Source organism: Nocardia sp. JCM 38205, assembly GCF_058222935.1.
In genome coordinates this window covers 937211-994881 of the sequence record NZ_JBYHFL010000002.1, presented here as the reverse complement: position 1 = coordinate 994881, position 57671 = coordinate 937211, and the positions used below count along the sequence as shown (strand labels likewise).

The 57671-nt window shown below is 68.4% G+C and carries 46 protein-coding genes and 1 pseudogene (2 of these 47 running past the window's edge); 20 read left to right on the top strand and 27 right to left on the bottom strand.

The annotated features are described in order from the left end of the window. The 6 genes and pseudogenes from AC4HOU_RS11415 to mftA all read right to left on the bottom strand — a co-directional run. On the bottom strand, positions 1–11579 hold the 5' portion of the coding sequence (locus AC4HOU_RS11415; protein ID WP_490724458.1) for a non-ribosomal peptide synthase/polyketide synthase. 6865 nt of this gene lie to the left of the window's left edge; only the first 11579 of its 18444 coding nucleotides appear in the window; the start codon lies at positions 11577–11579; its stop codon lies off the left edge, out of view. Between the two features lie 508 nt (positions 11580–12087). Continuing rightward, positions 12088–13455: a GAF domain-containing protein gene (locus AC4HOU_RS11410; RefSeq protein WP_194989260.1), complete on the bottom strand. Its 1368-nt coding sequence runs from the start codon at positions 13453–13455 to the stop codon at positions 12088–12090. 132 nt (positions 13456–13587) lie between these two features. After that, positions 13588–15039 carry a mycofactocin dehydrogenase MftG gene (mftG, locus tag AC4HOU_RS11405; protein WP_195006813.1) on the bottom strand — a complete coding sequence of 484 codons (1452 nt, stop codon included), beginning with the start codon at positions 15037–15039 and terminating at the stop codon, positions 13588–13590. A 16-nt stretch (positions 15040–15055) separates the two neighbouring features. Continuing rightward, a pseudogene (mftF, locus tag AC4HOU_RS11400) lies at positions 15056–16442 on the bottom strand (mycofactocin biosynthesis glycosyltransferase MftF). Positions 16443–16671: 229 nt separating this feature from the next. After that, positions 16672–18186 (bottom strand): mycofactocin radical SAM maturase, encoded by a 1515-nt coding sequence (gene mftC / locus AC4HOU_RS11395; RefSeq protein WP_194989257.1) that lies wholly within the window; start codon positions 18184–18186, stop codon positions 16672–16674. A gap of 19 nt (positions 18187–18205) precedes the next feature. Then, positions 18206–18304 (bottom strand): mycofactocin precursor MftA, encoded by a 99-nt coding sequence (mftA, locus tag AC4HOU_RS11390; protein WP_197731646.1) that lies wholly within the window; start codon positions 18302–18304, stop codon positions 18206–18208. 251 nt (positions 18305–18555) lie between these two features. Here mftA and mftR2 point away from each other — a divergent pair, with 251 nt between their 5' ends. After that, positions 18556–19194, top strand: a complete 639-nt coding sequence (mftR2, locus tag AC4HOU_RS11385; protein WP_138450426.1) for a mycofactocin system transcriptional regulator MftR2 — start codon at positions 18556–18558, stop codon at positions 19192–19194. Between the two features lie 67 nt (positions 19195–19261). Beyond that, a complete protein-coding gene (locus AC4HOU_RS11380; protein ID WP_163810013.1) occupies positions 19262–20317 on the top strand; it encodes a ferredoxin--NADP reductase in 1056 nt (351 codons plus the stop codon). A 46-nt stretch (positions 20318–20363) separates the two neighbouring features. Here AC4HOU_RS11380 and AC4HOU_RS11375 read toward each other — a convergent pair whose 3' ends face one another. Genes AC4HOU_RS11375 through AC4HOU_RS11365 form a run of 3 tightly spaced genes read right to left on the bottom strand, consistent with a single transcriptional unit; the run spans position 20364 to position 23111 of the window. Further along, positions 20364–21104: a DNA alkylation repair protein gene (locus AC4HOU_RS11375; RefSeq protein ID WP_163810015.1), complete on the bottom strand. Its 741-nt coding sequence runs from the start codon at positions 21102–21104 to the stop codon at positions 20364–20366. 32 nt (positions 21105–21136) lie between these two features. Beyond that, on the bottom strand, positions 21137–21898 hold the full coding sequence (locus AC4HOU_RS11370) for an aspartate/glutamate racemase family protein (protein WP_195020072.1): 762 nt from the start codon (positions 21896–21898) through the stop codon (positions 21137–21139). A gap of 13 nt (positions 21899–21911) precedes the next feature. After that, positions 21912–23111, bottom strand: coding sequence for an NAD(P)/FAD-dependent oxidoreductase (locus tag AC4HOU_RS11365; RefSeq protein ID WP_195020073.1), 1200 nt, complete (start codon positions 23109–23111; stop codon positions 21912–21914). A 226-nt stretch (positions 23112–23337) separates the two neighbouring features. Here AC4HOU_RS11365 and AC4HOU_RS11360 point away from each other — a divergent pair, with 226 nt between their 5' ends. Beyond that, positions 23338–23694 (top strand): SPW repeat domain-containing protein, encoded by a 357-nt coding sequence (locus AC4HOU_RS11360; protein ID WP_163810022.1) that lies wholly within the window; start codon positions 23338–23340, stop codon positions 23692–23694. 7 nt (positions 23695–23701) lie between these two features. Further along, a complete protein-coding gene (locus AC4HOU_RS11355) occupies positions 23702–24325 on the top strand; it encodes a TetR/AcrR family transcriptional regulator (protein ID WP_163810024.1) in 624 nt (207 codons plus the stop codon). Positions 24326–24371: 46 nt separating this feature from the next. Here the strand turns inward: AC4HOU_RS11355 and AC4HOU_RS11350 are convergent, their stop codons facing one another. Beyond that, positions 24372–24707, bottom strand: coding sequence for a DUF5615 family PIN-like protein (locus AC4HOU_RS11350; RefSeq protein WP_163810026.1), 336 nt, complete (start codon positions 24705–24707; stop codon positions 24372–24374). Next, a complete protein-coding gene (locus AC4HOU_RS11345; protein WP_218586368.1) occupies positions 24704–24934 on the bottom strand; it encodes a DUF433 domain-containing protein in 231 nt (76 codons plus the stop codon). The genes AC4HOU_RS11350 and AC4HOU_RS11345 overlap by 4 nt, the downstream gene beginning before the upstream one ends. An 86-nt stretch (positions 24935–25020) precedes the next feature. Here AC4HOU_RS11345 and AC4HOU_RS11340 point away from each other — a divergent pair, with 86 nt between their 5' ends. Further along, positions 25021–26229 (top strand): lipase family protein, encoded by a 1209-nt coding sequence (locus tag AC4HOU_RS11340; RefSeq protein ID WP_195020074.1) that lies wholly within the window; start codon positions 25021–25023, stop codon positions 26227–26229. A 6-nt stretch (positions 26230–26235) separates the two neighbouring features. Here AC4HOU_RS11340 and AC4HOU_RS11335 read toward each other — a convergent pair whose 3' ends face one another. Further along, entirely contained in the window at positions 26236–26796 is a 561-nt protein-coding gene (locus tag AC4HOU_RS11335; protein ID WP_195020075.1) for a TetR/AcrR family transcriptional regulator, read from the bottom strand. Between the two features lie 83 nt (positions 26797–26879). On the opposite strand from AC4HOU_RS11335, the gene AC4HOU_RS11330 reads away from it, so the two are divergent. Next, on the top strand, positions 26880–27689 hold the full coding sequence (locus AC4HOU_RS11330; RefSeq protein WP_195020076.1) for an SDR family NAD(P)-dependent oxidoreductase: 810 nt from the start codon (positions 26880–26882) through the stop codon (positions 27687–27689). Positions 27690–27829: 140 nt separating this feature from the next. Next, on the top strand, positions 27830–28552 hold the full coding sequence (locus AC4HOU_RS11325) for a hypothetical protein (protein WP_195020077.1): 723 nt from the start codon (positions 27830–27832) through the stop codon (positions 28550–28552). A 96-nt stretch (positions 28553–28648) separates the two neighbouring features. Here the strand turns inward: AC4HOU_RS11325 and tuf are convergent, their stop codons facing one another. The 7 genes from tuf to hppD all read right to left on the bottom strand — a co-directional run bounded on the left by tuf (position 28649) and on the right by hppD (position 35683). Further along, complete coding sequence (gene tuf / locus AC4HOU_RS11320; RefSeq protein WP_194989251.1) at positions 28649–29839, bottom strand: elongation factor Tu; 1191 nt, start codon at positions 29837–29839, stop codon at positions 28649–28651. Between the two features lie 115 nt (positions 29840–29954). After that, positions 29955–32057 carry an elongation factor G gene (gene fusA, locus AC4HOU_RS11315; RefSeq protein ID WP_036540397.1) on the bottom strand — a complete coding sequence of 701 codons (2103 nt, stop codon included), beginning with the start codon at positions 32055–32057 and terminating at the stop codon, positions 29955–29957. 157 nt (positions 32058–32214) lie between these two features. After that, positions 32215–32685 carry a 30S ribosomal protein S7 gene (rpsG, locus tag AC4HOU_RS11310; protein ID WP_014353063.1) on the bottom strand — a complete coding sequence of 157 codons (471 nt, stop codon included), beginning with the start codon at positions 32683–32685 and terminating at the stop codon, positions 32215–32217. A 1-nt stretch (position 32686) separates the two neighbouring features. Next, positions 32687–33061, bottom strand: a complete 375-nt coding sequence (gene rpsL / locus AC4HOU_RS11305; RefSeq protein ID WP_014353064.1) for a 30S ribosomal protein S12 — start codon at positions 33059–33061, stop codon at positions 32687–32689. 275 nt (positions 33062–33336) lie between these two features. Beyond that, positions 33337–33900, bottom strand: coding sequence for a DUF3558 domain-containing protein (locus tag AC4HOU_RS11300; protein WP_228805870.1), 564 nt, complete (start codon positions 33898–33900; stop codon positions 33337–33339). 11 nt (positions 33901–33911) lie between these two features. Then, on the bottom strand, positions 33912–34442 hold the full coding sequence (locus tag AC4HOU_RS11295; protein ID WP_163810036.1) for a DUF3558 domain-containing protein: 531 nt from the start codon (positions 34440–34442) through the stop codon (positions 33912–33914). Positions 34443–34480: 38 nt separating this feature from the next. Continuing rightward, positions 34481–35683, bottom strand: coding sequence for a 4-hydroxyphenylpyruvate dioxygenase (gene hppD / locus AC4HOU_RS11290; RefSeq protein WP_163810038.1), 1203 nt, complete (start codon positions 35681–35683; stop codon positions 34481–34483). Positions 35684–35830: 147 nt separating this feature from the next. Here hppD and AC4HOU_RS11285 point away from each other — a divergent pair, with 147 nt between their 5' ends. Continuing rightward, positions 35831–36349 (top strand): Lrp/AsnC family transcriptional regulator, encoded by a 519-nt coding sequence (locus tag AC4HOU_RS11285; protein ID WP_195020078.1) that lies wholly within the window; start codon positions 35831–35833, stop codon positions 36347–36349. 157 nt (positions 36350–36506) lie between these two features. On the opposite strand, the gene AC4HOU_RS11280 is transcribed toward AC4HOU_RS11285, so the two are convergent. Further along, positions 36507–37610, bottom strand: a complete 1104-nt coding sequence (locus AC4HOU_RS11280) for a winged helix DNA-binding domain-containing protein (RefSeq protein ID WP_490724457.1) — start codon at positions 37608–37610, stop codon at positions 36507–36509. Between the two features lie 54 nt (positions 37611–37664). Beyond that, positions 37665–38639, bottom strand: a complete 975-nt coding sequence (locus AC4HOU_RS11275) for an NADPH:quinone oxidoreductase family protein (RefSeq protein WP_163810044.1) — start codon at positions 38637–38639, stop codon at positions 37665–37667. A gap of 219 nt (positions 38640–38858) precedes the next feature. On the opposite strand from AC4HOU_RS11275, the gene AC4HOU_RS11270 reads away from it, so the two are divergent. From AC4HOU_RS11270 to AC4HOU_RS11260, 3 genes are all read left to right on the top strand, one after another. Then, complete coding sequence (locus AC4HOU_RS11270; RefSeq protein ID WP_163810046.1) at positions 38859–39185, top strand: type VII secretion target; 327 nt, start codon at positions 38859–38861, stop codon at positions 39183–39185. Continuing rightward, positions 39182–40333 carry a transglycosylase SLT domain-containing protein gene (locus AC4HOU_RS11265; RefSeq protein WP_490724456.1) on the top strand — a complete coding sequence of 384 codons (1152 nt, stop codon included), beginning with the start codon at positions 39182–39184 and terminating at the stop codon, positions 40331–40333. Before AC4HOU_RS11270 ends, AC4HOU_RS11265 begins: the two co-directional genes overlap by 4 nt. 178 nt (positions 40334–40511) lie before the next feature. Further along, positions 40512–41285, top strand: a complete 774-nt coding sequence (locus AC4HOU_RS11260; RefSeq protein WP_194989247.1) for an acyl-[acyl-carrier-protein] thioesterase — start codon at positions 40512–40514, stop codon at positions 41283–41285. 59 nt (positions 41286–41344) lie between these two features. Here AC4HOU_RS11260 and AC4HOU_RS11255 read toward each other — a convergent pair whose 3' ends face one another. Further along, complete coding sequence (locus AC4HOU_RS11255; RefSeq protein WP_194989246.1) at positions 41345–43015, bottom strand: FAD-dependent oxidoreductase; 1671 nt, start codon at positions 43013–43015, stop codon at positions 41345–41347. A gap of 172 nt (positions 43016–43187) precedes the next feature. On the opposite strand from AC4HOU_RS11255, the gene AC4HOU_RS11250 reads away from it, so the two are divergent. Continuing rightward, a complete protein-coding gene (locus AC4HOU_RS11250) occupies positions 43188–43679 on the top strand; it encodes a SixA phosphatase family protein (RefSeq protein ID WP_163810051.1) in 492 nt (163 codons plus the stop codon). Between the two features lie 31 nt (positions 43680–43710). Here AC4HOU_RS11250 and AC4HOU_RS11245 read toward each other — a convergent pair whose 3' ends face one another. Further along, complete coding sequence (locus tag AC4HOU_RS11245) at positions 43711–43914, bottom strand: hypothetical protein (protein ID WP_036540424.1); 204 nt, start codon at positions 43912–43914, stop codon at positions 43711–43713. Positions 43915–43972: 58 nt separating this feature from the next. On the opposite strand from AC4HOU_RS11245, the gene AC4HOU_RS11240 reads away from it, so the two are divergent. The 6 genes from AC4HOU_RS11240 (at position 43973) to AC4HOU_RS11215 (ending at position 47819) form a co-directional block, all read left to right on the top strand. After that, on the top strand, positions 43973–44356 hold the full coding sequence (locus tag AC4HOU_RS11240; RefSeq protein ID WP_194989245.1) for a VOC family protein: 384 nt from the start codon (positions 43973–43975) through the stop codon (positions 44354–44356). A gap of 93 nt (positions 44357–44449) precedes the next feature. Further along, positions 44450–44905: a MerR family transcriptional regulator gene (locus tag AC4HOU_RS11235; RefSeq protein ID WP_194989244.1), complete on the top strand. Its 456-nt coding sequence runs from the start codon at positions 44450–44452 to the stop codon at positions 44903–44905. Beyond that, the gene (locus AC4HOU_RS11230; RefSeq protein WP_163810055.1) at positions 44898–45971 is read left to right on the top strand and encodes an aldo/keto reductase; all 1074 of its coding nucleotides are present in this window, start codon (positions 44898–44900) and stop codon (positions 45969–45971) included. Before AC4HOU_RS11235 ends, AC4HOU_RS11230 begins: the two co-directional genes overlap by 8 nt. 77 nt (positions 45972–46048) lie before the next feature. Further along, positions 46049–46531 (top strand): carboxymuconolactone decarboxylase family protein, encoded by a 483-nt coding sequence (locus tag AC4HOU_RS11225; RefSeq protein ID WP_163810058.1) that lies wholly within the window; start codon positions 46049–46051, stop codon positions 46529–46531. Further along, on the top strand, positions 46528–46839 hold the full coding sequence (locus tag AC4HOU_RS11220; protein ID WP_163810060.1) for a GNAT family N-acetyltransferase: 312 nt from the start codon (positions 46528–46530) through the stop codon (positions 46837–46839). Before AC4HOU_RS11225 ends, AC4HOU_RS11220 begins: the two co-directional genes overlap by 4 nt. Further along, positions 46836–47819 (top strand): pirin family protein, encoded by a 984-nt coding sequence (locus AC4HOU_RS11215; RefSeq protein ID WP_195020080.1) that lies wholly within the window; start codon positions 46836–46838, stop codon positions 47817–47819. Before AC4HOU_RS11220 ends, AC4HOU_RS11215 begins: the two co-directional genes overlap by 4 nt. 54 nt (positions 47820–47873) lie before the next feature. Here AC4HOU_RS11215 and AC4HOU_RS11210 read toward each other — a convergent pair whose 3' ends face one another. After that, a complete protein-coding gene (locus AC4HOU_RS11210) occupies positions 47874–48353 on the bottom strand; it encodes an SRPBCC family protein (protein WP_163810064.1) in 480 nt (159 codons plus the stop codon). Then, entirely contained in the window at positions 48350–48703 is a 354-nt protein-coding gene (locus AC4HOU_RS11205) for an ArsR/SmtB family transcription factor (RefSeq protein WP_163810066.1), read from the bottom strand. Before AC4HOU_RS11205 ends, AC4HOU_RS11210 begins: the two co-directional genes overlap by 4 nt. Before the next feature lie 194 nt (positions 48704–48897). On the opposite strand from AC4HOU_RS11205, the gene AC4HOU_RS11200 reads away from it, so the two are divergent. Beyond that, positions 48898–49530 carry a DUF8020 domain-containing protein gene (locus tag AC4HOU_RS11200; protein WP_195020081.1) on the top strand — a complete coding sequence of 211 codons (633 nt, stop codon included), beginning with the start codon at positions 48898–48900 and terminating at the stop codon, positions 49528–49530. Between the two features lie 154 nt (positions 49531–49684). Beyond that, a complete protein-coding gene (locus tag AC4HOU_RS11195; RefSeq protein WP_163810071.1) occupies positions 49685–50881 on the top strand; it encodes a glycosyltransferase in 1197 nt (398 codons plus the stop codon). A gap of 145 nt (positions 50882–51026) precedes the next feature. Here the strand turns inward: AC4HOU_RS11195 and AC4HOU_RS11190 are convergent, their stop codons facing one another. Together AC4HOU_RS11190 and rpoB are read right to left on the bottom strand one after the other, a co-directional pair. Beyond that, positions 51027–54980 (bottom strand): DNA-directed RNA polymerase subunit beta', encoded by a 3954-nt coding sequence (locus AC4HOU_RS11190; protein WP_163810072.1) that lies wholly within the window; start codon positions 54978–54980, stop codon positions 51027–51029. 100 nt (positions 54981–55080) lie between these two features. Continuing rightward, positions 55081–57671: the 3' portion of a DNA-directed RNA polymerase subunit beta gene (gene rpoB, locus AC4HOU_RS11185; RefSeq protein ID WP_375139361.1), read on the bottom strand. 934 nt of this gene lie beyond the right edge of the window; the window shows 2591 of its 3525 coding nt (coding positions 935–3525); the start codon falls outside the window, past its right edge; its stop codon occupies positions 55081–55083.

Here is a 57671-nt window from a genome sequence, read left to right as displayed (position 1 = left end):
CGGTCGGCGTCACCGATCGGCGCGCAGCGACCCTGGCCGGCGTTCTCCGGGTCGGCGGGATCGGTGACGGCGATGTCGATGACGGGCCCGCCGAACCATCCGCGCGCGAGTTCGGTCGTCGCACTGGTGATGGCGCACACCGGGCGGGCGTCGTCGAGGACGTATTCGATCCGGTCGGCCGGGTAGGCGGGATCGATCGGCAGATAACCGCCGCCTGCCTTGACCACCGCCAGCAGCGCGACCACCAGTTCCGCCGAGCGCGGCAATGCCACCGCGACCAGGGTTTCCGGGCCCACTCCGGCGGCGATGAGCCGCCGCGCCAGTCGATTCGACCAGTCATCGAGTTCGGCGTAGGTCAGTGTGCGGTGGTCGGCACGCACCGCGACCGCCGCCGGGTCGAGTGCGGCGGCGCGGGCGAACCGCTCGGCGAGTGTGCCGTCGGCCGCGCGGTCGTCGCCGGTGACCGGCCATTCGTAGAGCGCGCGATGCTGTTCCTCGGCGGAGAGCATCTGGATATCGCCCACCACCACGGTCGCATCGGCCGCGACCGCCGCGAGCACCTGGGTGAAGCGGCGGCCGAGCACGGCGACGGTGTCCGCGTCGAACAGATCGGTGGCGTAGGTGATGTCGATGTCCATACCGTCGGCGCGGCCGTCCGGATCGGATTCGCGGACGGTGAACTGGAGATCGAATTTCGCCGCACCGGCGTCGAATTCGAGCGGCCGGACGGTCAGCTCGGGCAATTCCAAGGCGGGCAGGGCGAAGTTCTGGAAGGTCAACGCCACCTGGAACAGCGGATGACGGTTACGTGCGCGGGTCGGCGCGACCAGGTCGACCAACTGGTCGAAGGGCACCTCGGCGTGCGAGAGCGCGTCCAGATCGACGGCCCGCACCTGGTCGAGCAGGGTCTCGAAGCGCAGCCTGGTGTCGATGTGGGTGCGCAGGACGAGCGTGTTGACGAACATGCCGACCAGCCCGTCCAGCTCGGGTGCACCCCGTCCGGCCACGGGAGTACCGATGGCGATATCGGTGCTGCCGGACAGCCGCGACAGCAGCACCGCCAGCGCGGCGTGCACGGTGCCGAACAACGTGGTCTCCCGTTTGCGGGCGAGTTCGCGTAGTTCGCTGTGCAGTTCGGCGTCGATGCGCAGCCGGAAGGTGGCGCCGCGATGACTGGTGACGGCGGGCCGCGGCCGGTCGGTGGGCAGTTCGAGCTGCTCGGGCAGGCCGTCGAGGGTGCGGCGCCAGTGCTCGAGCGCGCGCCGATGCTCGTCGGAGTCGGCGCGGTCGTGCTGCCAGAGCGTGTAGTCGGCGTACTGCACGGACAGCGCCTCCCATGCGGGGGCGTAGCCGTCGCGGCGGGCGGAGTAGGCCGTCATCAGGTCGCGGGCCAGCGGGCCGAGCGAGAAGCCGTCGGCACTGATGTGGTGCAGGACCAGGGCCAGCACATGATCGGTGGGGGCGAGGGTGAACAGCGCCGCCCGCAACGGAGTTTCCGTGGTCAGGTCGAACGGTTCGGCCGCCAGAGCGGTGAGCCGCTGCGATAGCTCGGTAGCGGTAGCGGTCTCGGTACGCAGGACGATCGCGGGCCCGGCGGCGTGGCCACCCGCGGCCGGCAGGATGCGCTGCTCGGGCCCCTCCGGACCGTCCGGGTAGACGGTGCGCAGCGTTTCGTGACGTCCGACGATGTCCGTCAGGGCGGCGGCGAGGGCTGCGCGATCCAGCTCGCCGGTCAACCGCAACGCCACCGGGATGTTGTCGACGGCATCGCCAACGCCGGTGTCCTCGCTGAGGAAACGGTTGAGGAACCACATCCGCTGCTGCGCCGGCGACAAGGGAATCCGGGCCGGTCGCTCCCGCCGCACCAGCGGATGCCCGGCCCTGGTGCCGCGCCGAGCCAGCGCACGGGCGGCGAACGCGGCGACGGTCGGCGCGTCGAACAACTCCCGCACACCGAGCTCGGCGTCCAATGCGGTCGCCACCCGGGCGACGACCTGCGTCGCGTTCAGTGAGTTGCCGCCGAGGGCGAAGAAATCGTCATCCAGGCCGGCCCGCTCGATGCCGAGTACCGCGGCGAACGCCTCGGCCACGAGCTGCTCGGCGTCGGTGCTCGGCGCCCGGAAAACGGCCGCCTCGTGCACGGGGGCGGGCAGGGCTGCGCGGTCCAGCTTGCCGGAGGCATTGACCGGGAACTCGTCGAGCACCACGAACGCGGACGGGCGCATATACGACGGGAGTCGCTCGGCCAGCGCGGCCCGCACCGCTGCCAGGTCGATCTCGGCGTCCCGCTCGGCCAGCAGATACCCCACCAGCTGCTCGCCCGTGGCGGCAGCCGCGCGCAGCAGGACGACCGAACGGGCGACACCGGCGAGCTCGTCGAGTGCCGCCTCGATCTCCCCGAGTTCGATCCGCTGACCACGCAGTTTCACCTGGAAATCGCTGCGGCCCAGGTACTCCAGCTCCCCGTCGCGGTTCCAGGCCACCACGTCGCCGGTGCGGTACATGCGCTCGCCGGGGCCGAAGGGGTTGGCCACGAACCGATCCGCCGTCAGATCCGAGCGGCCGATGTAGCCGCGCGCCAGTTGCGCCCCCGCCAGGTACAGCTCGCCAGCGACACCCGGCGGCACCGGGTGCAGCCGCGAGTCCAGCACGTACACCTGGGTGTTGAACACCGGCGCACCGATCGGCACCGACACCGTGTCGGCCTCGGTGACCTCGTGGCAGGTGACGTCGACCGCGGCCTCGGTCGGGCCGTACAGGTTGTGCAGCCGCGCGCCGGTCAGTTCGCGCAGCCGGTGCGCGGGACCGGCGGGCAGCGCCTCACCGGAGGCGAACACCATCCGCAGCGACGTGCAGCGGCCGGGTTCGGCCATCGCGGGTGAGCCAACGAACGCGGCAAGCATGGACGGCACGAAGTGCGCCACCGTGACGCCCTCGGCATCGATGACCTCGGCCAGATACGCGGGGTCGCGGTGCCCCTCCGGCTCGGCAAGCACCAGTCGCGCACCGATCTGCAAGGGCCAGAAGAACTCCCACACCGACACATCGAAAGTGGACGGCGTCTTCTGCAACACCACATCCGAGGCGTCGAGCCCGTAGGCCGACTGCATCCACACCAGACGGTTCACGATCGCCGCATGCGTGACCGCGACGCCCTTGGGCCTGCCCGTCGACCCCGAGGTGAAGAGCACGTACGCCGTGTGCGCGGCGGTCAGCGTGCCGAGGCGGTCGGCGTCGGTCAACGGCGCGTCCGAATAGTCGGAGGTGTCGAACTGGTCGACGTCGAGCACCGCCCACCGCCGCGCCTCGTCGCCGTCGGCCAGGTCCAAGCCGTCGGTGGAGCGGGTGAGCACGCACACCGGCCGCGCTGTCCGCAGCACATGACCGATCCGTTCGGCCGGATGCTCGGGATCCACCGGCACATACGCGCCACCGGCGGTGATCACCGCGTACATCGCGACCACCTGATCCAGCGACCGCGGCATCGCCACCGCGACCCGGCTGTCGGGGCGCACACCGATGGAGACCAGCAGCCTGGCCAGCCGATTCACTCGACCGGCGAAGTCCGCGTAATTCATGGTCGCCGCGCGCTGCGGCACACCGGGATACACCAGCGCGACCGCGTCCGGGGTGCGGGCGGCCTGCGCCTCGAACAGCGACACCAGCGTCTGCCCCGCGGGCACCTCGGCCGCGGTGGCGTTCCAGGTATCGAGCACCAGCGCGCGCTCGGCCGGGCTCATCACCTCCAGATCGCCCACCGGACGCTGCGGATCGGCGAGCGCCGCGGCCAGCAGCAGCCGCAGCCGGTCGGCGAAGGTGGCGACGGTGCCCGCGTCGAACAGATCGGTCGCGTATTCGAAGACCGCGTCGAGCCCGGCCGGCCCGTCGCCGTCCACGGTTTCGGTGATCGTCAGGTGCAGGTCGAATTTCGCGGTGCGGGTATCGAGATCGAGCCGGGTGGCCGTGACACCGGCCAATTCCAGACGTGTCGTCGCGGTGTTCTGCACATCGAGCATCACCTGGAACAGCGGATGCCGTGCCGCCGAACGCGGCGGGTTCACCACCTCGACCAGCCGCTCGAACGGGACGTCGGCGCGCGCGAATGCCCGCAGATCGCCGTCGCGGACCGCCTCGAGCAGCTCGGTGAAGCTGCGATCGGGAGGCACCTGCGAACGGAGCACCAGCGTGTTGACGAACATGCCGACCAGCTCGTCCAGCGCCTGATCGCCGCGACCGGCGACCGGGGTGCCGAGGGCGATATCGGTGTGCCCGGTCAGGCGCGACAGCAGCGCTGCGAAGGCGGCGTGCACGACCATGAACAGCGAGGCGTTCGAGCGGCGCGCCACAGCGCGGATGCCGCGATGGGTGGCGGCGTCGATGGTGAAGGCGTACCGCGCGCCGCGGCCGGTCGCGACGGCCGGACGGGGACGGTCGGCGGGGAGATCCAGCACATCGGGTAGCTGCGCCAGCTCCGCCGACCAGAACCGGATCTGTTCGGCGAGTAGTGAATCCGGGTCGTCCTCGGCGCCGAGTACCTCGCGCTGCCACAGCGTGTAATCGGCGTACTGCACCGGCAGCGGCGCCCAGTCCGGCGCGGTCGCGGCACAGCGGGCGGCGTAGGCGCGCATGAGGTCGCGGGTGAGCGGCGCGATCGACCAGCCGTCGGCGCTGATGTGATGCATCGATACGACCAGGACGTGGTCGTCGGCGGCCAGGCGCAGCAGGGTCAGGCGCACCGGTGGTTCCCGGTCGACGCGGAACGGGGTGGCGGCTTCGGCTCGGATCCGGTGGTCGAGCCGGTCGGGCGCGATGTCGTCGAACCGCATGGGCGTGCCTGCGGGCAGGACGCGCTGGCACGCAACCCCGTGCACCGCCGGGTACACCGTGCGCAGCGTTTCGTGCCGTTCGATGACGTCGGCCACCGCCGCACGCAGGGCTTCCCGATCGAGCGTCCCCGTCAACCGGACGGCTGCGGTCAGATTGTCGGCGACCGACTCGGCGTCGAACTGGTTGAGGAACCACATGCGTTGCTGTGCGTACGACAGCGGCACCAGCTCGGGCCGCTCCCGCGCGACCAGGGCGGGCCGCGCTCGGCCGCCATCGCCCTCGCCCAGCCGGGCGGCGAGCGCGCCGACCGTCGGGGATTCGAACAGCATCCGTACCGGTACATCGGTATCGAGCAGGGCGGCGATGCGGGCCGCGATCTGGGTGGCGACCAGCGAGTTCCCGCCGAGGGCGAAGAAATCGTCGTCGAGGCCGACCCGGTCGGCGCCGAGGGTCTGCGCGAAGATCTCCGCCACCGTGCGCTCGGCCCGGGTGACGGGTGCACGGAAGCTCGCGGTGGCCAGCTCGGGATCGGGCAGCGCCTTGCGATCGAGCTTGCCCGAGCTGGTCAGCGGCATCGCGTCCAACCGGACGTAGACGCCGGGCACCATGTACGAGGGCAGCACCGCACGTAGCCGGGAATCGAGTACTGCCGTCGGGTCGGTATCGGAATCGCCGGTCACCACATACGCCACCAGCAGCTCACCGGCGGTGTGCCGGTACACCCGCGCGGCGGCCGAGCGCACCTCGGGGCATGCGCTCAGCGCTGCCTCGATCTCACCGAGCTCGATGCGCTGGCCGCGCAGTTTGACCTGGAAATCGCTGCGGCCCAGGTATTCCAGTTCGCCCGCCCGGTTGCGCCGCACCAGGTCGCCCGTGCGGTACATCCGCGCACCGGCCGGGCCGTAGGGATTGGCGACGAAACGGGCCGCGCTCAGATCAGCGCGTCCGTGGTAGCCGCGCGCCACCTGCACACCGGACAGGTACAGTTCGCCCACCACGGTGTCGGGCACCGGACGCAGGCGGGCGTCGAGCACGAGCACCTGACTGCCCGGAACCGGGCGGCCGATCGGTACCGAGCCATCGACCTGCGGCGATACCGGCGCATGGGTGGCGTGGACGGTGAATTCGGTCGGGCCGTAGAGGTTGTGCAACGCCGCGGAACTCACCGCGGCGAACGCGGCCGCTGCCGCACCGGTCATCGCCTCGCCGGCCACCAGCACCGTGCGCAGCGAGGCCAGCGATGCGGCGGGCGCGGTCTCGGCGAAGACCGTCAGCATGGACGGCACGAACGAGGTCATGCTCACCCGCTGCGCCGCGATGGTCGCGGCCAGGTAGCCGGGATCGCGGTGCCCGCCGGGTGCGGCGACGACCAGCCGCGCGCCCACCGCCGTCGGGGCGAACAGCTCCCACACCGAGACATCGAAGGTGGCGGGCGTCTTGAACAGGATCACATCGTCGGGAGTGATGTCGTATTCGGTGGTGATCCAATCGATCTGGTTGACGACCGAGGCGTGCTGCACCGCGACGCCCTTGGGGCGCCCGGTGGAACCGGAGGTGAAGATGACATAGGCGGTGTGCGCCGATCGGAGCGGTGCGCGCCGCTCCGCATCGGTGACGGGCGCGGTCGAGTACTCGGCGAGCTCGTCGTCGACGGTCAGTACGGCAACATCTGTGCCGGTCCAGGTATCGCACGAGCGGACGAGCACGCACACCGGACGCGCCGTCTCCAGCACCTGGCCGATGCGCGCGGCAGGCTGCTCGGGGTCGAGCGGAACGTACCCGCCGCCCGCGATGAGCACGGCGTACGCGGCGATCACGAATTCCGCCGAACGGGGCATGTCCAGCGCGACAAGCGTTTCAGGCCCGACACCGGCGGCGATCAGGCGGCGCGCGAGCCGGTTGACGCGCCCGGCGAGTTCGGCGTAGGTGAGCTGCTGGTCACCGTCGACGAGGGCGATGGCGGCCGGCCGACGCTCGGCTTGGTAGGTGAAGGCGTCCAACAGGGTCGGTTCGCCCGGCGCGGGAATCCGCCTGTGCGGGGGCAGGTCTGGCAGGTTGCCTGCGCCGAGAGAGACGGCGGTGGCCACATCGACCGCGATCGCGCGCCGCTTCGGCCGCACCGCCGCCGCGTCCCCGGAGGCGAGCACCCGCCGTTGTTCGGCGGCGTCGAGCAGCGGTAGATCGGCGACTACGCGCTCGGTCTCCTCGACGATCGCCCGCAGCACCCGCAGCAGCAGGCGCGCGTATTCTTCGATGGTATCCGCATCGAAAAGATCTGTGGCGTAGGTGAATTCGGCGGGCACCCCGGTCGGCGCCGGACCTTCCCTGTGTCCGGCCCCGCCGAGGTGATCGGTGACCGTGAGTTGAAGATCGAACTTGGTCACGCCGGTGTCCAGGGTACTGGTCCGCGCCGCGATACCGGGGAGTTCGAAGCTGATGTCGCCCGTGTTGTCGAAGGAGAACAACACTTGGAACAGGGGGTGCCTGGCCTGCGACCGTGGCGGGTTGATGGCGTCGACCAGTTGCTCGAACGGCAGGTCGGCATGGGCGAAGGCCGCCAGATCGGCCGCCTTGACCTCGGTGAGCAGGTGTTCGACGGTGCCGTCGGGGTCGATGACGGTGCGCAGCGGCAGGGTGTTGACGAACATGCCGATCAGGTCGTCGAGGGCGCGATCACCGCGGCCCGCGACGGGTGTGCCGATCACGATGTCGTCGGCGCAGGCCAGGCGCGACAGCAGTGCCGCGAATCCGGCGTGCAACACCATGAACGTCGACAGCTGGTGCGTGCGCGCGGTTTCGGTGAGCGCGGTGTACAGCTCGGCCGGGATCTCGAATCGATGGATGGCGCCACGGGCGGAGGCGACGGCCGGGCGCGGGCGGTCGGCGGGAAGTTCGAGCAGATCGGGGGCGCCGGCGAGCGTGGTGGTCCAGAAATCCAGCTGCCGTCCCAGCGGTGCGGCCGGGTCGGCGGCCGAGCCGAGCAGCTCGCGCTGCCACATGCTGTAGTCCGCGTACTGCACCGGCAGCGGCGTCGGTGCGGGGACGGCGCCGTCGCGGCGGGCGGTGTAGGCGCCCATGACGTCGCGCGCCAGGACCCGCAGCGAGAGCCCGTCCGCGGCGATGTGGTGCACGACGACGGCCAGGGCGACGCTGCCGTCGTCCACCACGAAAACACGCGCACGGAACGGTATCTCGCGTTCGAGATCGAAACCGGCCGACGCGAACGCCGCGAGTTCGCCGTCCAGCGCGTCCGCGCCGATCGCTTCGGGCGTCACCACGAACTGCGCCGGCTCGAGCACCACCTGATGGGCGGCCGATCCTGCGGCGTCCACCCCGGGCGGGGTCGCCGGGAAGACCGTGCGCAGCACCTCGTGGCGTTGCACCAGGTCGCCGAGGGCGGCGCCGAGGGCGGGCAGATCCACCGCGCCGCGCAGCCGCACCACGAACGGCATGTTGTAGCTCGCGCTCGTGTCCTCGAACCGGTTGAGGAACCAGATCCGCTGCTGCGCGGGCGAGAGCGGCACATACTCCGGGCGCGGCCGGGCGTACAGCGGCGCGAGCGCACCGGAATCGGCGCGCTGCTCGATCAGCTCGGCCAGCCCCGCCACCGTGGACGCGGCGAACAGTTCGCGCACCCCGAGCCGGCAGCCGAGGTCGGCGCCGAGCCGGGCCGCCACCTGGGTGGCGATCAGGCTGTTGCCGCCGAGGGCGAAGAAGTCGTCGTCGCGGCCGATCCGCTGCTGTCCGAGCAGTTCGGTGAACACCGCGGCCACCGCCTGCTCCACGGGAGTGGCGGGGGCGGTGTATTCCGCGGTGCCGCGCTGCGGTGCGGGTAGCGCGGCCCGGTCGAGCTTGCCGGAGGCATTGACCGGCAGCGCGTCCAGCACCACGTACGCGGCGGGCACCATGTACCCGGGCAGTGCCCGCGCCGCGGCGGCCCGCAACCGCTCCGGGGTCACCGTGTCCGGTTCGGCTTCCACCACATAGGCCACCAGCTGTTCGCCGACGCCGTGGTCGTCGCGCACCACGACCACCGCCCGCACCACCGAGTCCACGGCGCCCAGCACGGCCTCGATCTCGCCCGGTTCGATCCGCAGCCCGCGCAGCTTCACCTGGAAATCGGTGCGACCGAGATATTCCAGTTCACCGTTGGTCGTCCAGCGCACCACATCGCCGGTGCGGTACAGCCGCTCCCCCGGCTGATCGCCGAACGGATCGGCGACGAACCGGGCCGCCGTCAGGCCGGGCGCACCCGCATATCCCCGGGCGAGCTGTACCCCCGACAGATACAGCTCACCCGGCGCCCCGACCGGTACCGGACGCAACCGCGAATCCAGCGCGTAGACCCGAGTGTTGAACACCGGGGCGCCGATCGGCACCGAAACGGTATCGGCGTCGGTCACCTCGTGGAAGGTGACGTCCACCGCCGCTTCGGTCGGACCGTACAGGTTGTGCAGCCGGGCGCCGGTCAGCACCCGTAGCCGCTGGGCGAGCGAGGCGGGTAGCGCCTCGCCGGAAGCGAACACCGTGCGCAGCGAGGTCTCGGCGGCCATGTCCTGGTGCGCCAGGAACGCCTCGAGCATGGACGGCACGAAATGTGCGGTGGTGACGCCGTATTCGGCGATCACCGCGCGCAGGTGGGCGGGGTCGCGGTGGCCGTCTGGCTGGGCCAGCACCAGCGTCGCGCCGATCTGCAGCGGCCAGAAGAATTCCCACACCGACACGTCGAAGGTGGCAGGCGTCTTCTGCAACACCACATCGGCCGGGGTGAGCCGATAGGCGCGCTGCATCCACACCAGCCGGTTCACGATCGCGGCATGCGAGACCACGACGCCCTTGGGTTTGCCGGTGGAGCCGGAGGTGAAGATCACGTAGGCCGGATGGGCCGGGCGCAGTGCGGTGCCGCGTTCCCGGTCCCAGATAGGGCCGGTGGGGCCGTCGGCGGGCAGTTCGTCGAGGTCGAGCACCGGCACCACGCCGTCGGCCAGATCCGGCCGGTCACCCGCGGTGAGCACACAGGCCGGACGCGCGGTCGCGATGATGTGCGCGGTGCGGTCGGCCGGATGGTCGGGGTCCAGCGGCACATAGGCGGCCCCCGCGGCGAGCACCGCGTACATGGCGATCACCAGCTCCGGTGAGCGCCGGATATGCAGCCCCACCAGCGACTCCGGGCCGACCCCGCGCGCGATCAACGCCCTGGCCAGCCGATTCGCTCGGGCCGCGAGCTCGGCGTAGGTCAGGTCGGGGCTGCCGGCGAAGCGCAGCGCGACCGCGTCCGGGGTGCGCGCTACCTGCGCCTCGAACATCGACACCAGCGTGGCGCGCGGGTCCACCGGATGGCCGGTGGCGTTCCAGATCTTGGTGCTGACCTCCAGCTCCAGCTCGGTGGCGACCTCGACACCGGCCAGGGGCGCGTCCAGGTCGGTCGCGAGCAGCCGGTCCAGGTACCCGATGAAGCGGGCGTGGTGCCGGGCGATGTCGTCGGCGTCGTAGAGGTTGGGATTGGCCTCGAAGTCGACGTGCACCCGGTCGCGTTCGCCGTAGTAGACGTTGAGGCTCAGATCCTCCACCGGCCCGGTGGACAGCACGTGGTACTGGCCGGTCGCCGTGCCGAGGGTGAGGTCGCTGCGGAACAGCATGATGTTGGCCAGCGGACCGAACAGGGCGCGCCGGGCCGGGCGCCCGTCGTGCTCGGCGTCGCGGCGGATGTCCTCGGCCCGGTAGCGCTGGTGCCGCAGCGCGCCCGCGACCTCCACCCGGGTGGCGTGCAGCAGCTCGCCCCAGCTGCCGCCGGTCGACAGCCGCAAGGGCACGATATTGGACAGCATGCCCGCCGAGCGGCGCATCACCGCGGTGGTGCGAGCGGTCACCGGCAGGCTGAGCACGGCGTCATTGCGGTCGGTGAGCCGGCCGAGATAGGCGGCGAAGGCGGCGAGCAGCACCACCGCCGGGGTCGAATCCTGGCTCGCGGCCAGGGTGTTCATCCGTTGGGTGAGCGCCTCGGGCAGCGGCCGTCCGGCGATGAGGTTGGCCGCGGCGCGCGGCGCGGTGCGGCCGTCGAGGCTGGTCGGTGCGTCCAGCCCGGCCACCCGTTCGGCCCAGTGCGTGCGGTCGGCGCCGAAACGGGAGCTGTCGCGATAGGTGTGCTCGCCCTCGACCAGCGTCGCAAGGGTGGCGGGTGAGACCGGCTCCGGCTCGCGTCCGAGCACCCGCGCGGTGTAACGCTCGGCCACCCGCATGGTGTTGGTGAGTGCGCCGAATCCGTCGAGGATGATGTGGTGCGCGCGCAGATACCAGAAATAGCGGTCGGCCTCGACCCGCAGCAGCGCGCCCGCGAAAAGCTGATCGTGGAGTAGATCCACCGGCGCACTGGAATCTGCCCGCATCCATTCTTTCGCTGCGGCAATGGGATCGGGATACGAACGGACATCGATCAACGGAATGTGGACCGAGGCCTGCGTGTCGACCCACTGGTACGGCACCCCGTCGGCTTCCCCGATGCGGACCAGCACCGATTCGTACTCACGCGCCGCCTCGATCGAAACCTCTTGCAGCAGTTCGGCGTCCACCGCACCACGCACGTCCACGTATTGCGCCACATTGATCGGCACCTGCGGATCGAGGAGCTGGGCGTACCAGACTCCCAGCTGCGCGGGTGCGAGCGGGAAGCGGGCCGGCGCGGATGTTCGCGCCTCGGTATGCAGCGTCGCCTGCTTCCGCGCGCTGGGTCCACCCAACTCCGTACCGTGCACCAGAGCCTCCTCGAAATGGCGAATTAACGGCTGGCCGAATGCTTTTGGGCAGCACGAATAAGCCTGCGCGGCGGGTCGGAGTCCCGGGCGCGGGCGGCTACCGCATGAGGTGTGGGCGAATGACACGCGACGCTCGTCTGGGCGCTCGCGCGTATTCGTCAGATGTGCGTGAACTGGAATCGGCGACCGTGTGGTCGCCGCCGTGCCGTCCGGAGCCGGCGCCTGATGGGACGGTGTCCGGAACGGAGACGAAGTGCCTAGCTAGTGATCTTTCCTCCAACTTCACTGCCGCCACGGATTCGATAACGGCGGTATGTCAGCTACATCACATGGATGTCATCCACGTATTGCGAACACTAGGCCAGGTCGAAATAAAAAGGAACTAAATGCTCTAAAAAAATCGGACAAGCGTCCAGATAGGGACCGGTGCGACCGGCCGCGGGCGGCTTTCTACCCGCGAGCAGCTCGGGCCCCCGCATGTGAGCTATCGCACTTTCAGATGGGCAGACTATGAGCCGAAACGTTGCATCTGCGTTGCATCCGCGCCCAGGCGCCGATCGAGCACCCGGATCTTGGCCTCGATCTGGGCGAACAGCGGCGAATCGCGATCAACGGTCGAGCGGTAGGCGACCCACGCGGCGGCGTCGTCGCGTCCCTCGGCGGTGGCGGTCCAGCGCCGCAGCGCCGCGGGATCACGCGAATCCAGCACCGAGGTCCGCAGCCGAACCCGCAGCTCATCGCGCAGATCGACGATGCCGGGCGCGTTCGAACGCGGCAGCACCGGGCCCGCGTACAACCGCAACGCCGCATCGACGTCACCGGAGTCCAGGGCGGCGCGCAGGAAGTCGATATCGGTGGCCACCGGCACCTTCAGCCGGTACGGCCGGGAACCGAACACCTCGGGCCCGACCACCGTGCGCAGCCGGGACATGGCGGCGCGGATGGTGCCGTTGTCCAGGTCGGTGTCGTCGAGCAGCAAGGCCAGATGGTCGGCGCCGAGCCCTTCGGGGTGCTCGGTGAGCAGCAGCAGGATCTCGGCGTGACGTTGCGACAGCGGCACCCGCTTCCCGCCGATGCTCAGCTGCGGCTGGCCGAGACCGAGCACATCGAGCCCGAGCCTGCCCCGATCCGGCGCCGCCTGGTGTCGATCGCGGGCACCGGCCGGTGCGTGCCGATCGGCCCGCATGGCCGTGAGCAGCAGATCCATTTCCGCTGCCGTGGCGGCGGCTTTCACCAGAGCCAGGATCTCGGGCCTGGCCACTCGTACTCCGCCGGCGATCATCAGCACGCCGACCAGCCGGCCATCCGGATCGTGCACGGGGGCGGCGGCACCGGTGAGCTGATGCATCCGGTGCAGGAAGTGTTCCGGGCCGTGGATCCAGGCGGCGCGTCCGGTGCGCACCACCATGCCGACGGCATTGGTGCCGATACGGCGCTCGCTCAGGTCGTCGCCAGCGCGCAGCCCGATCTCGGCGGCGGCGCTGATCCTCTCGGCGTCGCCGTGCACCGACAGCACCCGCCCGAACTGGTCGGCAACCACGACGATCAAACCGGTCCGGGCGGCGTCCTCGACGAGCAGCTTGTCGATCAACGGCATCAGCGCGGCGATCGGATGGGCGTCGCGGTAGCGCTGGAGGTCCGCGCCGCGCAGCCCGCGACCGTCGACGACGTCCATCGGATCGATGCCACCGCGAACACTGCGCAACCACGATTCGAGCACCGCGGGGCGCAACAGACCGGCGAGCCGGGACAGCCGCTCACCACCGGCACCGAGATATCCATGCGCTTGAGCGGCATAGGCTTCCAGTGCACCGAGCTGCGTGCCAGGTTCTACTCCATGCCGCGAGGGGCGACCACCCGCAAGATTGCTGACCATTTGCCTTTCACCTACGACAAACTGTACCGGCGGGTACCGGCAACGACCGGCGGATGATCAGGTTTGTCCGCCAGGTCACACACGTCACGCCCGTCCCGTGAGTGTGAGCCACCTGGCATCGCGGGGCGTGGGTCAGCCGGACAACAGTTCGGCGGCGCGCTCGCCGATCAGCACCGCCGTCGCCTGCGGACCACGGCCCAGCGGCACCGGCACGATGGACAGGTCGGCCACCGCGAGACCGTCGACGCCGTGCACCCGGCAGCGCGCGTCCACCACGGCGCGGGTGTCGCCAGCAGAGCCCATGCGGCAGGTACCGGACAGATGTTGTGAGGTGGCCAGATGCGCGGTCAGCCAGTCGTCGGAGACCACCCCGGGAACCGGCTCCCCGGGGACCGCCCCCATCGCGTCCATGATCTCCGCCGACAACCGCACGGCCGCGCGCAGCCGGTCCCGATCCAGCCGCTGTTCCAGGTAGCGCTGGTCGATCCACGGCCGGTCAGCCGGATCGGCCGAACGCAGCCGCAGCTCGCCCGACCCGTGCGGGCGCATCAATGCGAGCGCGAACTGCCGGATTCCCGGCGTGAAAGCCATCGTGTACGGCCGGATTTCGATATCGCCGAGCTCGAGCACGTATTCGAGTACCTGGCTGCGCCGGTGTGGCGCGTCGTGCCGGTAGTCGATGCCGATCTCGGGATGGTCGGTGCACCATTCGCCCACCGGCAGCGCCTGCACCACCGGGATGCCCAGCGCGCGCAACCGCGCCGGATCACCGATGCCCGAACGCAGCAGCAGTGCGGCCGATTCGATCGCGCCCGCGCACAGCACGATCCGATCCGCCGGGATGAATTCCGCGACGCCCGCACGCAGGCATTCCACCCCGATCGCCCTGGTCCCCTTGAACCGGATCCCGAGCGCGGTGGTGCCGGCCGACACGGTGAGGTTCGGCCGGGTGAGCGCCGGCAGCAGGTAGGCCTGTGCACTGCCGACGCGCAGGCTCGTGCCGGCACGCCGATCGATGTTGGCCGGCACCGCGCCGAAACCCTTGTCCGCCGCGTCGGGCGCGTTCAGGTCCGGTATCTCGTCGAATCCGGTCGCCGCGGCCGCCCGCACGAACGCCTCGGTCAGCGGGCTCCGGGTGGCCGGGCGGCGCACTGGGATGGGCCCTTCGGCGCCGTGCCCGGGCTGCGCGCCGAAGTCGTGATCATGTTCGAGGCGGCGCATCGGCTCGATCAGCTCGTCGTAAGTCCAGCCGCCGGTGCCGATCTCGCGGCTCCACGCGGCGAAATCGGCGGCGGGGGCGCGCACGAAATAGCACCCGTTGATCGACCCCGACCCGCCGATCACCCGTCCGCGCACCGTGGTGGACGTGGTGGTCGCCGTCAGCTGGATCGGATAGCGCCACAGCAGCGCCTCGTCGTCGAGCGGCAGTTCGGTGCCGTCACGCAGGCTGGGCGGGAAGCCGTCGGGCGAGGTCCAGATCGGCCCGGCTTCCAGCAGTCGCACTCGGTGATCCGGGTCGGCGCTCAGGCGCGCGGCGAGCACGCAACCCGCGCTGCCTCCGCCGACGATCAGCGTGTCAGCCATCCGGACCCATCGGCGCTCAGCGCGGCGGGGCGGTGGGCTTGAGCGCTTCGATACTGCGGGCCCGCCACGCGCCGAGCCACAGACCGGTGCCGTAGGCGATGTCGTCGATGCGGCGGAAGGCGATGTAGCGCAACGGGTCGAGCCCGCCCGCGTCGCGATGGGTGAACCAGTCGGCCAGGCCGTCGGCCAGCGCCATCGTCACCGCGATGCGCCGGATCCGCCGGGAGGCCACCATCGCCAGCACGGTGACCGGCCAATAGTGCCTGCACATGGCCGAGGCGAGGCGCCACAGTCCGGCGAAGAAGCCGCGGGCCAGATAGATCGACGCGATCCGGGTGGGATTGTCGAGTTCGCCGAAGACGCGGCGCAATCGGCCCAGCGCGGCCACCAGGGTGAGCTCCCCAGCGGGTCAGCGTGCCGAACAGCACCGCGGCCAGCATGGTCCACGACGGCACCGACAGCGGCGACACCATGCCCGCATGCCGTGCGCCCAGCGGCGCGGCGCCGGTGCCGTAGAACATCTTCCGGTTGAACCAGGCCCGGAAGGACACCCGGTGATCGTGGGCGACGTGCGCGGCGGGTTCGTAGCGCAACCGCCAGCCCGCCCGCTCCAGCCGCCAGCACAGGTCGACGTCCTCGGCGACGTGCATCGACTCGTCGAACCCGCCCTCGGCCAGCAGCGCGCCCCGCCGCACCAGCAACGCCGCACTCGGCACGTAGGACACCATCCCGCGCGATTGCACGGCCGATTCGCGCCTGCCCAGATCCAGCGAGGACCGGGTGTGCTCGTAGCGGGCCAGCGCGTTGGATTCGGGATCCAGCGCGACGATCCTCGGCGCGACCAGCGCGACCTCCGGATCGCTGAAATGCCCGAGCATGACCTCGAGCCAGCCGCTGCGTGGCACCACATCGGAATCCAGGAACGCCACGAACTCGGTTGTCGCCGCCCGCAATCCGGCATTGCGCGCGGCGGCCGGGCCGAGCGCGCGCTCATGCCGCAGCACGCTGACCTGGCAGCGGCCACCGGCCACCGGCGGTACCCGCGCGGGCAGGTCGGAGCCGTCGTCGACGACGATCACATTGTGCCCGCGCAGGGCCGCCAACAGCCGCGCCAGACCCTCGGCATTGTTGTGCAGCGGCACGATGATGGTGACGTCCTCGGGCGAGGGCAGCAGTCGCGGCCGGGGGTTGGCCACCCCGGAATCGAGCAGCCGCCTGGCAACGACGGCGGACTTCGGGCCGTTGACCTCGAGGTACCCGTCGCCGATCATTTCGGCGGCTTCCGGGGCAAGGCGCAGCAACCTCGCGGGTGTTCCTCCGATCAGGATGCGTCCCCCGGAGTATGCGCGTACCCGTGGATCGATCCGCACCCCGAATCCGTCGGGAAGGCGATCATGGCGCATTCCTGGCATGTTAGACGGAGTTCGCTCGGCTGACATCAACAGTCGCGAAACACGCAACCAGTTCCGGAGTATTTCGCGTGGTAGGCCCGGTAACCGACAGGATCTGCGTTGCTGAAGGATTACTGAGCGAGTCCTCGCTCCGACGGCAACCGAGCGGCAATCGCGTACCGCGCGGTCGGTGCGCGAGCCGTTCGCGGCCCGCGCACCGGTTCCGGCTAACGCCGCGCGCCTAGCCCAGCGGGCTTTCGTCACAGGCCCGTGACGGCCGCCGCGGCGGCGTGCTCAGGGTGAGCGGCACCGGCCCGGATTTGCGGCCACCAGAACGCCGCGGGGCGCTGCGCCGCGAGTGGTCGACCGACGAACGCGGCACCACCCGGCCCGCGTCGGCGAGGGCCGCCGCGCCGTAGCCCTGCACGCACTCCGGGTCCGGCCCGTCGGCGGGCAGACCGGTGAAGAACTTCGCCGCCATGCAGCCGCCGCGGCACGCATCGTAATGCGCACACGACGAGCAGGCGCCGCCGCCGGTGGGTTCGCGCAGCTGCCCGAACAACGCCGATTCCTTCCACACCGTCGCGAAACCGCCGTCGGCGACGACGTTTCCGGCGTGGAAGCGGTCGTGGATGGCGAACGGGCAGGCGTAGACGTCGCCCACCGGATCGACCAGGCACACCACCCGGCCCGCGCCGCACATGTTCAACCCGGGCAGCGCCTCACCGAAGGCCGACAGGTGGAAGAACGAGTCGCCGGTGAGCACACCGTCACCGTTGCGCAGCAGCCATTCGTAGAGTTCGCGCTGCTGTTCGGGCAGCGGATGCAGCTCGTCCCACACATCGGCGCCGCGCCCGGACGGGCGCAGCCGCGTCAACCGCAAAGTGGCGCCGTAGCGGTCGGCGATCTCCTTGAACTGGTCGAGCTGGGCGATATTGTGCCTGGTCGCCACCACCGACAGCTTGGCATCCCGGAAACCCGCCGCGGCAAGGTTTTCCAGCGCTCGGATGGCCATGTCGTACGAACCGGGACCGCGCACCGCGTCGTTGACGGCGGCATCGGCGCCGTCGAGCGAGATCTGCACATCCACATAGTCACTGGCGGCCAGCCGCGCGGCGACCTCCGGCGTGATCCGGACGCCGTTGGTGGAGAACTTGACTCCCACCTGGTGCGCGGTGGCGTAATCGACCAGTTCCCAGAAGTCCGGGCGCACAGTCGGTTCGCCGCCGCCGATATTGACGTAGAAGATCTGCATGCGCTGGAACTCGTCGATGAGCGCCTTGCACTGCTCGGTGCTCAGCTCGCGCGGATCGCGCCGGCCCGACGACGACAGGCAGTGCACACAGGACAGATTGCACGCGTAGGTGAGTTCCCAGGTCAGGCAGATCGGCGCGGCCAGGCCGGATTCGAAGCGATCCACCAGCCGCACGGCGCGGTCGTCGTCGGCCGCGAAGGTCATCGGCTCCGGGGCCGCGGCCAGCGGCGCCGCCTCGGGGGCGCCGACGATCATCTGCGAATCGGCCAGCTGCGCCAGCGCTTTCACATACGGCGCGGCCGCGGCGTCATCGATGCCGGCGGCCCGCATGGCGGTGCGCACCGACGGCTGTGCGGGCAGTGACCGCACGATCTCGACGATCCTCGGGTTCTTCAGAAACGACAGCTTCCGCGTGCCGAAGTGATACAGCAACGCGCCGAACGGTTCCGGCCGCAGGGCAACCCGCGGATGCAGTTGCCAGCGCGTATCGAGATCGAGCATGGTCACCGCTCCTCTCAGCTCAGTAGACGCCGCACATACCGTCGATGGAGACCTCTTCGATGAGCGATTCCTCCACCAGCGGTGTGTCCTCGGCCGAGCGCTGCGCGACCGCGGCGATCGGGCCGCGGTTGTCGGTGTCGGCGGGTCCGTTGAGCCCCTTGTCCGGCATGGCTACCTCCACTCTGTTGGGCACTGTGGTCGCGGCCACAGGTGTAGCCGCGCTCACACACCATAACGTCATGAACTGACAAAAAGAAGCCGTTTCGGCCGACGAACCGACAGCGCCCGCACCGAGCCCTCTAAACTTTCCGGTGGCAAGCAGCTGAACAGGACGTGACGGGCGCACGCGCCCGCGGTGGTAGAGGTGGCATGGGAGTCGGGCGAACGCAGGCCAGCGGGGGCGGTAATACCCTCTCCGAATCAGAGATCGTGGAAGCCGCGCTGCGGGTGGTCCGCGCCGACGGTGTGGACAAGCTGTCGATGCGCCGGCTATCGCGCGAACTGGGCGTTTCCCCGATGGCCCCGTACTACTACGTGGCCGATAAACGGGAGCTACTCGACCTGGTGGCCACCGCGGCACTGGCCGGTGTGCGCAAACCGCCGCCGGAGTCGGGCCCGTGGCAACAGCGGCTGCGTGAACTCATCGACCAGATCGATGAGAAACTACGCAAGCACCCCGGCCTCGGCGATGTGTTGATCGAGCAGATGCTCGGTAAGCAGCTCGACATCATCGCCGCGGTGATGGAGATCCTGTTCGACGCGGGATTCAGCGATCGCAACGTGCTGGCCGCCTACGCGACCATCCACACCTTCCTGTTCGGTCGCAGCCGGGTGAACCCGCGTGACCGGTCGGTGCTGACCGACGTCACATTGCCCGATGCGGTGGCCCGCGCCACCAAATACATGCCCGACCTGCGCGGCAAGTATTCGTACGACTTCGGCATGGGTGTGCTGATCGCCGGGCTGGAAGCCCAGCTTGTCCAGCAGCCCGATCCCGACGTACGATAAAACTGAAACACGTTCTAGTTTTGCCGTCCGGCACCGGATCGGCCGCGCACACGTTCGAGAGGACGCCATGACCACCGTCGAAGTTCCACACGGCTCACGATCGGTCGTGCTGCGGGTAGCCGCGGTCATCGCCGAGACCGCCGATACCTGCTCACTGGTCTTCGACGTTCCCGAAGAGTTGCGCGAACGCTTCCAGTACCAGCCGGGCCAGTTCCTGACCCTGCGCATTCCCAGCGACCTGACCGGCTCGGTCGCGCGCTGCTATTCGCTGGCCAGCTCGCCCTACACCGACGACCGGCCCAAGGTCACCGTCAAGCGCACCGAGGGCGGCTACGGCTCCAACTGGCTCTGCGACAACATCACCGCCGGTTCCGAGATCGAGGTGCTGCCGCCGTCGGGCGTGTTCACCCCGAAGGATCTCGACGAGGATCTGCTGCTGTTCGGCGCGGGCAGCGGCATCACCCCGGTCATGTCGATCCTGAAATCGGCGCTGGCCCGCGGCACCGGAAAGATCGTGCTGGTCTACGCCAACCGCGACCCGGAATCGGTGATCTTCGCCGACGAACTGCGTGAACTCGCCGACAAGCATCCGCAGCGCCTCACCGTCATCCATTGGCTGGAACCGCTGCAAGGCCTGCCCACCGCCGACGCGCTCGCCGGGCTGGTGCGCCCGTACACCGGCTACCGTGCCTTCATGTGCGGTCCGCGCCCGTTCATGGACCGCGTGCACGACGCGCTGGCCCAGCTCGACGTCCCGCGCAACCGCACCCACGCCGAGATCTTCAACTCACTGGCCGGTGACCCGTTCGCCGATCAGGCGCCGGTCGAGGTCAGCGACGAAGAGGCCGCCGACGCCGCCACCGTCGAGGTCGAACTCGACGGCGAGGTGCACGAACTGCGCTGGCCGCGCAAGCAGACCCTGGTCGACATCATGCTGTCCAAGGGCCTCGACGTCCCCTACTCCTGCCAGGAAGGCGAATGCGGCTCCTGCGCCTGCACCGTCCTCGAAGGCAAGGTCGAGATGGAGAACGCCGAAATCCTGGATCCCGAGGACATCGAGAACGGTTACATCCTCGGCTGCCAGGCGCGGCCGGTCACCGATCACCTGAAGATCCAGTTCTGAGCCGGTTCGGCGCCTGACTCCGGCCGGGTCGGTTCGGTCGGCGAGGCTATCGCATCGCGCGGTAGCGGGCGCGGCTTTCCGGATCCAGATGCTCGGTGGCGTAACTCAAAGCGGTACGCCCCATCTCGGCCGCGTGCCGATCGAGGAAATCGATCAGCAGCTGACGATCCACACGCTTGCCGACCTCGCGCAACATCCAGCCCAGCGCCTTCTGGATCAGATCGTGCCGGTCGGTGAGCAGTCGCTCGCTCAGCGCGAACGTGGTGGAGGCGTCACCGGCCTTGATGAAGGCGAAGGTGGACAGCAGCGCGACCCGGCGCTCCCACAGCGAATCCGAGTCGGCCAGCTCGAACAGCAGCTCGCGCGGCTTGTCCAGCAGCCACGGGCCGACGATGCGCTCGGCCGAGACGTCGACCAGATCCCAGTTGTTCACCCGGCCGCGCCGCACCGCGTCCAGGTAGAACCGCACCATCTCGGCACGGGCGGCCTCGTCGAAGGTGCGCGGCTTGGAGGCCCTCTCGAAACGAGTGTTGAGGATGATCAGACCCGCCAGCCGTTCCTCGTGCACCGGGCTGTCGAGCAGTTCGTCGATCTCGGTGAGCGCAAGCGCCGCAAACCGTTTGGCGACGGTGCGGGTGGCGGGCACCCGGACGCCGATGAAGACGTCGCCCTCGCCGTATTCGCCGGGGCCGGTCTTGAAGAACCGCTGGAGGTGCACCGCGTCGGCGGGATCGGCGTGCTCGGCGAGGGCGGCCCGCACCTGCTCGGCGGTGGCGTTCTCGGTCAACGTGTGGCCTCCGATCGCGATGTGCCGGGCGGTCAGCCGGTCGCGCCGAGCGCCCGCCCGGGTTCGAAAGCGGCAGCGGCGGCGGGCAGTTCGCCGGGGCGGCCGCTGTTGAGCACCCGCACCGTACCGTTGCCGGTGCTCGGCCGGCCCAGCGCGTCCATGCGCCGGATCGTCTGCGCGGCAACGGCCTGGGCGCTGTCGAACAATCGCACCCCGTCCGGCAGCGCGGCCACGATGCTGTCGACGACCAGCGGATAGTGGGTGCAGCCGAGCACCACACCCTCCACGTCGTCGGGAGTCCGCTCGGCCGCCGCCGCGATCGCGGCACGGGCAGCCACCAGATCGCCGGCGTCGATCGCATCGGCAAGACCGTGGCAGGCCACGCCGGTCACCATCGCGTCACCGCCGAAACGGGCGATGAGATCGGCCTGGTAGCGGCTCGCGGTGGTGGCCGCGGTGGCCCATACCGCCACCGAGCGGCAGGCGGCCGCGGCCGGTTTGATCGCCGGCACGGTGCCGATCACCGGAATGTCCGGGCCGACGTCCGCGCGCACCTGGTCGAGCGCGGTCACGCTCGCGGTATTGCACGGCAGCACGATCACCTCGGCGCCCATCGTCAGCGAGGCGCGTGCGGTCGCGACCACCCGCTCGATCACCCATTCCTCGGGTTTCGGCCCCCAGGGGGCCCCGTCGGGATCCAGTTGCAGCACCAGATCCACATCCGGGCGCAGCTTGCGCAGCCATGCCGCTGTCGGCAACGAGCCGAGACCGGAATCGATGAGCGCGACGATCACACAGACAAAGGTATTAGCCCGCGCCGAGCAGCTCCGCCACCGGGGCACCCGCCGCGATCTTCGCCCTGGTCTTCATCACCTGTGCGGTCATCCCGGCGCCGACCACGCCGGTGAGCTTGCCGTCCTGGGTGTAGTAGGCCAGGAACTTGCGCCCGTCATCGGAGACGATGTGGATCTCGTCGGTGGGCCGTGGCGTGCCGAGCGCCTGGATCTTCACGTCGTACTGATCGCTCCAGAAGTAGGGCACCCGGGCGGCGGTGGGCGGCTCGGCGCCCAGCAGCGCGCAGGCCAGCAGTTTCGCCTGCTCGCCCGCATTGGTCCAGTGCTCGACGCGGGTGCGTGCGCCGTCATCGTGCAGCCAGGCCGCCACATCGCCGACAGCCCACACACCCGGCGCCGACGTCCGACCGACCTCGTCGGCGAGCACGCCGCCGCCTGCCGACGGTTCGGCCAGTTCGATGCCGGAATCGGCCAGCCATTCGGTCACCGGACGTGACCCGACGCCGATCACCACCAGCTCGGCCGCGACCTCGGTCCCATCGGTCAGCAGCGCGCCGCGCACTCGGCCGTCGTCGGCGGCGAGCAGCGAATCGACGCCGATGCCGCAGCGCAGGTCGACGCCCTCGTCCCGGTGCATGCGCGCCACCAGCGCACCGACCTGCTCGCCGAGCACCGAGGCCAGCGGCGTCGGCTGCGGCTCGACCAGCACCACTTGGACACCGCGCGCGCGGAAGCTGGCGGCCACCTCGCAGCCGATGAATCCGGCGCCGATGACCAGGGCGGTCGTGGCGTCGCCGAGTTCGGCGCGCAGTGCGCTGGCGTCGGCGTGATCGCGCAGTACATGCACGCCGTCGAGCTCGGGCAGGCTGGGCAGCCTGCGCGGGCGCAGCCCGGTGGCGATGATCAGTTCGCTGTAGTCGAGCACCGAGCCGTCGGCCAGCCGCAAGCGCCGGGCGGCGGTGTCGACGCCGACCGCCTCCTGGTTCAGCCGCAGATCGATCTTCTTCTCGGTGAAGAACTCCGCGGGCCGCAGCGTGGTGTCGTCGGTCTCGCCGCGCACGAATTGCTTCGACAGCGGGGGACGGTCGTACGGCGGCCGCGATTCGTCGCCGAGCAGGATCAACTCACCCTCGTAGCCCGCGCGGCGCAACTCCTCCGCGGTGCGCAAGCCGGCCAGACCGGCCCCCACGATCACGATCGGCGCTGCAGTCATGCCGGCATCCCTTCCTTCGGGCCGTCCGTTCGGCCACCTCGCTGACGACAGTCCACCCTAACGTCCGCTTGGTCGGTGCTGTAGTGAGGACCATCACCTTCACCGTGCCATCGATTGCCACGCAATCGTGTCCGTTCCGCTATCGACCGGGCGGTCAATCAGGTCTATACCGAGGTCAGGACGGATTTTCGGGTCTGTCCGCACCAGTAGATGCAAGGAGGCATTTATGTTCACCGAAAGCCGTGCGCAAGATTTCCTGGCCGTCGTGCTGGGCGTCTTCGCCGCACTCTCACCGCTCTGGGTGGAGACGAACGATCGGGCCATGTGGTCGTTGATCGTGCTCGGTGTGCTCATCGCACTGACCGGTCTGGCGCAGATGTACCGAGCTGAGATGGCCTCCGCCGATTACGCGATGGGCCTGTTCGGCGTGCTGATGTTCCTGTCCCCGTGGGTCATGGACTTCAGCGGCTTCAGTGGCGCATCCTGGACCGCATGGGTGGTCGGCGTCGTGACGGTCGTGGTCGCGGTGGCGGCGCTGCCCGCGGTCTCGGGACGGTTGCACGATATGGCTCCGCACCACTGAGACGGCCATGACCAGACCCCGTCGAGCCGGGCGTCGCCGCAGCGCGAAAACCGACGGCGACGCCCGTCAACTCATCTTGGACGCGGCCGAAAAGCTGTTCGCCGCACAGGGATTCGACGGCACCCCGACGGCGGCGATCGCCGAGGCCGCGGCCGTGCCCAAGGGCCTGGTTTTCTACTATTTCCCCACCAAGAACTCGATTCTGTCGGCCCTGATGGCCGAACGGGTACCGCAACAACCGATCAGCGACATCGACACCGTGGTCGAGCCGGGTGATCCGGTGGCCAGTCTGGTCAATCTCGATGCGGCGCTGAACCTTCGCGACCATCATTCCTCGGTGTTGCGCGTCATCATGTGGCGCGAGGCCGACACCCACCCCGACGTCCGCCGCCAGGTGCGCAAGCTGCGCGATCAACTCCTCGACGTCACCGCCCGCGTCCTCCAGGCCAGCGCCCCCGCCCCGGTCCGCCCCGGCACCCTGCGCGCCTGCGCCGCCGCCTGGGTCTCGGCCATGTTCGCCATCGCCAGCACCGACCGCCTGCACGCCCTCGACGGCGTCCCCCTGCCGACGACCGACGAAATCCTCAACGTCGCCCAGGTGGTCGCCGCTGGCATGACGCAACTGGGCTGAACCCGTCGAGCATCCGGCCGGAGAACGGTTGCACTCGATCAGCCCGCTACCTGACCTCGATGATCTTCTCCCCGGCTCCGAGCATCTGTACGACAGTGGGCAGGATCGGCAGGAACCTCCCGAGGAGTTCCTTCCTCGAGCAATTACCGATTCTGATCCAGATCACGGCCGGTGATGGAGCATCCGGTCGGCTCCGGCCCATGAGGATGAAATCCTCGTCCTTGGTGACAATGGCGGCGCCCCGCTCGAGCGCTTCTGCCCAGACATCGACATCCGGGGCGGATAACAAGCCGATGTCGCAGACGTGCACAGCGTCATGGCCCTCCTCCGTCAACGCGCGTGCCAGTGCTGGTGGCAGTTGTGCGTCGACGACGAACCTCAAGAGGCGGTCCGCAGAATCGGATGGTCTGCCTCGGCCGCTGCGAACGCGAGGCAGGCGCGGATGTCCGCCAACTCCAAGTAGGGATAATCCTCGAGGATGGAGTCCTCCGTCTCGCCTGCTGCGAGTAGTTCGAGTACATCGCTCACCCGGATGCGCATACCGCGAATGCAGGGGCGGCCCCCGCACTGATTCGGATCGAACGTAATCCTCGACACCTGATCCAGCATAGCGGCGTCGGGCCGCCGGTCTCCAGCCACGACACCCCGGCTCACCTGCGCGATCGTCGGGCCGAACCGTGGTAGCAATAGCTGCCATGCAGGTTATCCAGCGTTTGATAACCGGCGCGCTCCTCGGCGCCTCTGCGGTTCTGCTGGCCGGGACGGTTCCTGCCCCGGCGTTACCTCGCTACCCCGTGGCCGATCCCGACCCGTTCTACGCGCAGCCCGCCGATCTCGCGGCGTACCAGCCCGGTGATGTGCTGGCGGTGCGGCGGTTGCCGCCGCTGCTGACCTTTCCCGGATCCACGCTGACGCTGGTGAAGTTCCGGTCGACCAATTCGCGCGGGCTGCCCATCGCGGCCACCACCACCGTGGTGACGCCGCCGGGGCACCGCCCGGACGGGCCGCTGCTGTCGTATCAGCACATCATCAACGGGTTGGGCCCGAACTGCGCGGTGTCGCGGGTGCTCTACACCAGCGATCCGAACCTCCAGGTCCGCGAGGCCGTCGCGCTCAATGCCTTGCTGCTGCGCGGCTGGAGCATCGCACTGCCGGATCATCTGGGCCCCACCTTCGCCTACGGCGCCGCCAAGCTCGGCGGGCGGATCACGCTCGATGGAATCCGTGCCGTGCAGCGCGTTCCGGAGCTGGCGGTGCAGCACAGCCCCGTCGCGATGGCCGGGTACTCCGGTGGCGGCATGGCCACGGCGTGGGCGGCCGCGCTGGCGCCGAGCTACGCGCCGGAGCTGAAACTCGCCGGTGCCGCGGCCGGCGGCGTGCCCGCGAACCTGATGCGCATGATCGAAGCGCTGCAATTCGATCCGCATCCGGCGTTCGGGCTGGTGCTGGCGGCGGCGATCGGGCTGGAACGCGAGTACCCGCACCGCTTCCCGATCAGCGACAACCTCAATGCCGCCGGGATCGCGGCACGTGACGCCATGGCCAACGGCTGCACCAACGACATCCTCGCCACCGGCGCAGGCCGCAGCGTCCGCGATTACGCCAGCAATACCTCGCTCATGCACGATGCCGACGCCAGGGCGGTGCTGGAGGAGAACAGCATCGAGCTCTTCGACGGTGTGCCGAACATGCCCATCTTCGAATGGCATTCACCCACCGACCCACTCATCCCGGTCGACTCGCTCGTCTCGATCAACCGCCGCTACTGCGCGGCGGGCGTGCCGGTGCAGGCGGAAACCATTCCGACACCGGAACATCTATCGGCCGCGGTACTCGGGATGCCGCTGATGGTGGCGTGGCTGGATGCGCGCTTCCGCGGCGAGCCAGCACCGAGCAACTGCTGAGTCGCGCTATCCGGCGCCCAGCCCCCGTAACGCCACCTCCACCTGGTGCTCGATGGCGCGTGGCGTGCGGTCGGGCAGCAACTGCACGACACGGATGAGCGCCAGGAACTGGTAGGCGATATCGCGGGCGGTCACGTCGGCGGCCAGGGTGTGGTCGGTGTGGGAGCGCGCGAGGGCGGCGCGGCCGATTTCGGTGAGGTGCGCGAGGCATCGGTCGAGATCGGCGTCCGAGGGTTGGCCGCCGGCGAGTACGTCGATCATCGCCTGGTTGGCGGCGAGGCCGGTGAGTGCGGTGGTGAAGAACTCGCGCAGTGCCTCGATCGCGGAGGCCTGCGCGGGGAGGGCGGCCTCGGCCAGTGCGGCGAAATCGGTGCCGGTCACCGCCTGCACGAGGTGTTCGCGGGTGGGGAAATGCCGATAGAGAGTGCCGATGCCGACTCCGGCGGCCGCGGCGACGGCGCGCATGTCCACGGCCATGCCGTTGTTGCGGAAGGCCTCGCTCGCGGCGGCCAGGATCCGCTCCTTGTTCTCGGCGGCGTCACGGCGTTGCCTGCGGTCGTCTGCCATGCGAACACTATAGCTATGCGGAACCTCAGTTCCGGTTGATGCTAGGCTGTTCCGGAACACATGTTCCGGAACAGGAGAATGCAATGCGGACGATCGTGATCACCGGCGGCACCGACGGGATGGGCGCCGCACTGGCGCACCACTTCCTGGAAACGGGAGACCATGTGGTGGTGATCGGGCGCAGCCGCGCCAAGTTCGAGGCCTTGGTCTCCACCGTCTCGACGCCCTCGGCAGCGGAATTCCTCGAGGCCGATCTCTCATCGGTCGCCGAGAGCCGTCGCGTGGTCGATCGACTGCGGACGACGTACGAGCGCGTCGACGCACTTGTACTCGCGGCATCGTTCATCCAGCAACGCCGCCGGCAGACGCCCGAGGGGCACGAAGCGTCCTGGGCGCTGTTCTTTCTCAGCAAATACGTCGTCGTTTCCGGCCTCACCGAACTGCTGCGCGCATCGCCGCGGCCGGTCGTGGTCAACACCGCCGTCCCTGGCGCACGCGCCGACGCCATCGATTTCGATGATCCGGAGATGACCGAGGAATTCACCTTCCGGCGGTCCAATGCCCAGCAACGACGCGCGAACGAATTGCTCGGCATCCTCGCGACGGAGGCGAATCCGAACCTCATGTACGTGACGTGGGGGCCGAGCCGCCTGGTCCGCACCAGCTTTGCCGGCGAGGTCGGGATGGGTATGCGGCTGTCGGCCGCCGTGCTCGGACGGCTACTCGGCCAGCGCCCGGAATCCGCGGTCCGCCCTATCATTCGACTCATCGACGATCCCCGCCCCGGACGGTTCGCCTACCGCGGCACTCGCGACATCGCCCTCGCCGACGGCGACCGCGAGACACACGACGCCGCGCGTCTTGCGACGATGATCGAGGCCGACTTGCACTGACCCACAGCAGCTCCCACCACCGCAGAGGTAATGGACCGCCGAAACCGTTCTGACGCAGGCCGCGGCGGGAGCCCGGCGGTGCGGCCGAACCGCAGACGCCGACACGCCGCAATACACCGCCCTCGGGTAAGAATGACCTCATGGATGCCGATTACAACGGTCTCGGAGATGGACTTCGCGCTCGCCAGGAGGGTTTTCACCGCACCGAACGGGAGCAGTCCGAACCGGCCGTCGCCATGGCTGCCGGCTTGACGGGAGCGGACACGAACACCAACGGGGCGATCACCAATGGGTCGCTGCCCACCCGCACGGCCGCGCAGCCCTCCGCATTCGACTGGTCCCCGGCTCAGCTTCCGCCCATGCCCGAGCCGCGGCGATCGGCCCCGGCACCGGAACCCGAGCCCGCGCACGGCATCGGCCTGACCGGCGTGGACAACACGGCAAACGCACAAGCCGCGCCGGCGCCGACGCCGACCGAACGGCCCGCGACCGCGGAAGCCGAAACACCTTCGCCCGCACTGGCTCCCGCGCCCAGCCCGCGCCCCGCGATCCCGTCGCGCCGCGCGGCCCGTGCCGCCGCCGAAGCCGCCGCCGACGCCCCCGCCGAACCCCCACTCCCACTACCGAACGCCGATGGCGGCGTCGACCTACACCGCATCATGCGGCTGCTGCTGGCCAGCGACGAACTCAACGCCCTGGCCACCAAGGCCGAAGCGGGCACCCTCTCCCCCGACGAGGTCGTGCGAACCGCCCGCCGCACCCGCGCCGCAGCGGTCGAGGTGGTCTCCGCGTGGTACGGCGGCTCCACCCAGATGGTGAAGTTCGCCCAGGCACTGTTACAGGCCGCCGGCGAATCGGACTGAGAAGTCCTGGCCGCACCGGCCGGCCGTACACCACTCGCGAAAAACAAAACGGCGCCGCTCCTTTCGGAGCGGCGCCGTTTCGGCTGGTACGTCAGATCACTTGATGATCTTGGTGACGCGACCGGCGCCGACGGTACGGCCACCTTCGCGGATCGCGAAGCGCAGGCCCTCGTCCATGGCGACCGGCTGGATCAGCTTGACGGACATCTCGGTGTTGTCACCGGGCATGACCATCTCGGTGCCCTCGGGCAGGGTCACAACGCCCGTCACGTCAGTGGTACGGAAGTAGAACTGCGGACGGTAGTTGTTGAAGAACGGGGTGTGGCGGCCACCCTCGTCCTTGGACAGGATGTAGGCCTGGCCCTCGAACTCGGTGTGCGGGGTGGTGGTGCCCGGCTTCACGACGACCTGGCCGCGCTCCACGTCCTCGCGCTTGATGCCACGAACCAGCAGACCGACGTTGTCGCCCGCCTGGCCCTGGTCGAGCAGCTTGCGGAACATCTCGATACCGGTGACCGTGGTCTTGGTCTTGTCCGGGCGGATGCCGACGATCTCGACTTCCTCGTTCACGTTGATCACGCCACGCTCGACGCGACCGGTGACGACGGTGCCACGACCGGTGATGGTGAAGACGTCCTCGACGGGCATCAGGAACGGCTTGTCGGTCTCACGCACCGGGTCCGGGATGGACTCGTCGACAGCGTTCATGAGCTCGACGACCGAGTCGACCCACTTCTGGTCGCCCTCGAGCGCCTTCAGGCCGGAGACGCGGACGACGGGGGCGTCCTCGTCGAACTCCTGCGAGGCCAGCAGCTCGCGGACCTCCATCTCGACGAGCTCGAGGATCTCCTCGTCGTCGACCATGTCCGACTTGTTCAGCGCGACCAGGATGTAGGGCACGCCGACCTGACGGGCGAGCAGCACGTGCTCGCGGGTCTGCGGCATCGGGCCGTCGGTGGCGGCGACCACGAGGATGGCGCCGTCCATCTGCGCCGCACCGGTGATCATGTTCTTGATGTAGTCGGCGTGACCCGGGGCGTCGACGTGCGCGTAGTGGCGCTTCTCGGTCTGGTACTCGACGTGGGAGATGTTGATCGTGATACCACGAGCCTTCTCCTCAGGCGCCTTGTCGATCTGGTCGAAAGCGAAGCTCTCGTTCAGATCCGGGTACTTGTCAGCCAGCACCTTGGTGATCGCTGCGGTCAGCGTGGTCTTGCCGTGGTCGACGTGACCGATGGTGCCGATGTTGACGTGCGGCTTCGTCCGCTCGAACTTCGCCTTCGCCACTGTGGTGTCCTCCTGGACTTGTTGGTGCGTGCAGTTGCAGCAGTGCGGTTTTTACTTACAGGGGTCGTGCAGACGCCCGGCCGATGGGGCAGGACACGTGTCCTGCCCCGTCGTACTACTCGCCGGTCGCCTTGGCGATGATCTCCTTCGACACGTTGGCCGGAACCTCCGCGTACGAATCGAACACCATGGAGTAGTTCGCCCGGCCCTGGGTCTTCGACCGCAGGTCACCGATGTAGCCGAACATCTCCGAGAGCGGAACCAGCGCCTTGACGACACGGGCACCACTGCGTTCCTCCATGGCCTGGATCTGGCCACGGCGGGAGTTCAGGTCGCCGATCACATCGCCCATGTAGTCCTCGGGCGTGATGACCTCGACCGCCATGAGCGGTTCGAGGATCACCGGACCGGCCTTCTTGGCCGCTTCCTTCAGGGCCTGCGAGCCGGCGATCTTGAACGCCATCTCCGAGGAGTCGACGTCATGGTACGCGCCGTCGAGCAGGGTCACCTTCAGGTTGACCAGCGGGTAACCGGCGAGCACACCGTACTGCATGGCGTCCTGCGCACCGGCGTCGACCGATGGGATGTACTCGCGCGGCACGCGGCCACCGGTGACCTTGTTCTCGAACTCGTAGGTCGCGCCGTCCTCGCCGACGAACGGCTCGACCGCGATGATGACCTTCGCGAACTGACCGGAACCACCGGTCTGCTTCTTGTGCGTGAATTCGAGCTTCTCGACCGGACGGGTGATCGTCTCACGGTAGGCCACCTGCGGCTTACCGACGTTCGCCTCGACCTTGAACTCGCGCTTCATCCGGTCGACGAGGATGTCCAGGTGCAGCTCGCCCATGCCGCCGATGACGGTCTGGCCGGTCTCCTGATCCAGCTTCACCGAGAAGGTCGGGTCTTCTTCCGACAGCTTCTGGATCGCGGTGCCGAGCTTCTCCTGGTCGGACTTGGTCTTGGGCTCGATGGAGACCTCGATGACCGGGTCCGGGAAGGTCATGGACTCGAGCACGATCTGGTTGTTCGGATCGCACAGGGTGTCACCGGTGGTGGTGTCCTTGAGGCCGATGACCGCGTAGATGTGGCCGGCGGAGACCACGGGAACCGGGTTCTCCTTGTTGGAGTGCATCTGGAACAGCTTGCCCAGACGCTCCTTCTTGCCCTTGGTCGCGTTGATGACCTGGGCGCCGGAGTCGACCTTGCCGGAGTACACGCGGATGTAGGTCAGCTTGCCGAAGAACGGGTGCACCGCGATCTTGAACGCCAGGGCCGCGAACGGCTCGTCGGCGCTCGGCTTGCGGGAGATGACCTCTTCCTCGTTGCCGGGGACGTGACCCTGCACGGACTCGACGTCCAGCGGCGAGGGCAGGTAGTCGACGACGGCGTCGAGCATGGGCTGCACGCCCTTGTTCTTGAACGCCGAACCACACAGCACGGGGTAGAGCTCGGAGGACACGGTCATCTTGCGGATGGCGCCCTTGATCTCATCGATCGTGAGCTCTTCGCCACCGAAGAACTTCTCCAGCAGCGCCTCGTCCGACTCGGCGACGGTCTCGAGCAGCTCCTGACGGTACTGCTCGGCCTTCTCCTTGAGATCGGCCGGGATTTCCTGGACCTCGTACTTCTCACCGAGCTTGGTCTCGCCGGTCCACACCTTGGCGTTCATCTCGACCAGGTCGACGATGCCCTCGAAGGTGTCCTCCGCGCCGATCGGCAGCTGGATGACCAGCGGCTTGGCGCCGAGGCGGTCCTTGATGGTCTGCACGGTGAAGTAGAAGTCCGCACCGAGCTTGTCCATCTTGTTGACGAAGCAGATGCGCGGCACGTCGTACTTGTCGGCCTGACGCCACACCTGCTCGGACTGCGGCTCGACACCTTCCTTGCCGTCGAAGACGGCGACGGCGCCGTCGAGCACGCGCAGCGAACGCTCCACCTCGACGGTGAAGTCCACGTGGCCCGGAGTGTCGATGATGTTGATCTGGTTCTGGTTCCAGAAACACGTCACCGCCGCGGAGGTGATGGTGATGCCGCGTTCCTGTTCCTGTTCCATCCAGTCGGTGGTCGAGGCACCGTCGTGGGTCTCACCGATCTTGTAGTTCACACCGGTGTAGAACAGGATTCGTTCGGTTGTCGTCGTCTTGCCCGCATCGATGTGGGCCATGATGCCGATGTTGCGGACCTTGTTCAGGTCGGTGAGCACGTCCTGTGCCACGGAAATCTTCCCCGCTCTGCTTCGTTAGCGATCAGCTAGTTGGGATTCTCGGGGACGACCGGGGAGGTCGCCACTATGTCAACGCCGGAAGCGGCACCGAAGTGCCGCCCCCAGCCGCGATACCTGCCGACCCCACCAGCGATGGGCCGGGCAGACGTCACCAGCGGTAGTGCGCGAACGCCCGGTTGGACTCGGCCATCTTGTGGGTGTCCTCGCGGCGCTTCACCGAGGCGCCGAGGCCGTTGCTGGCGTCGAGCAGCTCGTTGGCCAGACGCTCGACCATGGTCTTCTCCCGGCGCGCACGCGAGAAGTTGACCAGCCAGCGCAACGCCAGGGTGTTGGCGCGGCCCGGACGGACCTCGACCGGCACCTGGTAGGTGGCGCCACCGACGCGACGCGGCTTGACCTCGAGCGACGGCTTGACGTTGTCGAGGGCACGCTTGAGGGTGACGACCGGATCGGTGCCGGTCTTCTCGCGCGCCTGCTCGAGTGCACCGTAGACGATGCGCTCGGCGGTCGACTTCTTGCCGTCGAGCAGGATCTTGTTGACCAGCTGGGTGACCAGCGGCGACCCGTAGACCGGGTCGTTGATCAACGGACGCTTGGGAGCGGGGCCCTTGCGCGGCATATCAGCTCTTCTCCTTCTTGGCGCCGTAGCGGCTGCGGGCCTGCTTGCGGTTCTTCACACCCTGGGTGTCGAGGGAGCCGCGGATAATCTTGTAGCGCACACCGGGGAGGTCCTTCACACGACCGCCACGGACGAGCACCATCGAGTGCTCCTGCAGGTTGTGGCCTTCACCCGGGATGTACGCCGTGACCTCGACCGCGCTGGTCAGGCGAACACGCGCGACCTTACGCAGCGCGGAGTTCGGCTTCTTCGGGGTCGTGGTGTACACACGCGTGCACACGCCACGGCGCTGCGGGCTCCCCTTGAGGGCCGCGGTCTTGGTCTTGGCGACCTTGTCACGGCGACCCTTACGGACCAGCTGGTTGATGGTTGGCATAGACCGGCTTTCCTTATTGGTTAATGCGGTGTCGTATACGTGTCATCGAGCATTCACTCGCACGTCCGGCCACGTTTCTCGCGTCCCGAGGTCGGGCGTGTCGCGCGCAGGTCAGGGGCCCTATTTCAGGGCACGCTGGAACTGTCAGCCGCTCTCGCTGGCCTACGTTCTGCGCTCGAACTTGCCCGCATGCTTCCGGGCACAGCGATCCACGATACTCGGCAGCCGGAGCATGGGTCAAAGCGGGGTCGCTCACGCGGCCGGCCGCGCGGCGCTCACCTGGCCAGATTCAAGGTCAGCTCCACGAGTTTCTTGGCGGCGGCGCACGGATCGGGATGTGCCGAGCCGGGGCGGTAGTTCACCCACCATCCCACGATGCCGGTATCCGCGGCACTCGCGCTCACGCCACAGGAGTCCGGATCGCCGGGCCGCCGTGTCTCCAGCGCGCTGCGGCCCTGCACGGTGATCGTGGTGGTGGTGTAGCCGAGCTTGTCGTTATTGGTGCGCTCGTTGTTGAGCGAGCCGATCTCGTACCAGTTCAGCGTGACCATGCCGCCGCCGGTCGCGCCGCCCTCCAGATCCCACATGCAGACCGCGCCGTAGAACGAGGGCTGCACGAAGCCGGTCTCGTCGACGACCTTCGCGATCTGATCCTGGGAGACCACATCGCATTCGCGCAGCAACTTGTCGAAATCGGTATCGACCGTGCTCGCCTCGGCGGCGCCCGCCGGTTGGGCCGAACCTTCGACGGTGCGTCCGCAACCGCCGAGCACCAGGGTCAGGCCGACGGCCGCCGTCACCGCCAGCGTCGCGCGCACGCGCCCACCCGTGCCGCTCATCACCGCTCCCCTCATTGCAGCCTCTGCACGGTCAGCTCGGCCAGCTTGCGCATCTTGTCGCACGGATTGCCGCCGTTGGCCTCGAACAACCCGTAGGACATCGACCATTCGAAGAAGTCGTCGCCGATCTGCACCGCGAGGTCGCAGACCGAACCGCTCGGCTCCAGCGCCTGGAAGCCGGTCTTGCCCGCCACCTCGATCGACTGCGGATTGCGGCCCTGGGTGGTGACCCAGGCGCGCTCGCGTTCGATCGGACTGCCGCGGAAGGAGGCGAAGGTGACGCTGGTGGATCCGCTGCCCGCGGCCTGCCAATTGCAGCCGGTGGAGTTCTTGAACACCTGCGAGACCTGGGCCATCCCGGCGATCTGGCGCACTTCGTCATCGGTGACGTGGCCGCATTCGCCGACGAACGGACCGAGCGTGGCGACCTTCGGCGGCGGCCGGTGCGGGGCCTGCGGAGATTCGTCCCCCTCGCTGGAGCCGCACGCCGACAGCAACAACGTCAGGGCCGCCACCGAGACGAGGACCGACGGGATACGCATGCGATGAACTCTACCGACCGGTCGCGAGTCCGGCCGCGCTACAAATTGCCGCGGGCGTCCTGTTCGCGCTCGATGGCCTGGAACAGGGCCTTGAAATTGCCCTTGCCGAAACCGAGCGAGCCGTGCCGTTCGATGAGCTCGAAGAACACCGTCGGCCGGTCGGTGAGCGGGCGGCAGAAGATCTGCAGCAGATAGCCGTCCTCGTCGCGGTCGACCAGGATGCCGCGAGATTGCAACTCCCGCACCGGAACTCGGACCCGCCCGATCCGCGCCCGCAGCTCCGGGTCCTCGTAGTAGGCGTCCGGGGTCGGCAGGAACTCGATGCCTTCCCTGCGCAGGTTGTCCACGCAGGTGAGGATGTCGGAGGTGGCCAGCGCGATGTGCTGCACGCCCGGTCCGCGGTAGAACTCCAGGTACTCATCGATCTGCGAGCGCTTCTTGCCGACGGCGGGTTCGTTGAGCGGGAACTTCACCCGGTGGTTGCCGTTGGCCACGACCTTGCTCATCAGCGCCGAGTACTCGGTGGCGATATCGTCGCCGACGAATTCGGCCATGTTCGTGAAACCCATGACCCGGTGGTAGAACTCGACCCACTCGTCCATCCGGCCCAGTTCCACATTGCCGACGACGTGGTCGATCGCCTGGAACAGCCGGGCCGGTGCGCCGGGGCGCGGCTGGTAGGTCGAGCGCCGGGCGACATAGCCGGGCAGGTAGGGGCCGAGGTAGCCGGACCGGTCGACCAAGGTGTGCCTGGTCTCGCCATAGGTGGCCAGCGCGGCCGAGCGGACGGTGCCGAATTCGTCGCTCTCGTCGTGTGGTTCGACCAGCACGGTGGCGCCGTGGCGGCGCGCCCAGTCGATGCACCGGTCCACATCGGGCACCTCGAGGGCGATATCGACGACGCCGTCGCCGTGGCGGTCGTGATGGGCGATCAGCGGGCTGTCCGGATCGACGGCGCCCTTGACGACGAATCGTGCACCACCGCTGCGCAACACGAACGCCTTGTGGTCGCGGTTGCCGGTCTCCGGGCCCGAGTAGGCCTCCAGCCGCATGCCGAACGCCGACTCCAGGAAATGCGCGGTCTGGGTGGCGTTGCCGACCACCCACACCAGCGCGTCCCAGCCGATCACCGGGAACGGATCGATAGTCACATCGTGGTCCACCAGGCCGACCAGCGTGCGCAGCTCATCGTCGGCCGGCGCACCGGCGCGCCGGGCGTCCGGCAACTGCTCGAGAGTCATGCACCTAGGAAATCGCCGTGCGCGTCGGTAGGCAACCAGCAGGTTTTCGAGTATCCACACTGGCAGATCGGTCTAGTAAGCCGCCTCGGATGCTGAGCAGAATGACTAGCATTGAGGCATACCGCAGTGTCCGAACGGAGGCCGCCCATGTCGCGCACGCCGGCGAAACTCGACGAACTCGATCTCGCGATCCTCACCGCGATGCACGAGTACCAGAAGGCGGGGATCCTGGAGCTGTCCCGGCGCACCCGGGTCGCGCGGGCCACGGTGCAGTCGCGGATCGCGCGGATGGAGGAGGCCGGGGTGATCGCGTCCTACGATCCGCAGATCGACGTCACCGCCGCGGGTTTCGAGGTGCAGGCCTTCGTCACCCTGGAAATCGCCCAAGGCGCGCTCGACGCCGTCGCCGCCGAACTCGCGGCGATCCCCGGTGTGCTCGAGGCCTACGCGACCACCGGGTCCGGTGATGTGCTGTGCCGGATCGGCGCGGATTCGCACACCGGGCTGCAAGAGGTGTTGCTCAGCATCGACCGGACGCCGCCGGTGGTGCGTTCGCACAGCGTCATCGTGCTGTCGACGGTGGTCGAGCGGCGCACGCTGCCGTTGCTGCGCACGCTGACGCCGACCGGGACGAGTAAGGCGCCTGCCTATCGCGGCAACCGCTGACGAGGTCCTCGGTCCGCGGGCTCCGGGCACCGGCTCGAGCAGGTGGTTCCGGCAGGTTCGCATCGAGCACCAGCCCATCCGCACCGAACACCGTCGCACGCACGCCGGGCACCGGTCCGCCGACTTCGATCCCGACTCACAGGTGTTCAGCGTCGGCCTATGGGCGCAGATCGGCGCCTACATCGAGAAACTCGAGGTGCGGGGCGAGATCCGGTTCGAGGAAGGCCAGCAGGGCCGACGCCTCGGCCTCCACCTCGGCCTTCTCTCGCGCTGTCCAGGCGCGGTTGGGGCTGATCCGCATCCGGGCGGTGCTCTTGTCCGGGAACACCTTGTACATACCGGCCAGGAAGCCGTCGACCAGAATCGGCGAGGCCTGGATCCGCGCGGTGTTCGGCAGGCCGTCCGGTGCGATGCGGGAGCGATCCTGGTGGGAGAGCAAGGCGTTGTCGTACCAGCCGAGCAGGCGGACCGGGGCAGGCAGATCGGGGTCGGCGAGTTCGGCATCGGCCAGGTCGTAGAGGGTGCGGCCACGTTCGTCGGTATAGGTGCGCAGCCGGTCGCCCAGGTGCGCGACGGCCGATTTCATTCCGGTCAGTTTCGACCAGGTCTGCATATCCATGGTGCTGGCCGGGCCGAAGGCGCGCAGGTAGCGCAGCACCAATTCCGCGACCGGATAGGCCGGGTCCAGTGGTGCGCCGAGCCAGGGCTGAACGCGCGACCACACCGGTCTGCTGTTGTCACGCCACATGCCTCGCGGCGGTGTCTGCAATACCGGCAGCTGATACAGCCAGGTCTGCACCACCGCGCCCGGATCGCGATCCGGGAACAGTTCGGCGGCTCTGCTGCGCAGCTCGGCGGTGGAGATGGGCTCCTCGCCGAGCACCTGTTCCCCGCGCTCGCGCACCTCGTCCGGGTCCAATCCGACCATGGCGCCGTAATTGAACCCTTTGCGGAACGGAATCTTCTCCAGTTCCGGCTGGATCAACGGGGCGATCCGCAGGGCGTCGGGCGGGGTGACCAGGTGAATCGTGCCGCGCATCAAGGTGATCCGGACCAAGGAACGATCAAGCAGCCCGGCCGATACCGCCGCCGGATCGAAATCGGCAATCCGGCTCCACAATCCGATGAACGGCGGCATGGTGTCCTGGGCCTGCAAACCCACCAGGTGGTCGCACATGTCGGGCACCGACAGCTCGGTGCGTTCGAGCAGATGCTGGCGGGCGAGCAGGGTCCGGTTCAGGGTCCGGGCGGTCAGTTCCATGGTCCGCTCACGGTAGAGCGAGCCACCGACAGGCGCCAAGCGAACCACCCGGCCTCAGCGGACGGTGACGACGACCTTGCCGGTGGCCGTGCGGTTGTCCAGCGAGGCGACCGCATCGGCGGCTCGCTCCAGCGGGAACAGCACCGGCTGCGGCGCGGTGATCGCGCCCGAGGCCAGCAGCGGCTCCACCTCGGCCCACTGTTCGGCCAGGTAGCCAGGATGCGTCATCACCCATTCACCCCACGCGGCGCCGACCACCTCGACGTTCTTGAGCAGCAGCCGGTTCACCTTCACGGTGGGGATCTCGCCGGCGGTGAAGCCGACCACCAGCAGCCGGCCCGCGGAGGCCAGCGAACGGATGCTGTCGGTGAAGCGGTCGCCGCCCACCGGGTCGAGCACGATATCCACCCCGCGCCCGCCGGTCAGCTCCTTCACCGCATCCAGCCAGCCGTCGGTGAGCACCACATCGGTGGCCCCGTTGGCCCGCGCGACCTCGGCCTTCTCCTCGGTGCTCACCACCGCGATGGTCCGGCCTGCGCCGAGCGCGGCCGCCATCCGCAGCGTCGAGGTGCCGATGCCGCCGGCCGCGCCGTGCACCAGCACCGTCTCCCCCGGTGCCAGCCTGCCCCGGTTGCGCAGGCAGAAGTGCACGGTCAGATCGTTGAACAGGATGCCGGCACCGGCTTCCAGCGACACGTTGTCGGGCAGCCGGAACACCATCTCGGCAGGCACCACGGCCACCTCGGCCATGGCGTTGCCGAGCAGCGTCAACGCGATCACGCGATCGCCCGCGCGCACATGCGCGCCCTCGGGCGCCTCACGCACCACACCGGCGATCTCGCCACCGACGACGAACGGCAGCTGCGGCTTCATCTGGTACAGCCCGCGCGTCATCAGCACATCGGGGAACGCGACCCCCGCGGCGTGCACATCGATCACCACACTGCCCGGATACGGCGTGGGCTCGGCGATGTCGACGACCTCGATGGACTCGGGTCCTTCCAGTGTGCTGACCTGGGCTGCGCGCATGTGCCGACCTCTTTCGTCTCCGCGCCGTCGTCATCGGCGACGCCGGATCCCAACATAATCGGCGCGGCCGCACCGCGCGTGCCCAACCCGGACACCGCCGCGCCCGGCCCGCCCCGCCGACACCTCGGCGGGCCCGATCCGCTTGTGCCGAGCCCCTGTTCAGTGCCGGGACCTTTGTTAAGCTCACCCACAGTGCATCGGGAGGGAAGGGGGACGTCCGTGAGCGAGAACGAGGGCAGCACGACCATCCGCGTCGATCCGGAGGTGCTGCGCAGTTTCGCCGGGCAACTCGGCGATGAGGCAGGCAACGTCACCGGGCTCGGCACGGCCGAGGACGCGAACATCAGCGGGGCGGTCGCGGCGCTACCGGGCACCGCGTTCGGTGCCGCCGCCCAGCACGCCGTCGACGCCAGCGGCAAATGCCTACAGCGCATCAGCGAGCGGCTCACCACCGTGGCCGACAGTCTGCGCAATACCGCGGGCGCCTACGAACTCACCGAAGCCGATTTCGAGCAGAAGCTGCGCACGATCGGACTGTCGCAGTGACGCTCACCATCCCCGGCGTCGAGCAGTGGAAGCCCGATCAGCTCGGCACCGCCGCCACCAACGCCGCCAACCTCGCCACCCGCCTCGACGGCCTGGCCACCTCCGGGCGCACCAGCGCCGAGACCTTGCCGTGGAGCGGTCCGGCCGGCACCGCCGCCAAGACCAGGATGGATACCGAGAAAACCAGGACCGGTGCGGTGAGCGCGGCGCTGCTGGAGCTGCAGACGGCGTTGAACGTCGAGGTCGGCAACCTCACCGAGACCAAGAACAAGGTGCTGCAACTGCGGGATACCGCGCAGACACCCAATGGCGAGATGCCCGGCTTCCAGGTCGCCGCCGACGGCACCGTCAGCGCCCAGGCGCGCATGGACTACCTGCGCAAACACGCCGACGGCAAGGCGAATGTGGAGGGTGAATGCCTGGCCGAGATGTATCTGGCCGCGGTGCATCAGTGGCATATCGCCAATGCCCTCAAGGCCGCCTCCGATGCCGCCGAGCGGGCTCGGGTCGCGGTCGAGAACGCGGCCGTGAAGCTGGATCAGGCCTTCGAGACGCTGGGCGATCCGAAGCTCAACGTCGCCCCGCCCGCGGTCCCGGCGAGTACCGCGCCGGCGGCGACCTCGGCGCCGCAGAGCGATAAGCCGAGCAACAGCAGCCCGCTGATGTCGGGGTCGGGCTCCGGATCCGGTGGCGGCAGCGGAGCGGGCAGCGGCGGCGGTTCGTCCTCGGGCGGCGGCAGCTGGTCGGAGAGCGCCCTTGCCTCCGGCGGCCCGCCGAGCAAGATGCCCACCGGCGAGCAGGCCCAATGGATCCAGGAAGCCATCCGGGTGCTGCGCGAAAACGGTTACGACGTCTCCGATTCCGATGCCGCGATCATCGCCGCCATCATCGAGAAGGAATCCGGCGGCGACCCGAACGCGATCAACCTCTGGGACAGCAACGCCGCCGCGGGCATTCCGTCGAAGGGCCTGATGCAGACCATCGACCCCACCTTCAACTCCTACAAGCTGGCCGGGCACGACGACATCTGGAACCCGGTCGACAACATCATCGCCGGATCCAGGTATGCCATCGAACGCTACGGCTCACTGAGCAATGTGCCGGGCATCGTGGCCATGGGCCAGAACCAGAGTTACGTCGGCTACTAGAAGCCCGGCGCCGATCGTGCAGGAGGAAGCGGCAAGGTTGCTGGAACCCCGGTTCGCGGGCAGGCGGTGCGCCCCGACCCGGCGGCTCGACGCGAGGGTGTGACGCACGCCCCGTAAAGTCTTCTCACAAGAAGCACCGCATGAGAACGCGGCACACCGTGCAGCGCGAGGAGCACAAGTGTCACTCGATCAGCCACTCGCCCCGCTTCCCCAGGAGGGCATGGGCTTTGCCTCGGCGTGGCCCGTCCGAGCCGGCGATGTGGATCCCTACAACCGTCTGCGATTCGACGGCGTCGCCCGCTATCTCCAGGACATCGCCTGGGAGCAGCTGCAGCAGACGCTGCTGGAGCGGACCGATCCGAACTGGATCGTCCGGCGCACCGTCATCGACGTCGTCCGGCCGATCATGTGGCCGGATCAGGTCCGGCTGGAGCGTTGGTGCTCGGCCATGTCGACCCGCTGGACGAATATGCGGGTCCGGATCACCAGCGATAACGGCGGTCTCATCGAGACCGAGGGATTCTGGATCAATATCAGCGAGTCCAACAACCGCCCGGCCCGGATCAGCGATGAGGGCCTGGCCTACCTGGCGCAGACCGCGCAGGAACACCGGCTGCGCTGGCGGCCCTGGCTCACCGACGCCACCCCTCCCGAATCGGACACCGACCAGCCGTTCCCGGTCCGCGCCACCGATATCGACCAGTACAACCACGTCAACAACGCCTGCTACTGGCAGGCGGTCGAGCAGTTCCTGGTCGACTATCCGAAGCTGGTGGCGGGCCCGCACCGCGCCGTCATCGAATACGTCGCGCCAGTGCTCGCGCGCGAGCACATCACCGTCCGCAGCCGCTACGAGCCCGGTGACGGCGCGGGGGCGCCGACGCTGCGACTGTGGTTCGTCGTCGGCGGCACCACGACGACGATCGTGCGTGTCATGCCGCTGCCCGGCTGATCGAACGGCACCGGCCGCGGGCGCCGCTCGGCGTTCACCGCGGCCGGGCCCGGATTCGCTCAGCTGTTGGCGGCCTTGAGCAGGTCGGGGCGGCTGGTGAATTTGACCCGCGGACGCCCGGCGGATTTGCCCGCGGTGCGCTCGGCCTGGTCGATGGCCCGCCAGCCGTCGCGGTCGACCAGATCCGGCTGACGCTGCTGGATCAGGGCCCGCAGCGCGGCCCGGTCGGCGCGCGGGGTGGCGAGCTTGCCCGCGATGAAATCGGCGATCAGGCCCTCGACGGTCTCCTCGGCGTCGACCCGGTTGGAGCCGATCACACCGCGCGGCCCGCGCTTGATCCAGCCGCTGACGTACACCCCAGGCACCGGTGTGCCGTCCTCGCCGATAACCCGGCCGTGCTCATTGGGCACCACCGCGCGCCGCTCGTCGAAGGGCAGGCCGGCGACGGGTTCGCCGCGGTATCCGATGGACCGCAGCACCAGCGAGGCAGGCAGGCTGCCGGTGCGCTCGGTCGGTCGGGCCACCAACTGCTCACCCTCACTGAGCAATTCGTTGTGCACGTACTCCAGCGATTCCACCCGGTCGGTGCCGGTCAGCCCGGTGGGCGAGGCCAGGTAGCGGAAGACGATCCGTTTGTTGGCCGGATCGCTGGAAGCGGCCGCGTACTCCTTGGCCAGGGTGTATTTCAGCGCCAGCGACGGCTCTACGTCGGGATCGTCGAGGATGGCCTGGCTGGCCGGATCCAGCTCCAGCTCGGCCGGATCGATGACGACGTCGACGCCCTTCAGGTGCGCCAGCGCCATGAACTCCGGCGAGGAGTAGGCGGCCTGCAGCGGGCCGCGCCTGCCGAGCACGACGACCTCACGGATATTGCTGCGGCGCAGCGCGTCGAGGGCGTGATCGGCGATATCGGTCTTGGCGAGCTCGTCCGGGTCGACGGTGAGCACTCTGGCCACATCGAGGGCGACATTGCCGTTGCCGACGATGATCGCCCGCTCGCCGGACAGATCGAACTCCCGGTCGGCATAGTCGGGATGGCCGTTGTACCAGGCCACGAACTCGGTCGCGGAGTGGCTGCCGGGCAGGTCCTCGCCGGGGACGTCCATGTGCCGGTCCGAAGACGCGCCGACGGCGTACACCACGGCATGGTGATGTTCGAGCAGCTCCTCGTGGGTGATGTGCTCGCCGACCTCGACGTTCAGATAGAACTGCAGCGTGTCGCGGCGGAACGCGGACTGGAACATATTCGACACGCCCTTGGTGCCCGGGTGGTCCGGCGCAACGCCCGCGCGCACCAGGCCCCACGGTGTGGGCAGCCGGTCGAACATCTCCACCTCGACGTCGGAGCGGCGCAGGAGTTCGTCGGCGGCGTAGCAGGCGGCGGGGCCGGCACCGACGACGGCGACCCGTAGCGTGCCGAGTTCCTTCGGTGGTCTGATGGGAGCGGCGATCGGATCGAAGTTGGTCTCCAGCGGATGCCGTTGGAAGTAGGCGGCATTGATATCGCGGAATCGGGCCAGCGATGCGGTCAGGTCGTCTTCGGAGAAGATGGCCTCCACCGGGCACGCGTCGACACAGGCTCCGCAGTCGATGCAGGTGTCGGGGTCGATGTAGAGCATCTCGGTCGTCGCGAACTCCGGCTGGTCCGGGGTGGGTCGGATGCAGTCGACCGGGCACTCGGAAACGCAGCTGGCGTCATTGCAACAACGCTGCGTGATTACGTAGGCCATATTGTGCAGATCCTCGAAAACTGGGCGTGGGCTATGACCACCCCGGGTGTGGGTGGCGCAGCGTCACGGTGCGGATCACGGGGTGACCGGAGGGCCGTCGTGCTGTGACGCCGCTTTCAGTTTGCCTCGAGTGTGGCAGGGGTCTCCGCACCGGAGGGCTTACGGTAGTGCCATGGTGCGGACTCTGATCCTCATGCGGCACGGTAAATCGGCTTATCCGGACGGCGTCGAGGACCACGAACGCCCGCTCGCACCCCGTGGGCAGCGGGAGGCGGGACTGGCCGGGCAGTGGCTTCGTGAGACCCAGCCGCCCATCGACGCCGTGCGCTGTTCGACCGCCACCCGCACCCGCGAAACACTCGCCGCGACCGGCGTCACCGCGCCGGTGGTCTACGAGCGCGGCATCTACGAGGCCTCGCCGCAGACCCTGATCGAGCTGGTCCAGCTCAGCGATGACGACGTCGCCACCCTGCTGGTGATCGGCCACGCACCCGGCATGCCGTGGACGGCGTGGGAGCTGGCGGGCAACCGCGACAGCGAGCCGGCGATCGAACTCAGCCGCAAGTTCCCCACCTCGGCACTGGCTGTACTCCAGTTCGACCGGCCGTGGTCACAGGTGGATCCGGGGACCGGTGAACTGGTGAGCTTCCACGTGGCGCGCTGAATACGTAGAGGCCCCTTGCCGAACCCGGCCGTCAGCGCAGTAGCTTGCCGCCGAAGACCACACCGGCCCCGAGCAGCACCAGCAGCACGAAGGCCGCGAACCCGCCGAACAACCACCACACCACACCGAGCGCGAGCGCGAACGGCGCGACGGCGATGGCGGTGATCACCGGGCTTTCCTTGACCGTGGCCCAGGCCGAACGAGCCCGGACGCGGTCGATTTCCTTACCTGGCATGGCTCCAGGGTAGGCCGGAACCGGCAAACCTGTCGGTGCTCGATGCGATGCTCGTCACATGGATTGGAAAATCGAACTCGTGGCCATCCCGGTGACCGACGTCGACCGCGCCAAGGATTTCTACACCAAGATCGGTTTCAACGCCGATCACGATCACTCGCCCAGCGAGGACATCCGTTTCGTGCAGCTCACCCCGCCCGGCTCCGGCTGTTCGATCTGTATCGGACGCGGCATCACCGAGGCGGTGCCCGGCAGTGTCGAGGGCATGCAGATGGTGGTGGACAGCGCCGAGAAGGCGTATCAGCAGCTGCGCGCGGCCGGTGTGGAGGCCACGCCGGTGCAGGATCTCGGCTGGGGCCTGTTCACCTTCTTCGCCGACCCGGACGGCAACAAGTGGGCCGTGCAGGAACTGCCCGATTACGCGGCCGGTTCGCCCAGCTGAGCGGGTAGCCGCCGGGTCCCTCGCATTTCGTGTTTGCTTGGAGTGCACTCCAGGTGACTAACGTCGTCGGCGTTCGGCGAGAGGGGCAGTCAGGTGAGCGAAACCGCACGTCAGGGTGTCGACAGCAGCGAGAGGGAGCGGCCGCGCTATTCGATCGGCGAAGTGGCCGAGCGATGCGGCTTGAGCCGGGACACGCTGCGCTGGTACGAGCGCATCGGGCTGATGGATTACATCGGCCGCGATCACACCGGCAAGCGTCGTTTCAGCGACCGTGACCTGGACTGGCTGGAGCTGATCGGCCGTCTGCGCACCACCGGCATGTCGGTGGCGGACATGGTCCGGTACGCGGAACTCGTGCGTGCCGGCGATGCCACGCTGCCCCAGCGCCTGGAGATGTTCCGCGCCACCCGCGCGGACACCTTGGCCAAGATCGCCGAACTGCAACGGACCGTCGCCGTACTCGACTACAAGATCGAGCTCTACGAGGGAAAGTCGACGACGGTCCGCCCGATCAGGTCAATCCATTGCGAAGGGACAACCGATGAATGACGCATCGCGCAGCGAGTCCGTGCGGGTCGGCGGCGAGGCGGCGGGCGAGCCGAGCGGCACCGGCACGATGGCGACGACGGCTCTCGGTACCAGTGGCATCGAGGTCGGCGTCCAGGGCCTCGGCTGCATGGGGATGAGCGAGTTCTATGGCGCCACCGATCTCGCCGAAGCCCGCGCGACGCTGGACCGCGCGCTGGAACTGGGCGTCACCCTGTTCGACACCGCCGACGTCTACGGCGCAGGCCACAACGAGGAGTTCCTGAGCGATTTCCTCCGGGCCAACCGCGAGCAGGTGGTGCTCGCCACCAAATTCGGCATTGTCCGCAAGGCCGACGACCCCGCCTACCGAGGTTTCGACAACTCCCCCGAATACATTCGCGCCTCGGTCGATGCCAGCCTGCGCCGGCTCGGCATCGAGGTGATCGACCTGTACTACATGCACCGGCGCGATCCCGAGGTCCCGATCGACGACACGGTGGGCGCCATGGCCGAATTGGTCCGGGCGGGCAAGGTGCGGGCGCTGGGGCTCTCGGAGGTCACCGGGGCGGAATTGAAGGCCGCCACCGCGGTGCATCCGATCGCCGCCGTGCAATCGGAGTGGTCGCTGTTCTCCCGTGACGTGGAGAAGACCGCCGTTCCCGCCGCCGCCGAACTCGGGGTCGCGTTCGTGCCGTACTCCCCGCTCGGCCGCGGTTTCCTGACCGGATCGTTCAGCACCGCGAACGAACTCGGCGCCGGCGATTTCCGCACCAGGATGCCCCGCTTCACCGGCGACAACGCCGCGCGCAACGCGGCACTGCTGGCACCGGTGCGTGCCATCGCCGAGGCTCGCGGGGTGAGCGCCGCCCAGGTGGCGCTGGCCTGGGTGCATTCCAGGGCCCGAGCCCACGGGCTCGCGGTGGTACCGATTCCGGGCACCCGCAAGCGCTCCCGGCTGGAAGAGAACGTCGCGGCCGCCGGGCTGGTGTTGTCCGCCGACGAGCTGGCGGCCCTGGAACCGATCGCCGGCCAGGTGGCCGGTGACAGGTACGCGGACATGTCGTTCACCTCCGCCGGTCGCGAGTAGCCGTCTCCGCTCGGACCGTGGTCCGTTTGTCCTCGGGTCCACGCGCGCGCCGCGGCGGCGAAGGCTAGCATCCGACCATGGAGCCCGACGCCGCCCCGGAACGCGTGTGGATCGACCGGCAGACGCCCAGCGCGTACCGCGCGCTGGTCCAGCTCGCGACAACAGTGCGCGCCGCGGGCGCCGACGCCGGACTCGACCGCCGCCTGCTCGAACTGGTGAACGTGCGGATATCCCAGATCAACGGCTGTGCGAGCTGCCTGGATCTGCATCATCGGGCCGCGCTCTCCGCCGGCGCGACCGCGCAGGAACTGGCCATGCTGCCGTCCTGGCGGCGCGGCGACTTCTTCGGCCCCGCCGAACGCGCGGCCCTCGGACTGGCCGAAGCCACGGCGACGCTTGCCGATGAGTCGAGCATCGATCGTGAGTACGCTGGCGCTCGTCGGCAATTCTCGGAAGACCAGCTCGCGGTCATCATCTGGGCCGCAACCACGATCAGCGCGTTCAACCGCGTGTCGATCCTGAGCAAACACCCGGTGCGCGAGAGGAGATACGGAGCATGACCGATTCGACGGTGGCGACCGAGGTCGTCCACAACAAGGACAAGAACCGCTACGAGATCTGGTACGGCGGCGAACTCGCAGGCTTCACCGAGTACGAGGAACGCGGCGATCAGATCGTGTTCATCCACACCGAGATCGATGAGGCGTTCGGCGGCAAGGGCCTCGGCACGGTGCTCGCGCATGAGGCGGTCGAGGACGTGATCGTGCGCGGACGCGTGATCCGCCCGGTGTGCCCGTTCATCAAGGCCTACCTCGATAAACATTCCGAGTACGACGCGCACGTGATCGGCAAGGGCATCAGCCGATGAGCGACCTGGACCCGCATCCGGACGAGGCGCTGTGCGAGCCCTCGCCCGGGCCGGGTCCGGTGGTCGAGGAGTATCCCGCGCGTGAGGTGCCGCTCGGTGGTGTGCGCGGGGTGTTCGTCGAGCGGGTGCTGCCGCAGCGTGATCTGCCCACCGTCGGCGCCTGGTGCTTCCTGGATCATTTCGGCTCGCCCACCGTCACCAAGACCGGGGCGCCGCCGGATATCGATCCGCATCCGCATATCGGGTTGCAGACGGTGACGTGGCCGTTCGAAGGCGAGATCCGCCATCGGGATTCGGTCGGCTCGGATGTGCGGATCGAGCCGGGACAGCTGAATCTGATGACCTCCGGCCGCGGCATCGCGCATTCGGAGTACGGCGTCGCGGGCGCGCCCGCCGGACACGGCCTGCAATTGTGGATCGCGCTGCCCAGCGCGGCCGCCGGGATCGAACCGCATTTCGAACAGCACCGTGAACTGCCGGTCTACGAGGTCGCGGGCCTGCGCGCGACGGTCCTGCTCGGCACACTGGCCGGAATTACGTCGCCCGCGATCATCTACACACCGCTGGTCGGTGCCGATGCCCGCCTCGATGCGGGGGCACGGGTCACGCTGCCGGTCGAGCCGAGTTTCGAGTACGCCGTGCTGGTGCTCGAGGGCGAGTTGACCGTCGCGGGCACCGAAATCGGCCCCGGCCCACTGCTGTACCTGGGTACCGAGCGCGAAGAACTCACCTTGACCAGCAACGGGGGCGCACATTTCGCGCTGATCGGCGGCGAACCTTTCGGCGAAGATCTGGTGATGTGGTGGAACTTCGTCGGCCGCAGCCACGACGAGATCATCGCGGCCCGCGAGGATTGGGAGAACCACAACGTCGAGCGGTTCGGCGATATCGCGGGACATCCACCGCAGCAACGGATTCCGGCTCCGCCGCTGCCCGGCCTCCGGCTCCGACCACGCAAGCGGCGCTTCGGCGGCCATTGACAGCAGACGACCCGGCACCGCCGTCGCGGGCCGGGTCGCCGGTACTGCTGGTGTTCAGGCCGATTCGGCCAGCAGGGCATCGAGGGCACGGTAGCTGTCGTTGAGTCCGGACTCCATGCCCGACTGGAGCATGCCGTCCCGCTCGGCCTTGGTGTGGAACTGGCTGTCGGTGACCACCTTGGTGCGGCCGTCGCCGAGATCGACGAACGTCGTGGCGTCGATGGCGACGTGCGCGGGCATGCCGTCCCATTCGAAGGACTGCACGATGCTCTCCTTCGGGGTGATCTCCCGGAAACGCCCCTCGAAGCCGTGCGATTCACCATCGGCGTGTTCGACGAAGCGCCAGTGCCCGCCCTTGCGGAACTCCCAGCGTTCGACATCGAGCTGATTGCCGCGACCCCACCAGCGCGACAGCTGCTCGATCCGGCTGTAGGCGTCCCAGACGCGATCCACCGGGGCGTTGAACACCCGCTCGACATGGATCTCGGTGTCCGAGGTCGTGGAGATGACGGCGTCGTTCGTGGTCGTGTTCATCGGTTGTGCTCCGTTTCCGTAGTTTCGATTCCGGTTGTTTCGAGGAATTCACCGAGACGGTCCATCCGGGCCTCCACCATCCGCCGATAGCCCTGCATCCAGGCCACCTCACGGTCGAAGACGTTCTCGCCGAGCCGGCAGTACCGCACCCGGCCGCGCTTCTCCGTGACCACCATCCCCGCCTGTTCGAGCAGGTGGATGTGCTTCTTGATGCCGGTGAGGGTCATCGCGAAGCGCTCCGCCAGCTCGCTGACGGTGGCGGGGCCACGTCCGAGGTGCTCGAGGATGCCCCGTCGGGTGGGGTCCGCGAGCGCTCCGAAGGAGGCGTCTAGGAAGTCATACTGAACCATCTAGTTCAGTGTTGCTGATCGATTCCGCCGGTGTCAATACCCGAGCGCGAAGTCCCGATGCGGGCCCGGTTTGTGCGGCGCCACGAAAGCGGGCCGCAGCGTCGCGTTCGGTTCCTGTTCACCGCGCGGTCCCGGTATGGTCTTCGCAACTCGAACCGGACATTTCGCCGATGGCGCCAGCACCCTAGGACACGATGAGGCTCACCAGGATCACCGCGACGGCACTGCTCACGCTGGCGGCCACCGGCATCACCGCCGGTCTGGCACCGGCCACCCCCGGGCCCGACCGGGCAGCTCTCGATCTGTCCGGAACGGTCCAGCAGATCGACTACCGCGTCACCGCCGACGAGGACCGGCGCACTGCCGTGACCACGATCGAAGGTGGACGTTTCGAACTCGTCGAAGACAGTCGCGTCGTCGCCCTCACCGACCGCACCGGACACGTCGTCGCCGCCTTCCCCATGGCCGTCCACCTCGGCGACAAGCAGGTCGAGCTGACTCCGCTGATCGAGAACGACGGCACCAGCCTCACCCTCGCACCGGCCACCTCGGAAACCGCGCCGACGCCGCTGCGCGACATCAACGCCGAGGAACGTTTCTTCGCCGAGGTCGAACGCCACAAACCGGCCATCATCACCGGCGCGATCATCGGCGGGGCCATCGGCTTCGTCCTGGGCCTGCCGCTCGGCTTGTTCGTCCTCGATTTCATCACCGTCCCCGTCGGCACCGTGATCGGTGCGGCCATCGGCGCGTTCGCCGGGCTCGCCCACTCGGGCGGCCAGCCCGCCATCGATGCCGCGGTCGCCTACCTGAACCGCGCCCCCTGAGTTCGCGGGCCGAAACCTACGAGCACGGCATTGCCTGTTCCCCACCCCGCCGCCGGCGGGGTGCCGCCACCATCATGTGTGGGGACAACGCCATCGCGGGAGCGCTCCCGCCCGGATTAGGGTTCCGCGAAACAGGCGACTAGGGAGTGGCTGCGTGCGGGTGTTGTTGTCGGCGAGCGGAACACGCGGAGATATCGAACCCGCCCTCGGGCTCGCGCTCGGGTTGCGGGCACTCGGCGCGGAGGTGTGCCTGTGTGCGCCGCCGAATTTCGACACCCGCTGCGCCGAACTGGATGTGCCGTTGGTGCCGGTGGGGCCGCCGGTGCCCGGTTCACAAGGCGTGCGAGCGACCGTTGCAGAACTGCTGGGCTACGCCGAGCAGTGGCCCGCGGCGCAATTCGGCACGGTGCCCGAGGCGGCCGTCGACTGCGATGCGGTGATAGCGACAGGCATCAGCGTGATCGCCGCCAGGTCGGCCGCCGAGAAACTGGGAATCCACTACCAGTACGCGAGTTATCAACCGACGAGTTTGCCGTCGCCGCATCATCCGCCGATGCCACGAATGCCCGGCGATCGGCCCGCGCCGGCGGCGATCGGCAACCAATGGCAATGGGAGGTCGACGCTCTCGGCTGGAACGCACAGTACGGCAAGGCGCTGGCGGCCCATCGGGCCGCGCTCGGGCTACCGGCGGTGGACGATGTACGTGAGCACGTCATCACCGACCGTCCATGGCTGGCGGCGGATCCGGGCTTGGCGCCCTGGCCGCAATCGCCTGATCGCACCGTCGTCCAGACCGGTGCCTGGTTCGTGCCGGACCACCGCCCCCTCCCCGCCGATGTGGAGGCCTTCCTGGACGCGGGTACACCACCGGTGTACATCGGCTTCGGCAGCATGCGCCTGCGAAACAACCTCGCCCGCACTGCGATCGCAGCAGTCCGTGCGCACAACTGCCGTGCCGTTCTGTCACGCGGCTGGGCGGAGCTGGCATCGAGTGACGACCTGCCCGACTGCATCACCATCGGCGAGATCAACCATCAGGCTCTCTTCCCTCGCGTCGCCGCCGTCGTGCACCACGGTGGCGCCGGTACGACGACGGCCGCCGCCCGCGCCGGCGTGCCCCAGGTGGTCGTACCCCAGATGATGGACCAACCGTATTGGGCGGAGCGGGTTGCCGCCCTCGGGATCGGCGCGGCCTGCGACGACACCGATCCCGATCCCGCCTCGCTGGCCCGCGCCCTCGGCACGGCACTGATGCCTGCCACTCGCGAGCGCGCGAGCGCGGTGGCCGCGACGATCCGCACCGATGGCGCGATGGTGGCGGCGAGGTTGCTGATCGACGCGATCGGCTAGGCATTTCCGATCCGGAACAGCCTGCCCGGCCATGACTGCCCGACCGGTCGCCACCGTATCGCCCCCCCGGGAGCACTCGGCACGAACAGTTCGGCCCCCGCACCGTGCTGGTGCGGGGGCCGAAAAGTTGTCGCCTACCTACCGGTTACCGGTAGTCGCTGAAACCGTAATCGTCCAGCGGGACCGCGGCACCGGTGGTGGTGCCGAAGCCCTCGGGGCTGTAGTAGGTGTCGTCGTAGGACGGCACCGCGTACGCCGCGGCACGGGCCTCTTCGGTGGGCTGAACCTGGATGTTGCGGTAACGGTTGATACCGGTACCGGCGGGGATCAGCTTACCGATGATCACGTTCTCCTTGAGACCGATGAGCTTGTCGGAGCGGCAGTTGATGGCCGCATCCGTCAGAACTCGGGTGGTCTCCTGGAACGACGCCGCCGACAGCCACGAATCGGTGGCCAGCGACGCCTTGGTGATACCCATCAGCACCGGGCGACCGGCCGCGGGCTCGCCACCCTCGGACACGACGCGACGGTTGGCCGCCTCGAACTCGGCGCGCTCGGTGAGCGAACCGGGCAGGAACTCGGTGGCACCGGAATCGATGATCGTCACCCGACGCAGCATCTGGCGCACGATGACCTCGATGTGCTTGTCGTGGATCGACACACCCTGCGAGCGGTAGACCTCCTGGACCTCGTGAACCAGGTGGATCTGCACCTGACGGGGGCCCATCACGCGCAGCACCTCGTGCGGATCCGCCGCGCCTTCCAGCAGCTGCTGGCCGACCTCGACGTGGTCACCGTCGGAGAGCAGACGCTCGGTGCCGTCGTCGTGCTTGAACACCCGCAGCCGCTGACGCTTCGAGAGCTTGTCGTAGACAACCTCTTCGCCACCGTCGTCCGGGATGATGGTGATCTTGTAGAAGCGGTCGTCGTCCTCGAGCCGCACGCGACCCGAGACCTCGGCGATGGGCGCCTTGCCCTTCGGCACGCGCGCCTCGAACAGCTCCTGAACACGCGGCAGACCACCGGTGATGTCGTCACCGGCGACACCACCCTGGTGGAAGGTACGCATGGTCAGCTGGGTACCGGGCTCACCGATGGACTGCGCGGCGACGATACCGACGGCCTCACCGATGTCGACCAGCTTGCCGGTCGCCATGGAGCGGCCGTAGCAGGTCGCGCACACGCCGGTGCCGGTGGTGCAGGTCAGCACGGAGCGGACCTTCACCTCGGTGATGCCGGCCTCGAGCAGCGCCTCGATGGCCGGGTCGCCCAGGTCGTGACCCTTCGTGATGATGACGTTGCCGTCGGCGTCGATCGCATCCTGCGCCAACGTACGGGCGTAGGTGGAGGTTTCGACGTGCGCATCGCGGATCAGCGTGCCGTCCGGCTGCTTCTCCGCGATCGGCACCACGATGCCGCGCTCGGTGCCACAGTCGTGCTCGCGCACGATGACGTCCTGCGAGACGTCCACCAGACGACGGGTCAGGTAACCCGAGTCGGCGGTACGCAGCGCGGTGTCGGCCAGACCCTTACGGGCACCGTGGGTGTTGATGAAGTACTCGAGAACGGTCAGGCCCTCACGGAAGGAGGACTTGATCGGCCGCGGGATGAACTCACCCTTCGGGTTCGTCACCAGACCCTTCATACCGGCGAGGGTACGAGTCTGGGTGAAGTTACCCGTTGCACCCGAATCGACGATCGTGATGATCGGGTTGTCGGCCGGGTAGTGCGCGCGCAGCGCCTTACCGACCTCTTCGGTGGCCTCCTGCCAGATCTTGACCAGGGCGTTGTTGCGCTCCTGGTGATCGAGCGCACCACGCTGGTACTTCTTCTCGATCTGATCCGACTGCGCCTCGTAGCGCTCCATGATCTCGGCCTTCTCCGGCGGAACCAGAACGTCCGACATGGAGACGGTGACACCCGAACGCGTGGCCCAGTAGAAGCCGGCGTCCTTGAGCTTGTCGACGGTCTGCGCCACCACGATCATCGGGTAGCGCTCGGCGAGATCGTTGATGATCGTCGCCTGCCGCTTCTTCGGCATCTGCTCGTTGATGAACGCGTAGTCCGCGGGCAGCAGCTCGTTGAACAGCACCCGGCCCAGCGTGGTCTTGGTGGTCCACGCATCGCCGCGCCGCCAGCCGTCGGGGAACAGCTCGGCCTCGACGTCCTTGGGCGGACGCTGGTCGGTCAGCCGCACCTTGATCAGCGAACGCACGGTGAGCTCACCGCGGTCGACGGCCATCTGCGCCTCGGCGGGCGAGGAGTACACGCCCTGCTCCGGAGCATCCTTGGTGGCGGGCCGGTACTCGCCCTTGGCGCCTTCCTGCAGGCGGGTCAGGTAGTACAGACCGGTCACCATGTCCAGACGCGGCATGGCCAGCGGACGACCCGAGGCCGGCGACAGGATGTTGTTCGACGACAGCATCAGGATGCGCGCCTCGGCCTGCGCCTCCGCCGACAGCGGCAGGTGCACGGCCATCTGGTCACCGTCGAAGTCGGCGTTGAACGCCTCACAGACCAGCGGGTGCAGCTGGATGGCCTTACCTTCCACCAGCTGCGGCTCGAAGGCCTGGATACCGAGACGGTGCAGGGTGGGCGCACGGTTGAGCAGCACCGGGTGCTCGGCGATGACCTCTTCGAGGACATCCCACACCTGCGGACGCTGCCGCTCGACCATCCGCTTGGCGGACTTGATGTTCTGCGCGTGGTTCAGATCGACCAGACGCTTCATCACGAACGGCTTGAACAGCTCGAGCGCCATCAGCTTCGGCAGACCGCACTGATGCAGCTTGAGCTGCGGGCCGACGACGATGACCGAACGGCCCGAGTAGTCGACACGCTTACCGAGCAGGTTCTGCCGGAAACGACCCTGCTTGCCCTTGAGCAGATCGCTCAGCGACTTCAGCGGGCGGTTACCGGGACCGGTGACCGGGCGGCCGCGGCGGCCGTTGTCGAACAGCGCGTCCACCGACTCCTGCAGCATCCGCTTCTCGTTGTTGACGATGATCTCGGGCGCACCGAGGTCGATCAGTCGCTTGAGGCGGTTGTTGCGGTTGATCACGCGGCGGTACAGGTCGTTCAGGTCGGAGGTGGCGAAGCGGCCACCGTCGAGCTGAACCATCGGACGCAGCTCCGGCGGGATCACCGGAACGGCGTCGAGCACCATGCCCATGGGCGAGTTGCCGTTGGACTGGAACGCGGCGACGACCTTGAGCCGCTTGAGCGCACGCAGCTTCTTCTGGCCCTTACCGCTGCGGATGGTCTCGCGCAGCGATTCGGCCTCGGCCTCGATGTCGAAGTTCTCCATCAGCTTCTGGATGGACTCCGCGCCCATCGCGCCGGTGAAGTACTCGCCGTAGCGGTCGGTGAGCTCGCGGTAGAGCACCTCGTCCACGATCAGCTGCTTGGGGGCCAGCTTGGTGAAGGTGGTCCAGATCTCGTCGAGCCGGTCCAGCTCACGCTGGGCACGGTCGCGGATCTGCTTCATTTCCCGCTCGCCGCCGTCCTTGACCTTGCGGCGGACGTCGGACTTGGCGCCCTCGGCCTCGAGCTCGGCGATATCGGCCTCGAGCTTCTGCGCGCGGGCCTCGAGATCGGCGTCGCGCTGATCGGCGACGGCCTTCTTCTCGACCTCCATCTCGGCCTCGAGGGTCGACAGCTCGTTGTGCCGCAGCTCCTCGTCGACGCTGGTGATGACGTAGGCGGCGAAGTAGATGATCTTTTCCAGATCCTTCGGCGCCAGGTCCAGCAGGTAACCGAGCCGCGAGGGCACACCCTTGAAGTACCAGATGTGAGTGACCGGGGCGGCCAGCTCGATGTGGCCCATCCGCTCACGACGCACCTTGGCGCGGGTGACCTCGACGCCACAGCGCTCACAGATGATGCCCTTGAAGCGGACACGCTTGTACTTACCGCAGTAGCACTCCCAGTCCCGGGTGGGACCGAAGATCTTCTCGCAGAACAAGCCATCCTTCTCCGGCTTGAGCGTGCGGTAGTTGATGGTCTCCGGCTTCTTCACCTCACCGTAGGACCACCGGCGGATGTCTTCGGCGGTGGCAAGGCCGATCCGGAGTTCATCGAAGAAGTTGACGTCTAGCACGTAACTTCCTTTCCCCTGTGCGGGTCGAATTCGAGCAAAAGTTCACTAGTGAGTCGAGCGCGGAGGGCCGGATGCCCGAGGAGGGCATCCGGCCGACCGCCTAGTTCGCCAAATCGTCGACGGTGGCCGCTTCGTTCCTGGACAGGTTGATGCCCAGGTTGGCCGCCGCCCGCTCCAGATCCTCGTCGTCGCCGTCGCGCATCTCGATCGCGGCGCCGTCGGAAGACAGCACCTCGACGTTGAGGCACAGCGACTGGAGTTCCTTGAGCAGCACCTTGAACGATTCCGGAATGCCCGGCTCCGGAATGTTCTCGCCCTTGACGATCGCCTCGTAGACCTTCACGCGGCCCACCACGTCGTCGGACTTGATGGTCAGCAGCTCCTGCAGGGTGTAGGCGGCGCCGTAGGCCTGCATGGCCCAGCACTCCATCTCACCGAAGCGCTGACCACCGAACTGCGCCTTACCACCGAGCGGCTGCTGGGTGATCATCGAGTACGGGCCGGTCGAACGGGCGTGGATCTTGTCGTCGACCAGGTGGTGCAGCTTCAGGATGTACATGTAGCCGACCGCGACCGGGTACGGGAACGGCTCGCCGGAGCGGCCGTCGAACAGGGTCGCCTTGCCGTTCTCGTCGACCATGCGGTCACCGTCACGGTTGGGCAGGGTCGAGGCGAGCAGACCGGTGAGCTCCTCCTCGCGGGCACCGTCGAACACCGGGGTGGCGATGTTCGAGTCGGCCGGCGCGGCCAGCATCTCCTCCGGCAGGGCCTTCGCCCAATCCGGACGGGTGCCGTCGCCTGCCACGTCGACATTCCAGCCCGCCTTGCCGATCCACCCGAGGTGGGTCTCCAAGATCTGGCCGATGTTCATACGACGCGGCACACCGTGGGTGTTCAGGATGATGTCGACCGGGGTGCCGTCGGGCAGGAACGGCATGTCCTCGGTGGGGAGGATCTTGCCGATGACGCCCTTGTTGCCGTGGCGGCCGGCCAGCTTGTCGCCGTCCTGGATCTTGCGCTTCTGCGCCACGTACACCCGGACCAGCTCGTTCACGCCGGGAGGCAGATCGTCGTCGTCATCGCGCGAGAAGACGCGGATGCCGATGACCTTGCCGGACTCACCGTGCGGCACCTTCAGCGAGGTGTCGCGGACCTCGCGGGCCTTCTCACCGAAGATGGCGCGCAGCAGCCGCTCCTCCGGGGTCAGCTCGGTCTCACCCTTCGGGGTGACCTTGCCGACCAGGATGTCGCCGTCGCGGACCTCGGCACCGATGCGCACGATGCCGCGCTCGTCCAGATCGGCCAGCACCTCGTCGGAGACGTTCGGGATGTCCCGGGTGATCTCCTCGGCGCCCAGCTTGGTGTCGCGGGCGTCGATCTCGTGCTCTTCGATGTGGATGGAGGTGAGGACGTCGTCCTCCACGAGGCGCTGCGACAGGATGATCGCGTCCTCGTAGTTGTGGCCCTCCCAGGGCATGATCGCCACGAGCAGGTTCTTGCCCAGCGCCATCTCACCGTTCTCGGTGCAGGGACCGTCGGCGAGGACCTGGCCGGTCTCGACCCGCTGGCCCTCGTCCACGATCGGACGCTGGTTGGCGCAGGTGCCCTGGTTGGAGCGGGCGAACTTGCGCATCCGGTAGGACTTGCGGGTGCCGTCGTCGGCCATCACGGTGACGTAGTCGGCGGAGACCTCCTCGACCACACCGGCCTTCTCGTTCACCACCACGTCGCCGGCGTCGACCGCGGCGCGCAGCTCCATACCGGTACCCACCACGGGGGCCTCGGAACGGATCAGCGGCACGGCCTGACGCTGCATGTTCGCACCCATGAGGGCACGGTTGGCGTCGTCGTGCTCGAGGAACGGGATCATGGCGGTCGCCACCGACACCATCTGGCGCGGCGAGACGTCCATGTAGGTGACCTCGGTCGGGGAGACGTACTCCATCTCCTCGTTGCCCTTGCGGGCGAGGACCCGGTCTTCGAGGAAGTTGCCGTCGGCGTCGATCGGCGAGTTCGCCTGGGCGCGGACCTCGCGGTCCTCCTCGTCGGCGGTGAGGTACTTGACCTCGTCGGTGACCCGGCCGTCGACGACCTTGCGGTACGGCGTCTCGATGAAGCCGAACGGGTTGACCCGCGCGTACACCGACAGCGAACCGATCAGGCCGATGTTCGGGCCTTCCGGGGTCTCGATCGGGCACATGCGGCCGTAGTGCGAGGGGTGCACGTCACGGACTTCCAGACCCGCGCGCTCACGGGACAGACCACCGGGGCCCAGCGCGTTCAGGCGGCGCTTGTGGGTCAGACCCGACAGCGGGTTGTTCTGGTCCATGAACTGCGACAGCTGGGAGGTTCCGAAGAACTCCTTGATCGCGGCGACGACCGGGCGGATGTTGATCAGGGTCTGCGGCGTGATGGCCTCGACGTCCTGGGTGGTCATCCGCTCGCGGACCACGCGCTCCATGCGGGACAGGCCGACCCGGATCTGGTTCTGGATCAGCTCGCCAACGGTGCGGATACGGCGGTTGCCGAAGTGGTCGATGTCGTCGACCTCGACCGGCACCTCGGCGCCGCCGGGCGCGGTCATCGCGCGGTCACCGGCGTGCAGGCGCACCAGGTACTCGATGATGTTGACGATGTCTTCCTTCGTCAGCACCGAGCTGGTGACCGGCTCGCCCAGGTGGACGCCCAGCT

Bases quoted from the DNA above. Each gene is read 5' to 3' on its own strand.
- AC4HOU_RS11250 (WP_163810051.1), top strand. From the start codon at position 43,188: ATGGTGCGGACTCTGATCCTCATGCGGCACGGTAAATCGGCTTATCCG.
- AC4HOU_RS11295 (WP_163810036.1), bottom strand. From the start codon at position 34,442: ATGCGTATCCCGTCGGTCCTCGTCTCGGTGGCGGCCCTGACGTTGTTG.
- rpsG (WP_014353063.1), bottom strand. From the start codon at position 32,685: ATGCCGCGCAAGGGCCCCGCTCCCAAGCGTCCGTTGATCAACGACCCG.
- AC4HOU_RS11215 (WP_195020080.1), top strand. From the start codon at position 46,836: ATGAGCGACCTGGACCCGCATCCGGACGAGGCGCTGTGCGAGCCCTCG.
- AC4HOU_RS11240 (WP_194989245.1), top strand. From the start codon at position 43,973: ATGGATTGGAAAATCGAACTCGTGGCCATCCCGGTGACCGACGTCGAC.
- AC4HOU_RS11330 (WP_195020076.1), top strand. From the start codon at position 26,880: ATGCGGACGATCGTGATCACCGGCGGCACCGACGGGATGGGCGCCGCA.
- AC4HOU_RS11410 (WP_194989260.1), bottom strand. From the start codon at position 13,455: ATGGTCAGCAATCTTGCGGGTGGTCGCCCCTCGCGGCATGGAGTAGAA.
- AC4HOU_RS11230 (WP_163810055.1), top strand. From the start codon at position 44,898: ATGAATGACGCATCGCGCAGCGAGTCCGTGCGGGTCGGCGGCGAGGCG.
- AC4HOU_RS11355 (WP_163810024.1), top strand. From the start codon at position 23,702: ATGACCAGACCCCGTCGAGCCGGGCGTCGCCGCAGCGCGAAAACCGAC.
- AC4HOU_RS11280 (WP_490724457.1), bottom strand. From the start codon at position 37,610: ATGGAACTGACCGCCCGGACCCTGAACCGGACCCTGCTCGCCCGCCAG.
- rpsL (WP_014353064.1), bottom strand. From the start codon at position 33,061: ATGCCAACCATCAACCAGCTGGTCCGTAAGGGTCGCCGTGACAAGGTC.
- AC4HOU_RS11225 (WP_163810058.1), top strand. From the start codon at position 46,049: ATGGAGCCCGACGCCGCCCCGGAACGCGTGTGGATCGACCGGCAGACG.
- AC4HOU_RS11380 (WP_163810013.1), top strand. From the start codon at position 19,262: ATGACCACCGTCGAAGTTCCACACGGCTCACGATCGGTCGTGCTGCGG.
- AC4HOU_RS11210 (WP_163810064.1), bottom strand. From the start codon at position 48,353: ATGAACACGACCACGAACGACGCCGTCATCTCCACGACCTCGGACACC.
- AC4HOU_RS11300 (WP_228805870.1), bottom strand. From the start codon at position 33,900: ATGAGCGGCACGGGTGGGCGCGTGCGCGCGACGCTGGCGGTGACGGCG.
- AC4HOU_RS11255 (WP_194989246.1), bottom strand. From the start codon at position 43,015: ATGGCCTACGTAATCACGCAGCGTTGTTGCAATGACGCCAGCTGCGTT.
- AC4HOU_RS11220 (WP_163810060.1), top strand. From the start codon at position 46,528: ATGACCGATTCGACGGTGGCGACCGAGGTCGTCCACAACAAGGACAAG.
- AC4HOU_RS11360 (WP_163810022.1), top strand. From the start codon at position 23,338: ATGTTCACCGAAAGCCGTGCGCAAGATTTCCTGGCCGTCGTGCTGGGC.
- AC4HOU_RS11245 (WP_036540424.1), bottom strand. From the start codon at position 43,914: ATGCCAGGTAAGGAAATCGACCGCGTCCGGGCTCGTTCGGCCTGGGCC.
- AC4HOU_RS11275 (WP_163810044.1), bottom strand. From the start codon at position 38,639: ATGCGCGCAGCCCAGGTCAGCACACTGGAAGGACCCGAGTCCATCGAG.
- AC4HOU_RS11325 (WP_195020077.1), top strand. From the start codon at position 27,830: ATGGATGCCGATTACAACGGTCTCGGAGATGGACTTCGCGCTCGCCAG.
- AC4HOU_RS11200 (WP_195020081.1), top strand. From the start codon at position 48,898: ATGAGGCTCACCAGGATCACCGCGACGGCACTGCTCACGCTGGCGGCC.
- AC4HOU_RS11285 (WP_195020078.1), top strand. From the start codon at position 35,831: ATGTCGCGCACGCCGGCGAAACTCGACGAACTCGATCTCGCGATCCTC.
- AC4HOU_RS11205 (WP_163810066.1), bottom strand. From the start codon at position 48,703: ATGGTTCAGTATGACTTCCTAGACGCCTCCTTCGGAGCGCTCGCGGAC.
- hppD (WP_163810038.1), bottom strand. From the start codon at position 35,683: ATGACTCTCGAGCAGTTGCCGGACGCCCGGCGCGCCGGTGCGCCGGCC.
- mftC (WP_194989257.1), bottom strand. From the start codon at position 18,186: ATGCTCGATCTCGATACGCGCTGGCAACTGCATCCGCGGGTTGCCCTG.
- AC4HOU_RS11345 (WP_218586368.1), bottom strand. From the start codon at position 24,934: ATGCTGGATCAGGTGTCGAGGATTACGTTCGATCCGAATCAGTGCGGG.
- AC4HOU_RS11365 (WP_195020073.1), bottom strand. From the start codon at position 23,111: ATGACTGCAGCGCCGATCGTGATCGTGGGGGCCGGTCTGGCCGGCTTG.
- mftG (WP_195006813.1), bottom strand. From the start codon at position 15,039: ATGGCTGACACGCTGATCGTCGGCGGAGGCAGCGCGGGTTGCGTGCTC.
- AC4HOU_RS11340 (WP_195020074.1), top strand. From the start codon at position 25,021: ATGCAGGTTATCCAGCGTTTGATAACCGGCGCGCTCCTCGGCGCCTCT.
- AC4HOU_RS11335 (WP_195020075.1), bottom strand. From the start codon at position 26,796: ATGGCAGACGACCGCAGGCAACGCCGTGACGCCGCCGAGAACAAGGAG.
- mftR2 (WP_138450426.1), top strand. From the start codon at position 18,556: ATGGGAGTCGGGCGAACGCAGGCCAGCGGGGGCGGTAATACCCTCTCC.